Annotated in this window: 40 protein-coding genes and 2 tRNA genes; 24 read left to right on the forward strand and 18 right to left on the reverse strand. The window is 64.2% G+C overall.

Features of this window, described 5'->3' with window-relative positions:
- Nucleotides 1–216: 216 nt before the first annotated feature.
- From rpoN to ACFE8X_RS09560, 6 genes are all read right to left on the reverse strand, one after another.
- Complete coding sequence (gene rpoN / locus ACFE8X_RS09535; protein WP_375451228.1) at nucleotides 217–1,725, reverse strand: RNA polymerase factor sigma-54; 1,509 nt, start codon at nucleotides 1,723–1,725, stop codon at nucleotides 217–219.
- A gap of 119 nt (nucleotides 1,726–1,844) precedes the next feature.
- Nucleotides 1,845–2,603, reverse strand: coding sequence for an LPS export ABC transporter ATP-binding protein (lptB, locus tag ACFE8X_RS09540; RefSeq protein WP_375451229.1), 759 nt, complete (start codon nucleotides 2,601–2,603; stop codon nucleotides 1,845–1,847).
- Nucleotides 2,600–3,061 carry an LptA/OstA family protein gene (locus ACFE8X_RS09545; protein ID WP_375451230.1) on the reverse strand — a complete coding sequence of 154 codons (462 nt, stop codon included), beginning with the start codon at nucleotides 3,059–3,061 and terminating at the stop codon, nucleotides 2,600–2,602. The genes lptB and ACFE8X_RS09545 overlap by 4 nt, the downstream gene beginning before the upstream one ends.
- Nucleotides 3,058–3,696: a hypothetical protein gene (locus ACFE8X_RS09550; RefSeq protein ID WP_375451231.1), complete on the reverse strand. Its 639-nt coding sequence runs from the start codon at nucleotides 3,694–3,696 to the stop codon at nucleotides 3,058–3,060. Before ACFE8X_RS09550 ends, ACFE8X_RS09545 begins: the two co-directional genes overlap by 4 nt.
- Before the next feature lie 6 nt (nucleotides 3,697–3,702).
- The gene (locus ACFE8X_RS09555) at nucleotides 3,703–4,320 is read right to left on the reverse strand and encodes a ribonuclease D (protein ID WP_375451232.1); all 618 of its coding nucleotides are present in this window, start codon (nucleotides 4,318–4,320) and stop codon (nucleotides 3,703–3,705) included.
- A 164-nt stretch (nucleotides 4,321–4,484) separates the two neighbouring features.
- Nucleotides 4,485–4,569: transfer RNA gene (locus ACFE8X_RS09560), tRNA-Leu, on the reverse strand.
- A gap of 193 nt (nucleotides 4,570–4,762) precedes the next feature.
- Between ACFE8X_RS09560 and ACFE8X_RS09565 the strand changes: the two genes are divergently transcribed.
- The 5 genes from ACFE8X_RS09565 (at nucleotide 4,763) to ACFE8X_RS09585 (ending at nucleotide 11,683) form a co-directional block, all read left to right on the forward strand.
- Entirely contained in the window at nucleotides 4,763–5,743 is a 981-nt protein-coding gene (locus tag ACFE8X_RS09565; RefSeq protein WP_375451233.1) for a complex I NDUFA9 subunit family protein, read from the forward strand.
- Nucleotides 5,744–6,141: 398 nt separating this feature from the next.
- Entirely contained in the window at nucleotides 6,142–6,858 is a 717-nt protein-coding gene (locus ACFE8X_RS09570) for a PadR family transcriptional regulator (protein ID WP_375451234.1), read from the forward strand.
- A 119-nt stretch (nucleotides 6,859–6,977) separates the two neighbouring features.
- A complete protein-coding gene (locus tag ACFE8X_RS09575) occupies nucleotides 6,978–9,896 on the forward strand; it encodes an FAD-binding and (Fe-S)-binding domain-containing protein (protein WP_375451235.1) in 2,919 nt (972 codons plus the stop codon).
- A 50-nt stretch (nucleotides 9,897–9,946) separates the two neighbouring features.
- Nucleotides 9,947–11,173, forward strand: a complete 1,227-nt coding sequence (locus tag ACFE8X_RS09580) for a class I SAM-dependent RNA methyltransferase (RefSeq protein ID WP_375451236.1) — start codon at nucleotides 9,947–9,949, stop codon at nucleotides 11,171–11,173.
- Between the two features lie 108 nt (nucleotides 11,174–11,281).
- Entirely contained in the window at nucleotides 11,282–11,683 is a 402-nt protein-coding gene (locus ACFE8X_RS09585) for a hypothetical protein (RefSeq protein WP_375451237.1), read from the forward strand.
- Nucleotides 11,684–11,735: 52 nt separating this feature from the next.
- Here ACFE8X_RS09585 and ACFE8X_RS09590 read toward each other — a convergent pair whose 3' ends face one another.
- The 3 genes from ACFE8X_RS09590 to ACFE8X_RS09600 form a co-directional block, all read right to left on the reverse strand.
- Entirely contained in the window at nucleotides 11,736–12,560 is an 825-nt protein-coding gene (locus ACFE8X_RS09590; protein ID WP_375451238.1) for a sugar phosphate isomerase/epimerase family protein, read from the reverse strand.
- The gene (locus tag ACFE8X_RS09595; RefSeq protein WP_375451239.1) at nucleotides 12,557–13,729 is read right to left on the reverse strand and encodes a dihydrodipicolinate synthase family protein; all 1,173 of its coding nucleotides are present in this window, start codon (nucleotides 13,727–13,729) and stop codon (nucleotides 12,557–12,559) included. The genes ACFE8X_RS09590 and ACFE8X_RS09595 overlap by 4 nt, the downstream gene beginning before the upstream one ends.
- A 141-nt stretch (nucleotides 13,730–13,870) precedes the next feature.
- A complete protein-coding gene (locus ACFE8X_RS09600; protein ID WP_375451240.1) occupies nucleotides 13,871–15,022 on the reverse strand; it encodes a Gfo/Idh/MocA family protein in 1,152 nt (383 codons plus the stop codon).
- Nucleotides 15,023–15,187: 165 nt separating this feature from the next.
- On the opposite strand from ACFE8X_RS09600, the gene ACFE8X_RS09605 reads away from it, so the two are divergent.
- From ACFE8X_RS09605 to ACFE8X_RS09635, 7 genes are all read left to right on the forward strand, one after another.
- The gene (locus ACFE8X_RS09605; RefSeq protein WP_375451241.1) at nucleotides 15,188–15,892 is read left to right on the forward strand and encodes a TetR/AcrR family transcriptional regulator; all 705 of its coding nucleotides are present in this window, start codon (nucleotides 15,188–15,190) and stop codon (nucleotides 15,890–15,892) included.
- A 232-nt stretch (nucleotides 15,893–16,124) separates the two neighbouring features.
- Nucleotides 16,125–17,423 carry an ABC transporter substrate-binding protein gene (locus ACFE8X_RS09610; RefSeq protein WP_375451242.1) on the forward strand — a complete coding sequence of 433 codons (1,299 nt, stop codon included), beginning with the start codon at nucleotides 16,125–16,127 and terminating at the stop codon, nucleotides 17,421–17,423.
- Between the two features lie 47 nt (nucleotides 17,424–17,470).
- Nucleotides 17,471–18,382, forward strand: a complete 912-nt coding sequence (locus tag ACFE8X_RS09615; protein ID WP_375451269.1) for a carbohydrate ABC transporter permease — start codon at nucleotides 17,471–17,473, stop codon at nucleotides 18,380–18,382.
- Nucleotides 18,383–18,491: 109 nt separating this feature from the next.
- A complete protein-coding gene (locus tag ACFE8X_RS09620) occupies nucleotides 18,492–19,265 on the forward strand; it encodes a carbohydrate ABC transporter permease (RefSeq protein ID WP_375451270.1) in 774 nt (257 codons plus the stop codon).
- A 4-nt stretch (nucleotides 19,266–19,269) separates the two neighbouring features.
- Nucleotides 19,270–20,289 (forward strand): Gfo/Idh/MocA family protein, encoded by a 1,020-nt coding sequence (locus ACFE8X_RS09625; RefSeq protein ID WP_375451243.1) that lies wholly within the window; start codon nucleotides 19,270–19,272, stop codon nucleotides 20,287–20,289.
- A complete protein-coding gene (locus tag ACFE8X_RS09630; protein ID WP_375451244.1) occupies nucleotides 20,286–21,374 on the forward strand; it encodes a Gfo/Idh/MocA family protein in 1,089 nt (362 codons plus the stop codon). Before ACFE8X_RS09625 ends, ACFE8X_RS09630 begins: the two co-directional genes overlap by 4 nt.
- 11 nt (nucleotides 21,375–21,385) lie before the next feature.
- The gene (locus ACFE8X_RS09635) at nucleotides 21,386–22,465 is read left to right on the forward strand and encodes an ABC transporter ATP-binding protein (RefSeq protein ID WP_375451245.1); all 1,080 of its coding nucleotides are present in this window, start codon (nucleotides 21,386–21,388) and stop codon (nucleotides 22,463–22,465) included.
- Nucleotides 22,466–22,585: 120 nt separating this feature from the next.
- Here the strand turns inward: ACFE8X_RS09635 and ACFE8X_RS09640 are convergent, their stop codons facing one another.
- The gene (locus ACFE8X_RS09640; RefSeq protein ID WP_375451246.1) at nucleotides 22,586–23,476 is read right to left on the reverse strand and encodes an SDR family oxidoreductase; all 891 of its coding nucleotides are present in this window, start codon (nucleotides 23,474–23,476) and stop codon (nucleotides 22,586–22,588) included.
- 96 nt (nucleotides 23,477–23,572) lie between these two features.
- On the opposite strand from ACFE8X_RS09640, the gene ACFE8X_RS09645 reads away from it, so the two are divergent.
- The 5 genes from ACFE8X_RS09645 to ACFE8X_RS09665 all read left to right on the forward strand — a co-directional run bounded on the left by ACFE8X_RS09645 (nucleotide 23,573) and on the right by ACFE8X_RS09665 (nucleotide 29,171).
- Nucleotides 23,573–24,175 carry a TetR/AcrR family transcriptional regulator gene (locus ACFE8X_RS09645; RefSeq protein WP_375451247.1) on the forward strand — a complete coding sequence of 201 codons (603 nt, stop codon included), beginning with the start codon at nucleotides 23,573–23,575 and terminating at the stop codon, nucleotides 24,173–24,175.
- A 240-nt stretch (nucleotides 24,176–24,415) separates the two neighbouring features.
- Nucleotides 24,416–26,020, forward strand: a complete 1,605-nt coding sequence (locus tag ACFE8X_RS09650; RefSeq protein WP_375451248.1) for a glucan biosynthesis protein — start codon at nucleotides 24,416–24,418, stop codon at nucleotides 26,018–26,020.
- The gene (locus tag ACFE8X_RS09655; protein ID WP_375451249.1) at nucleotides 26,017–26,154 is read left to right on the forward strand and encodes a hypothetical protein; all 138 of its coding nucleotides are present in this window, start codon (nucleotides 26,017–26,019) and stop codon (nucleotides 26,152–26,154) included. Before ACFE8X_RS09650 ends, ACFE8X_RS09655 begins: the two co-directional genes overlap by 4 nt.
- Before the next feature lie 40 nt (nucleotides 26,155–26,194).
- Complete coding sequence (gene mdoH / locus ACFE8X_RS09660; protein WP_375451250.1) at nucleotides 26,195–27,958, forward strand: glucans biosynthesis glucosyltransferase MdoH; 1,764 nt, start codon at nucleotides 26,195–26,197, stop codon at nucleotides 27,956–27,958.
- Nucleotides 27,951–29,171, forward strand: coding sequence for an OpgC family protein (locus ACFE8X_RS09665; protein ID WP_375451251.1), 1,221 nt, complete (start codon nucleotides 27,951–27,953; stop codon nucleotides 29,169–29,171). Before mdoH ends, ACFE8X_RS09665 begins: the two co-directional genes overlap by 8 nt.
- A gap of 73 nt (nucleotides 29,172–29,244) precedes the next feature.
- Here the strand turns inward: ACFE8X_RS09665 and ACFE8X_RS09670 are convergent, their stop codons facing one another.
- The 6 genes from ACFE8X_RS09670 to ACFE8X_RS09695 form a co-directional block, all read right to left on the reverse strand.
- The gene (locus ACFE8X_RS09670) at nucleotides 29,245–30,060 is read right to left on the reverse strand and encodes an ABC transporter ATP-binding protein (RefSeq protein ID WP_375451252.1); all 816 of its coding nucleotides are present in this window, start codon (nucleotides 30,058–30,060) and stop codon (nucleotides 29,245–29,247) included.
- A gap of 3 nt (nucleotides 30,061–30,063) precedes the next feature.
- Entirely contained in the window at nucleotides 30,064–30,915 is an 852-nt protein-coding gene (locus ACFE8X_RS09675; protein ID WP_375451253.1) for an ABC transporter permease subunit, read from the reverse strand.
- 51 nt (nucleotides 30,916–30,966) lie between these two features.
- On the reverse strand, nucleotides 30,967–31,932 hold the full coding sequence (locus ACFE8X_RS09680) for an aliphatic sulfonate ABC transporter substrate-binding protein (protein ID WP_375451254.1): 966 nt from the start codon (nucleotides 31,930–31,932) through the stop codon (nucleotides 30,967–30,969).
- A 24-nt stretch (nucleotides 31,933–31,956) separates the two neighbouring features.
- Nucleotides 31,957–32,523, reverse strand: coding sequence for an FMN reductase (msuE, locus tag ACFE8X_RS09685; protein WP_375451255.1), 567 nt, complete (start codon nucleotides 32,521–32,523; stop codon nucleotides 31,957–31,959).
- Nucleotides 32,520–33,887, reverse strand: coding sequence for an LLM class flavin-dependent oxidoreductase (locus ACFE8X_RS09690; RefSeq protein WP_375451256.1), 1,368 nt, complete (start codon nucleotides 33,885–33,887; stop codon nucleotides 32,520–32,522). The genes msuE and ACFE8X_RS09690 overlap by 4 nt, the downstream gene beginning before the upstream one ends.
- Nucleotides 33,888–34,227: 340 nt before the next feature.
- A tRNA-Gly gene (locus ACFE8X_RS09695) sits at nucleotides 34,228–34,302 on the reverse strand.
- A 196-nt stretch (nucleotides 34,303–34,498) separates the two neighbouring features.
- Here ACFE8X_RS09695 and ACFE8X_RS09700 point away from each other — a divergent pair.
- Genes ACFE8X_RS09700 through ACFE8X_RS09710 form a run of 3 tightly spaced genes read left to right on the forward strand, consistent with a single transcriptional unit; the run spans nucleotide 34,499 to nucleotide 36,355 of the window.
- A complete protein-coding gene (locus ACFE8X_RS09700; protein ID WP_375451257.1) occupies nucleotides 34,499–35,449 on the forward strand; it encodes a tetratricopeptide repeat protein in 951 nt (316 codons plus the stop codon).
- A 10-nt stretch (nucleotides 35,450–35,459) separates the two neighbouring features.
- Nucleotides 35,460–36,125 (forward strand): LON peptidase substrate-binding domain-containing protein, encoded by a 666-nt coding sequence (locus ACFE8X_RS09705; RefSeq protein WP_375451258.1) that lies wholly within the window; start codon nucleotides 35,460–35,462, stop codon nucleotides 36,123–36,125.
- Nucleotides 36,125–36,355 carry a Trm112 family protein gene (locus ACFE8X_RS09710; RefSeq protein WP_375451259.1) on the forward strand — a complete coding sequence of 77 codons (231 nt, stop codon included), beginning with the start codon at nucleotides 36,125–36,127 and terminating at the stop codon, nucleotides 36,353–36,355. Before ACFE8X_RS09705 ends, ACFE8X_RS09710 begins: the two co-directional genes overlap by 1 nt.
- Here ACFE8X_RS09710 and ACFE8X_RS09715 read toward each other — a convergent pair.
- Complete coding sequence (locus ACFE8X_RS09715) at nucleotides 36,352–36,885, reverse strand: hypothetical protein (protein WP_375451260.1); 534 nt, start codon at nucleotides 36,883–36,885, stop codon at nucleotides 36,352–36,354. The two genes, ACFE8X_RS09710 and ACFE8X_RS09715, sit on opposite strands and share 4 nt — an antisense overlap.
- 500 nt (nucleotides 36,886–37,385) lie before the next feature.
- Nucleotides 37,386–38,603 (reverse strand): FAD-dependent monooxygenase, encoded by a 1,218-nt coding sequence (locus tag ACFE8X_RS09720; protein ID WP_375451271.1) that lies wholly within the window; start codon nucleotides 38,601–38,603, stop codon nucleotides 37,386–37,388.
- 272 nt (nucleotides 38,604–38,875) lie between these two features.
- On the opposite strand from ACFE8X_RS09720, the gene ACFE8X_RS09725 reads away from it, so the two are divergent.
- The 4 genes from ACFE8X_RS09725 (at nucleotide 38,876) to ACFE8X_RS09740 (ending at nucleotide 44,417) form a co-directional block, all read left to right on the forward strand.
- Nucleotides 38,876–39,214, forward strand: coding sequence for a P-II family nitrogen regulator (locus tag ACFE8X_RS09725; RefSeq protein ID WP_046134535.1), 339 nt, complete (start codon nucleotides 38,876–38,878; stop codon nucleotides 39,212–39,214).
- Between the two features lie 24 nt (nucleotides 39,215–39,238).
- Nucleotides 39,239–40,624: an ammonium transporter gene (locus tag ACFE8X_RS09730; RefSeq protein WP_375451261.1), complete on the forward strand. Its 1,386-nt coding sequence runs from the start codon at nucleotides 39,239–39,241 to the stop codon at nucleotides 40,622–40,624.
- 349 nt (nucleotides 40,625–40,973) lie between these two features.
- Entirely contained in the window at nucleotides 40,974–43,676 is a 2,703-nt protein-coding gene (locus tag ACFE8X_RS09735; protein ID WP_375451262.1) for a DNA translocase FtsK 4TM domain-containing protein, read from the forward strand.
- Between the two features lie 108 nt (nucleotides 43,677–43,784).
- The gene (locus tag ACFE8X_RS09740) at nucleotides 43,785–44,417 is read left to right on the forward strand and encodes an outer membrane lipoprotein carrier protein LolA (RefSeq protein WP_375451263.1); all 633 of its coding nucleotides are present in this window, start codon (nucleotides 43,785–43,787) and stop codon (nucleotides 44,415–44,417) included.
- The last annotated feature ends 138 nt before the right edge of the window (nucleotides 44,418–44,555 follow it).

Below are 44,555 nucleotides of genomic sequence, written 5' to 3' on the forward strand. Positions count from 1 at the left end.
CGGTGTTCCCGTCTTTCGGGATGACATGTGCATCCACATCGATGTGGGTGACACGCAAGCCCGATGCTAGACCCGCTCGGCCAAAGGAGGCAATGCGCAACACCGCCCAAGAGTTCGATTCAAGCGGTGACTTTGCCTGTTAGCCGCCTTAGCGTTCACGCGGGGCTTTGGCGCTGCCCTCATGATCGCCGGACACAGGCGTCCTTACGTCGCCCCTCAGCCTACGGCTTCCAGGTTTTTCTTTTGTCGCCGCCGGATCACCGAGGAGGGAATGTTCATGCCTTCGCGATACTTGGCCACCGTGCGCCGCGCGACATCGATGCCCTGTTCACGCTTGAGCAGGTCCGCAATGGTATCGTCCGACAGCACGTCGCTGAGCGGTTCGCCATCGATCAATTGGCGAATGCGGTGCCGCACCGCTTCGGCCGAATGCTCCAATCCGCCATCGCTGGACGATATCGCGGTGGTAAAGAAGTATTTCATCTCGAACAGCCCGCGCGGCGTCGCCAGATATTTGTTGGACGTCACCCGGCTGACGGTGGATTCGTGCATGTCGATGGTTTCGGCCACCATCTTGAGCGTCATCGGCCGCAAATGGGCGATGCCGTGCAGCAAGAAACCGTCCTGCTGGCGCACGATCTCCGCCGCCACCTTCAATATGGTCTGTGCCCGCTGGTCCAGGCTCTTGGTCAGCCAGTTCGCCGTTTGCAAGCAATCGCTCAAAAACGACTTCTCGGCGCTGTCGCGCGTCTTCTTGCTGACCCTGGCGTAGTAGACCCGGTTGACCAGCACCTTGGGCAGTACTTCGGTATTGAGCTCGATCTGCCAATCCCCGGTCGGCCCGGGCCTGACGAATACGTCGGGCACTACCGCTTCCACCGGCCCGATATCGAACGCCCGCCCCGGCTTGGGATCGAGCTGGCGCAACTCGGCCAGCATCTCGCCGATATCCTCGCGATCGCACCCCACGGCCCGCATCAGGGCCGGCATGTCGTGATCGGCCAGCAATTCGAGATTGTCCAGTAGCCGCATCATGATCGGGTCGAGCCGGTCCTTTTCGCGCAGCTGGATGGCCAGGCATTCCTTGACCGAGCGGGCAAACACCCCCAGCGGATCGCAGCCCTGCACCGCCTCGAGCACGGCCTCGACATCGGCAAGCTCCGCCCCCAATTGCTCGGCGATCGCCTGTGGCTCGACGGCGAGATACCCCGCTTCGTTCAGGTTATCGATCAAATAGCGGGCGATCAGCCGGTCGGCCGGTACGCGCAGGATCAGGTTGGTCTGGTTTTCCAGATGCTCGCTCAGCCGCGGTCGCGCCGCCACGAACTGGTCGATATCGGGCGCTTCGCCTCCCTCGGCCGCGCCATTGCGGTCGAGCCGGCCGGCGGGGTTGAGCTGGTCCTGTCCCGGCTGGTCGGGAAATACGTTCTCCACCGCCGTGTCATAGCCATCGGCAATCGCGTCGGCGCTCTGGATGCGCTCGCCATGATCCACCGTGTCTTCGAACGATTGCCCCTCGACGGCGCGCTCGGCCTCGGGCGCCTCGCCATCGCCGGCTTCGGCGCCATCTTCGCGCTCCAGGAGCGGATTGCGCAACAGCTCGGTATCGACGAAATCATTGAGTTCGAGATGGCTCAGCTGCAGCAGCCGGATCGACTGCATCAGCTGCGGCGTCAGCGTCAGGCTTTGGGCCTGGCGAAACTCCAGCCGCGGCGAAAGCGCCATATGAACTCGTCCCCTGGCCAAATACCGGCTGTTTCCAGCCGCTTCCCAGCCGGACCATGCCGCATTTTTTGGCAACTCGCAAGCTGGCGGCAAATTCCATGCCAACCGCGGTTAAGCCGCTAGATCTCGAAATTCTCGCCCAGGTAGACCCGGCGCGCATCCGGGTCGGCACTGATGGTTTCGGGCTTGCCCTGGATCATCACCTTGCCGCCATGGATCAGATAGGCCCGGTCCACCAGCCCCAGCGTTTCGCGCACCGCATGGTCGGTGACCAGAACGCCGATGCCGCGCCGCGTCAACTGCTTGACCAGTCCTTTGACCTCGGCCACCGCGATCGGATCGACCCCGGCAAACGGCTCGTCCAGCAGCATGAAAATAGGATCGGCCGCCAGTGCCCGCGCGATTTCCACCCGCCGCCGCTCGCCGCCCGACAGCGACAGCGCATTGGAGCGCGCCAGATGGCCGATGGAAAATTCCTCCAACAGCGCCTCGAGGCGCAGCTTGCGCTGGCCGCGGTCGCGCACATGGCTTTCCAGCACCGCCATGATATTGCCGCGCACGCTCATGCCGCGAAAGATCGAGGGCTCCTGCGGCAGGTAGCCGATGCCCAGCCGCCCGCGCTGGAACAGCGGCAGGTGCGTGATGCCCCGCCCATCAAGGTTGATGGTGCCGCTATCGGGCTTTACCAGCCCCATGATCATGGTGAAGACAGTGGTCTTGCCCGCCCCATTTGGGCCTAGAAGACCAACAGCCTCCCCGCGCCGCACCGCGATCGAGACGTCGCGCACCACATGGCGCTTGCCAAAGCTCTTGGCCAGGCTATGGGCAACCAGCCAGCCGGTCTGGTCGATCCGGGGCGCGCCCGTCGCATCCGTCATTGCGAGGTGAACACCCCGGTCACCCGCCCGCCGGTGCTGCCGCCGGTAAATGTCGACACATTGGTGGCAAGATTGACCACCAACTCGCCCGAGCCCACCGTGCTGCCCGCATTGGTTACTACCACATTGCCGCTTAGTCGCAGCAGTTGATCGGCCGGGGTGAATACGGCCCGTTCACCGGTCGCTTCCTGCTCGCTGGTGGTCAACTTCACGTTGCCGGTAGCGACAAAGGTCTGGATATCGCTGGTCCCGCCGCTGCCATAGGTCGCCACCACGCGGTCGGCATTGACCACCACCGTGGGGTGGTTGACCACTACATGGCCGCTGAACACCGCTTCGCTATTGGCTTCGGTCACCGTAAAGGTATCGGCGCTGATCTCCACCTTCTGCTGCGCCAAGGCTTGCGCGCTCATCACTATCGCCAGCCCCGCACCCAAAACGCTCGATGATAACTTCATGGCTTTTGCGCTCCCGGCGTCGCAGGCAGGGTGACCGCGGCGTCGCTGAAAGTCCAGAGCCTGGATTTGGCTTCGTAGACCATCCCCTTAGCCACCAATTGCGTGCCATCGGCATAGGTCACGTTCACCTCCCCCTTGCCGGTGAGCACCTGGCTTGCCCAGTCGAACACCGAATTCTCCAGCACGCTGTGGGTTCCCGTGCTCTCCACCACCTCGGCTGCGCCCGGAATAGACACCACTTCCCTGGTCGTGTCCAATTGTGCCAGCGGCGCGCTGATCCGGGTGGTGACGCCGTTGGTGCGGGTGATCAACAGCGCCGCGTCTGCCAGGTTGATGATGTCGCGCGCCTCGATTCCCGCCAGGGCCGTCGACGCCGACACATGATAGAGCGAACCGTCGTCGAGGACGCCGGTATATTCGGGCGCATCGATCTTGACGCTGTCTCCCGAAACCGAAATCTGCCCGATGCCGAACCGTCCCGCCAGGCTTGACAGGTAAATCTGCCCCACCAGCCTCACCAGCACCAGGGCGCCGATCACCGGAACCGCGATGCGCAGGATATCGACCACCCGGTTGCGCACCGCCAGGCGTCGATAGGTTCGCAGGCGTTCGCTAGCGTCGCCGTGTGCGCTCATCTGGCCTCAGCTATGGGCGAAAATGTCGGTTTCTTCCCAGCCCAGCAGGTCAAGCTCGCATCGGGTCTTGAGAAACTCAAAGCATTCCAGCGCCAGCTCCATGCGGTTTTCCCGCTTGAGCATGCGGTCCAGGTGCCGCTTGAGATCGTGCAGATACAACACGTCCGATGCGGCATAATCGAGTTGCGCATCGCTGATCTTGTCGGCGCCCCAGTCCGAACTCTGCTGTTGCTTGCTCAAATCGATGTTGAGCAATTCGCGCACCAGATCCTTGAGCCCGTGCCGGTCGGTATAGGTGCGCACCAGCTTGGAGGCGATCTTGGTGCAATAGACCGGGCCGGTCATCACCCCGAAGCGCTTCTTGAGCACCGCCACGTCGAACCGCGCATAGTGGAAAATCTTGGTCACGCCCGGATCGGCCAACAGCTTTTCCAGGTTCGGGGCCGAGCTGACATCGGCCGGTAACTGCACCACATCGGCGCTGCCATCGCCGGGCGAGAGCTGGATCACGCAGAGTCGGTCCCGATGGGGCTGCAGGCCCATGGTCTCGGTATCGATTGCTACCTCGCGGCCGCCATAATTGGAAAGGTCGGGCAAATCCCCGCGATGCAGTCTGGTGGCCATGTCGCTCTCATGTGTGCTTTGTGCCGTGATGACACGCCAACAAGGCATTGGAAAGGCGGATATGACGCCCCGATGACGCCGACTGGTTGCCAATGCCGAAAAACCAGAACGCCGACCCCGCCATTTGCGGGATCGGCGTACACGCAGCAGTGATGCTGGAAAACTGGTGCCCAGAAGAAGACTCGAACTTCCACACCTTGCGGTACACGGACCTGAACCGTGCGCGTCTACCAATTCCGCCATCTGGGCAGGCGCGGTGTAACTAGGGGCAGCGCCGGCCGATGTCAATCGGGTTTGTTGCGGCTGCTCTCCAGGCAAAACATTGAGTCCCGCGGCTTTACCGATCGTGAACCAGCTTTGCAGCATCGACGCGCGCACTCGACAGTCCGCCGCGCCTTGGGCTAGAAGCGGGATGACACGCGCGCCGGCCGGGAGCTTCGCCATGGATCGCTTCGAACCTCAAATCGTAACCATTTTTGGTGGAGCCGGCTTTGTCGGCACGCAAGTGGTGCAGGCGCTGGCGCGCCAGGGTCACCGTATCCGCGTCGCCACCCGCCGCCCGGGCCTGGCGGGCCACACCAAGATGCTGGGCTCGGTCGGCCAGATCCTTCCCATCCAGGCCAATGTGCGCGATTCTGCCTCGGTGGAACACGCCGTCAGGGGCGCCGATATCGTCATCAACCTCGTCGCCGTGGGTTTTGAGCGCGGCGCGCAGTCCTTTGCCGCCATCAACGAGCAGGGCGGTGCCAACGTCGCCGCGGCCGCCAAGGCCGCTGGCGCCAAGGCGCTGGTGCATATGTCGGCCCTGGGGGTCGATACCGCGACCGAAAGCCTTTACGCCCGCTCCAAGCTGGCGGCGGAAACCGCCGTGCTCGCCGCCTTCCCCCAGGCGGTGATCATGCGCCCCTCGCTGATGTTCGGCCGCGACGATGGCTTTTTCAACCTGATGGGCGGGTTGGCGCGCATGTTTCCGGTCATGCCGCTGATCTCGGGCACCACGCGCTTTCAGCCGGTCTATGTCGGTGATGTCGCCGAAGCCATCGCCATGGCCGCCCATGGCCAGGTCAAGACCGGCCGGGTTTATGAACTCGGTGGCCCCCAGGTCGAGACCCACAAGGCCCTGTTGCAACGCGTGCTGCGCGAAGCTGCCCGGACCAGGCCCTTGCTGCCCATCCCCCCCGCAATTGCCAAATTGCTGGCCTTGCCCTTTGCGATACTGCCGTTTCCGCCCTTGTTGACCGCCGACCAGGTCGAACTGCTGGGCACCGACAACGTCGTCTCCGACGCCGCCATACGCGATAAGCGCACCCTGGCCGGCTTCGGCATCGTTCCCACCGGCATGGACACCATCCTGCCCACCTATATGTGGCGTTTCCGCAAGCATGGCCAGTTCGACCGCGCCGAGACTCATCCGAGAGCCTGAAGCGTTCCAATAGCAGTTCCGGTTGTCATACAGGCTCAAGCCTATGCTCCCCTCTGCGCTTGAGGGAAGGGCTGTCCTGCTCGGCTTGCGGCACAATCCCGCCAGCACCACCGCGCGGCTCCTCCCCCTGCCAGGGGGAGGTTGGGTGGGGGTCCTGGAGACCCGATATCGAGACCAGCCCACCCCCATCTTGATCCTCCCCCGGTCAGGGGGAGGTGTCGACTGTGCGAATTGGCCGTAGGCGATAGTCCATGCTTCGTTTCGTTTCCACTGTCGCATTCGGTGGGGTGACGCGGTCGGTATCGTCCACAAAAACAATCTCAAGATATATCTTGAATACGCATATGACCGCTCATATCTTGCTTGTCACCGCAACCAAGATATATCGGAGACTGATCATGAGACAATATTGGCGAGAGGGCGAGCCCAATTGGCGCCGGCTGGAAGCCATGGCGCGGCGCGGCTGGGGCCGCTTTGCCCAGGGCGGCGAAGGCGAAGGCTTTGGCAATATGGGCGGCAATTTCCGCATCGGCCGCATGCTGGCCTCAGGCGATCTGCGCCTTGTCGCACTCTACCTGATCGAGCAGCAGCCGCGTCACGGCTATGATTTGATCAAGGCCGTCGAGGACCAATCGCATGGCTTTTATTCGCCTAGCCCAGGCATCGTCTATCCGGCCCTGACCTTTCTTGAGGAAGCCGGCTATGTGACCTCCGAGGTCGATGGCAACAAGAAGCTTTATACCATTACCGAGGAAGGCCGCGGCCATCTGGCCGACAATCGCGAGGCCATCCAGTCCACGCTGAACGTGCTGGCCAAGGCCGGCGAGCAGATGCAGCGCTTCCGCGAATTCGCCAAGAGCGACTGGCCCTTTAATCGCGAAGGCGGCGAGCATCCGCATAGGCATGGCCCCGGCTTTGCCGGCGGGCCCGATCGCGACATGGCCGAGGTCCTGCCCGAGGTCAACGACGCCCGCCGCGATCTCAAGGCGGCGATCAGGACTGCCAGTGCCAAGAGCGAAGACGTGCAGCGCCGCCTGGCGGAAGTCCTGCGTCGCGCGGCCGCCGACATCAACGGCCTCAACGACGCCCAGCACGACGAGGACGTGGACATCTGAGACTCGCTCGTTGCCACCAATCGGTGCCCTCGACCTGAGCCGGGGGCACAAGCGTTTTGGCGTGTGGCGCAGTGTAATCGGCTTGGCGGTGGCACAACTAACATGTTAGTCTCCGCGCCATGCACGATCTCATCGAAACCCCGCCACTCCAGCTTCTCGATCGCCAGGCCGCCGGCGAACGCTTGGTCGCTCGGCTCAAGGGCACTATTGCCGTCGATAAGATGATGACCGACCCGCTGATGACCTATGCCTGGTCCGGCGACGCGTCATCCTATCGGCTGATCCCCGCTGCGGTAGTGTTCATCAATTCCGAGGATGACGTGCGCGCCGTCATGGCCGCCGCCCGCGCCGAACACCTGTCCATCACTTTCCGTGCAGCCGGTACGTCACTGTCCGGCCAGGCCGTGACCGACGGAGTCCTGGCCGTCCTCGGCGATGGCTGGCGCACCATGCGTATCCATCCCGGCGCCGACCAGATCACGCTTGGCCCGGCCATCATCGTGGCCCACGCCAATGCCGCGCTGAAACAATTCGATCGCAAGATCGGTCCCGATCCTGCCTCTCAAGCTACCTGCAAGATCGGCGGCGTGGTCAACAACAATTCCTCGGGCATGTGTTGCGGCGTTGCCCAGAACACCTATCACACCATGGCCCGGCTGCGCATCGTTCTGACCGACGGCACCGTGCTGGATTCTGGCGACGAAGCCTCATGTGCCGCGTTCCGCACCAGCCACGCCGCCATGCTGGTGGGGCTGCAGGCCCTGCACCACGACGTAATGGCCGATCCCGATCTGGTCGCCCTGATCCGCCGCAAATACAAGATCAAGAACACCGTGGGCTATTCCCTCAACGCGCTGGTCGACTACCATGACCCGCTCGATATCCTGATCCGTCTGATGGTGGGCTCCGAAGGCACGCTCGGCTTCGTGTCGGAAGTCACCTACAACACCGTCCCCGAACACCCCTTCAAGTCGACAGCCCTGGTGCCCTTTCCCGATCCGCGATCGGCTGGCCGCGCCATTATCAAGCTCGCCAACAATGGCGTTCAGGTCACCACCGGCGTCACCGCCGCCGAATATATCGAGCGCCGCGCCCTGGCCACCGTCGAGCATCTCGCACCCATGGCGCCCCTTCTGCCCTATCTGACGGATACCTCGCCTGCGGTGCTCATCGACGTGACCGCCCCCGATGCCGCAACGCTGGCGCAGGAAGTCCGGCGTGCGGGTGAAATTCTCGCCTCCGAAGGCGCCACCCACATGGATTTTTCCACTGATGAGCATCGCTCCCATGCTCTCTGGGATATCCGCAAAGGCTTCTTCGCCTCGGGCGGTGCCGCCCGCCCCAAGGGCACCTCGATGCTGACCGAAGACGTGGCCGCCCCGATCGAGCGGCTGGCCGAGTTCGTCCTCGACATGCGCGCGCTGCTTGATGAGCATGGCTATGATGATGCGATCATCTTCGGCCACGCCCTGGCTGGCAACCTGCACTTCCAGATGAGCGACAACTTCGCACTGCCCGGTGCTGCCGAAAAATTCGATGCGTTTTCCGAAGCCTTGTCTGACCTGGTCTCATTGCGCTATGGCGGCTCCCTCAAGGCCGAACACGGCACGGGCCGCGCCATCGCGCCCTTCGTCGAGGCCGAATGGGGCGCCAAGGCCTATGGCCTGATGCACCGGATCAAGGCGCTGTTTGATCCGGAAAACCTGCTCAATCCCGGCGTTCTGCTCAATGCCGATCCCAAGGTGCATATCCAGAACCTCAAGGTCATGCCGCTGGCCGACGACATCGTCGACCTCTGCATCGAATGCGGTTTTTGCGAGCCGGCCTGTCCCAGCCATCAGATGACGCTGTCGCCGCGCCAGCGCATCGCCGTCACCCGCGAACGGGCCCGTCTGCGCCGCAGCGGCGAAGACCCGATCCGCCTCAAGCGGCTCGACGATGACTTTCAGTATGCGGGGCTGGATACCTGCGCCGCCTGCAACTTGTGCTCGCTGCGCTGCCCCGTCGGCATCCAAACCGGCACCATGGTCATCGGCGAGCGCGCCGAACGCCGGGGGGGTGTGTCCCGTTCTGTGGCGGCCTTTGCGGCGAAACATACAGGCGGCATCGAAAATGCGATGCGCGCCGGTGTTGGCTTGGCCGATGCCGCCAAGGCAATGGTTTCAGCACACGCCATTGCTGCCATGACCGAAACCGCCCGCCGCCTCAGCGGTAATCGCATTCCTCGTATCTACAAGGCCCTCAAGCCCGGTCCCGGCGCCCCTGCCGTGCCCGTTTCGCGCCATGGCCCGCTTGTTAGCGGCTTTCCGCTGCCGATCGCGCAGTCGGCGTGCCCGCGCGTGGTTTATTTCCCCAGTTGCGCCACTCGCATGTTCGGCGCGCCGGAAACGCCTTATAATTTGCTGTCTGCTCCCGATGCCATGCTGGCCCTGCTGCTGCGCGCCGGATTTGACGCGGTCATGCCGTCAGACCTGACCGGCCAATGCTGCGGCCAGCCTTTTTCATCCAAGGGATTTCCCGCCCAGGCCGAGACGTTGGGCAACGCGCTCCACGCCCAATTTAATGCACTGTCCGGCGACGGCACTATCCCCGTGGTCACCGATGCCTCCACTTGCGCCAAGCATCTGCGTGAATTTCCCGGCACCGCGCCGGTGTTGGATTCGGCCGAATTCATACTCAGCGACCTCCTACCGCGTCTGACCATAACCCAGCCCTTGCCGGTGCTTGCCGTGCACCACAATTGCTCCGCCCAGCGGCTGGGTGAACAGCCCGCTATCGAAACCGTTGCCAGCGCCTGCGCCACGCAGATTGCAGTACTGTCCTCCGTGACCTGCTGTGGCTATGCCGGCGACAAGGGCCTGTTCCTGCCCGAACTCAACCAACATGCCACCCGCTTCGTGCGCAACGACATACCGGCAGGCTGCACACTTGGCGTTTCGACGGTGTCCACCTGTGCTTCCGGTCTGAGCGAACAGGCCGGCATTCCCTTTGTCGGGCTCGCCAGCCTCCTGGAATATGCTACGCGTCCATCAGCCTGAGGCAGTCCGTTACTGGGCAAGCCCTTGCGATGCCGCCTTGGGGCGCCGTATTGAACCGCTTCAGCAAGCCCCGGATCGCCATGACCCTGACCGCCACCATCACCAGCCTTGGCCAGAAAGGCGAAGGCGTTGTCGAAATTGATGGCCGCAAGGTTTTCGTGCCGCTGGCATTGCCGGGTGAAACCATTGCCTTCGTGGCAGAGGGAGATCGTGGCACTTTAGTCGATATCCTGGCAGCCGCACCGGCCCGTATCGTGCCGTTTTGTCCCCATTTCGGCGCTTGCGGCGGTTGCCAGCTTCAGCATCTGGATCGGCCGAGCTACGAGGCTTTCAAGACCGCGCTGATCGAAACCCCGCTGCGTTTTGCCGGCATCGAGACCGGCGTTTCGCGCTTCATCGATGCTTCGGGCAATGGCCGCCGCCGCGCCACCATGCATGCCCGCCAGGAAGGGTCGGGCTATATGCGCCTGCGCAGCCATCAGGTGCACGACCTCGACGCCTGCCCGATTCTGGTGCCTGCCCTGGCTCGCGCGCCAGACATCGCCCGCGCGGCGATGCTGGCCATCGGGGAGGCCGATATTGCGTTCACCGCCACTTTGAGCGGCCTTGACGTTGCCGTGCGCACGCCGAAAAAGCAGGCACGGGCCGAGCGGCTGATGCCGTTGGTCGCCCGCTTCCGGCTGGCGCGCCTGGCACTCAATGGCGACATGGTGCTGCAAACCCAGCCACCGATCGTCGAAATGGGCCGCGCGCGCGTCGAGGTGCCGGTCGGCAGCTTTCTGCAGGCAACGGCCGCCGCCGAGACCATCCTGGCCGACTACGTTGCCGAAGCCGTCGGCAAGGCCGAGAGCGTGGCCGATCTGTTCTGCGGGGTCGGCCCCTTTGCACTGCGCCTGGCCGAAACCCGCCCGGTGCTGGCTCTCGATAACGACAAGCCCGGCATTCTGGCTTTGGACAAGGCCCGCCGCTTCACCAAGAACCTGCGCGAAATCACCGCAAAAGCCCGCGACCTGTTCCGCGAGCCCCTCACCCGCTACGAACTCGATACTTTCGATGCCGTGGTGCTTGATCCGCCGCGGGCCGGCGCCCAGGCCCAGGCCGAACAGCTCTCGATGTCCAAGGTCAAGACCATCGTCATGGCCGCCTGCGACCCCAAAACATTTGCCCGGGACGCGGCGATCCTCGTGGGCGGCGGCTATACGATGGAAAATCTTGTGGCCGTCGACCAGTTTGTCCATTCCACCCATATCGAGCTGGCAGCAATTTTCAGGCGCTGATGACAGTTTGTCGCAGGCAGGCAACCGCTGCGGGCCGGGGCACGTTGGCTTCTCATCGACAATCAACAGCGACTGCGTGGGGCGGGCGTTGGTCGCATGGAGCATCCCATGCATATTCTCAAAACGACTTTCGCGATCGGTATCCTGTGTGCCGCAACAGCCATCCCGACCTTTGCCCAGGACGCCGCAGCGACCGCCGATCCGAGCGGCTCTTTCGTCGACGAGTTCGGCACGTCCTTCGAGTTTTCGCTGTGCGGCGACTCGGGAACCGACCTTTGTGGCGTGCTGACCAATCTGGAAGGTGAATCGGCCACCGAGGAAAACCTGGCCTTTGTCGGCAAGCAGGTGATGCAGGCCCAGCAGACCGGCGCCAATGAGTGGAAGGGTTCGCTGACTGCAGGCGGCATCAGCGCCGACGCAACCGTCACCCAGACCAGCGCCAACACCATCGAAATCCAGGGTTGCCGCGCCGCTATCTTGTGCCAGACGCTGGCGTATAGCCGCTCGTAAAGCTTTGATGGCAATGCAGCTTCCGCCCTCGTGTAGGACGGAAGCTGACTTGTCAGCAGACAGTCGCTACGCGCTCCTTAATGACCGCGAGGACTTCGTCCCCATCGCGTTTCCACCAGTTTTCCCGCGAGAAAATCTCGACTTCCTGCGGGCCAAAAAACCCGGCATCCTCGATCATCTTGCGGATGCAGGGCAAGTCGATCACCCCGTCTCCCATCATGCCGCGGTCCAGCAGCATGTCGGTGGTCGGCACCAGCCAATCGCAGATATGGTGGGCGAAAATTCGCTTGAGCCGGCCGGCCCGTGCGATCGCCTGGGCAAGCCTGGGGTCCCACCAGACGTGGTAGACGTCGATGGCGACGCCGACCTCGGGACCGAGCATTTCGCAGATATCGAGCGCCTGATCGAGCGTGTTGACGCAGGCGCGATCGGCCGCATACATGGGGTGCAAGGGCTCGATGGCGAGCTTGATGCCGCAGGCCTTGGCATGCGGCAGCATGGCGGCGATGCCCTCGCTTACCATGCCGCGAGCCCCCGCCAAGTCCTTGGAAGCGCCGGGTAATCCGCCAACCACCAGCACCAGGCAATCGGCGCGTAGCGCAGCCGCTTCATCGATGGCGCGTCGGTTATCCTCGATCTGCCGTTGGCGGCCTTGGGCGGTTTCGGCGGGAAACATGCCGCCCCGGCAAAGGCCGGTAACACGCAGGTCATTGGCGCCGACGATGCGGGCGGCTTCCTCCAATCCGATGGCGGCGACCTGGTCGCGCCAGGGGGAAATCGCGGTAATGCCGGCGCGCAGGCACCCCTCCACCGCGTCCTTGAAGCCCCAGACCTGCCGCGTTGTCGCAAGGTTGAGCGAGATCGCATTGGTGGTCATTCCGCTACCATCCCGTTAACGTTGAGCATCGCCTTCATGCGTGCAACGGCCAGGTCGGGATCGGCCAGAACCCGCGCCCGGTCGGCCAGCCGAAACAGCTCGGCCAGATGCTGCAGCGAGCGGGTCGATTGCTGGCCGCCGATCATGGTGAAATGGTCCTGCAGCCCGTTGAGATAGGCCAGGAACACCACGCCGGTCTTGTAGAACCTCGTGGGCGCGGCAAAGATATGCCGGCTCAGTGGCACGGTGGGTTCGAGCAGCTCGAAGAACGCGGTGGTGTCGGCCTTGCCCAAAGCCGCGAGGCCCGCCGAGGCTGCCGGCGCGATGGCGTCGAAGATGCCGAGCAACGCATGCGAGGCCCCGGCTTCGTCGCCGGCGATCAGTTCGGCATAATTGAAATCGTCCCCGGTATACATCTTGACCGAGGCCGGGAGCCGCCGGCGCATGGCGATCTCCTTGTCCTTGGACAGCAGCGAAATCTTGATGCCGTCGACCTTGTCGGCATTGGCCGCGATGACGTCGAGGCAGATATCCATCGCCGCGTCATGGTCGGCTTGGCCCCAATAGCCGGCCAGGGCCGGATCGAACATCTCGCCCAGCCAATGCAGGATCACCGGCTGCTTAACCTGGGTTAGGATGCGCTGATAGACCTGAGCATAATCGTCGGGGCCCTTGGCCGCCGCCGCCAGGGCCCGGCTGGCCATCAGGATGACCCGACCGCGTTCGCCTTCGACGAACCCCACCTGCTCTTCATAGGCGCGCACGATATCCTCGATCCGCACATCGGGCCCCGGCGCCAAATGGTCGGTTCCGGCCCCATAAGCGATCAGGGCGTCGTCGCGCGTCCGCGCCTCCCGCTGGGCGCGCCGGATCAGCTCCTGCGCCTCCATCCAGCCCAGGCCCATGCCGCGCTGCGCGGTGTCCATGGCTTCGGCCACGCCAAGGCCGAGGTCCCAGAGGCGATGGCGAAATTTCAGCGTCGTGTCCCAGTCGATGGCGGGGGTCAGCCACGGATCGTTGTTCGCCAGCGGATCGGCCACGACATGGGCGGCCGCATAAGCGATGCGGTTGAAGTCGGATGCCTTGTGCTTGATGAAGGGGATGGGTTTGCCGGTCAGCGTATAGGGGGAGATCGTGCGGTCGGCGTTTGGCAGGTTGATGCTGGTCATAGGGAAGTCCCCCTCATCCGGCGCTGCGCCCCACCTTCTCCCACAAGGGAAGAAGGGGAGGCCTGCGCATGGTTACACTCGATGTCCCCCTCTCCCCTCGTGGGAGAGGGTGCCCGCAGGGCGGGTGAGGGGGCCTATGCCTCAAAACTCCAGCTTGGGCACGTCCAGCCAGCGGCGTTCGGCCCAGCTTTGGAGCCCCAGTTCGGCCAGTTGCACGCCCTTGGCGCCGGCTTCCAACCCATAGGGCCAGGGCGCGTCTTCGGCGACGTGGCGCAGGAACATTTCCCATTGTGCCCGAAAGCCGTTCTGCGCCGGCCAGTTGTCGGGCACGTCTTCCCAATCGGCAAAGAAATTCATGGTCTGGGGCTGGTCCGGGTTCCAGACCGGCTTGGGGGTATTGACCCGGTGCTGGGTCCAGCATCTGTGCAGCCCTGCCACGGCCGAGCCGTGCGTGCCATCGACATGAAAGGTGACGAGGTCGTCGCGTCGCACGCGGGTGACCCAACTCGAATTGATCTGCGCAATGACGCCACCCTCGAGCTCGAAGGTGGCATAGGCCGCATCATCGGTATCGGCCGTGAAACGCTGGCCGTGTTCATCGACCCGCTCGGGGATGTGCGTGGTGCCCAGGCACGAGACCGCCTTGACCTCGCCGAACAGGTTGTCGAGGACATAGCGCCAGTGGCAGAGCATATCGAGGATGATGCCGCCGCCATCGCCCTTGCGATAGTTCCAGCTCGGGCGCTGCGATGCCTGCCAGTCGCCCTCGAACACCCAATAGCCGAACTCGCCGCGCACCGACAAAATCTTGCCGAAGAACCCGGAATCGCGCAGCATCTTAAGCTTGAGCAGGCCGGGCAGAAACAGCTTGTCCTGCACCACGCCATGCTTGAGGCCCGAATTGCGGGCCTTTTTCGCCAGCGCGACGGCAACGCCGAGATCGTCCGAAATGGGCTTTTCGCAATAGACGTGCTTGCCCGCGTCGAGCGCTTTTTCCAGCAGCGAGGCGCGCATCAGCGTCGTGCCGGCATCGAAGAACACCGTGTCGTCGCGATTGGCGAGAGCCGCGTCGATGTCGGTGCTCCAGCGGGCGATATTGTGTTTGTTGGCCAGACGCTCGATCTTGTCGCGGTCGCGGCCCACGATGATCGGATCCACCACCAACCGATCGCCATTGGCTAGCGCAATGCCGCCCTGCTCGCGAATCGCCAGGATCGAGCGCACCAGGTGCTGGTTGTAGCCCATGCGTCCGGTCACGCCATGCATGATCAGGCCCAGCCGGTGTTCGGCCATCTATTGTCTCCCCACAGCGGTCTTGTAACCAACTGGTTACTTGGATACACTCGGGTAAGGGAGAGCGTCAAGGCCCGCACTTGACCCGTTATCCGGCATTGCCGCCGGCACGGCAGGCCCGTCAGAGAACGCGGATCGGCGGCGAAGGGGGGGCGGCGGATTGCCATGGACAAGAGCGAGGACCTGATCCTGCCATTGCCGAAGCCGGCTGGACTGACTGGACCGCGACGCCCGCTGGCCGTCGCGCGCCCGCGCGATCCCGAACGCACCAAGGCGGCAATTTTGCGGGCCGCGCGGGACGAATTCTGCCAGGAAGGCTTCAACGGGGCCCGGGTCGATGCCATCGCCGCGCGCGCCAAGGCCAATAAGCGCCTGCTCTACCATTACTGGGGCAACAAGGAGGCGCTGTATGCCGCCGTGCTGTTCGACGCCTATAGTGAAATCCGGCGCGGCGAGCGCGAACTCTCCCTGACGCAGTTCGATCCGGTCGAAGCCGTCGGCCGCATGGTGCGCTTCACCTTCCGCCACTATCTGGCAAACCCCTGGTTTCCTCGGCTATTGGCGGTGGAAAACCTGCAGAATGCGCGGTTTTTAAAGCAACTGAAGGACATCCCGCAGCTCCACTCCCCTTTGGTGGCCGAACTGCGCAGCATCGTCGAGCGGGGTGCGGCAACAGGGGTGTTCCGCAGCGATGTCGATCCGGTCCAGCTTTATATCTCCATAGCGGGCCTGGGATATTTCTATGTGTCCAACATGAAGACCCTGTCGGTGATCTTCGATCGTGACCTGGCCGGCTTCGCCATGGTGCAGGAGCGCGAAGCGCAGGCGGTGCAGATGGTGCTCGATTACCTGCGCACCAAGCCGGCCTGATCTGGAACGCGCAGCCGGCTTGCCGGAAAGCGGGCTCGGCTGCTCCGCACCTGGCTGGTGCCCTTTACCTTGCACCCCGAACGGCGTTACACTTCCATACAAGATTGTGCCAGACGGGTTGACACGCGGCCTGCACTGACCCAAAATTGTAACCAGTTGGTTATTTAGCGACGGGGAGGTCGCTGGCCATCGCCGCTCCGGTTCCGGAGCGCTGTTTTCGGGAGGACATTTCATGACCATCGCTATCGACCGCCGCCAGTTCATGCTGGGCAGCGCTGCATTTCTGGCCGCCGCGTCCGCCGGTATCGGCCCGGCCCTATCGCAGGAAGCCCGCATGCGGCTGATCTTCTGGGGCGGCCAGGCCCGTGCCGACCGCACCTATGGGGTGACCGATCTTTACACCAAGGCCAATCCGGGAACGACCTTCGATGGCGAATTCCTGGCCTTTGCCGATTACTGGCCCAAGCTGGCCACCCAGACCGCCGGCGGCAATTCCCCCGACATCATCCAGATGGACTATCGCTACATCGTCGAATATGCCAACCGCAACGCCATCGCTCCGCTCGATGAATTCGTCGGCAACGGCCTCGACCTGGCCGATTTCGACCCCGACCAGCTCGAAGGCGGCAAGGTCAATGGCAAGCTCTACGGCATCAGCCTGGGCGCCAATTCAGTGGCGCTCATCGTCAACCAGGCCGCGTTCGACGAGGCCGGCATCGAAGTGCCGAACCGCGATTTCTCCTATGCCGACCTGCCGGCTCTGGCCGAACAGTGGAATTCCAAGAACAAGCGCTCCGGCATGAAGCTGTGGCAGGACGCCAGCGGCAACGAGCCGGCACTGGACAACTGGCTGCGTGGACGCGGAACCGCGCTCTATACTGCCGACGGCAAGGCCGGCTTTACCGCCGAGGACATCACCGAATGGCTCCAGATGTGGGCCGACCTGCGTGCCGCCGACGTCCTCGTGACCCCCGACGATCAGGCGCTGGACGCCACCGACGCCATTGAAAACACCATGGTCACGCTTGGCAAGGCACCCGTGACCTATGCCAATTCCAACCAGCTCATCGCCTTCCAGGCCGTTAACCAGGACCCCTTGACCATGATCAATTACCCGCGCGCCAAGCCGGGTGCGGGGGGCGGGCACTATCGCAAGCCCTCGATGTTCTTTTCGCTGGGCGCCGCATCCCAGCAATTGCCGGCGGGCGCCAAGTTCGTCGACTTCTTCATCCACGATGCCGAAGCCGGCAAGATCCTGGGGGTCGAGCGCGGCATTCCATGCTCCAAGGCCTTGCGTGAAGCCATTGCGCCAACGCTTGATCCGCAGAGCCAGATCGCGCTGAATTTCGTGTCCAATCTGGGCGACCTGCTGGGCGCCTTGCCGCCGTCCCCGCCCGCCGCTGCCGGCGAAGTGGGCGTGGCGTTCAAGACCAAGAGCCAGGAAGTGGCGTTCGAGCAGCAATCCCCGCAGGATGCCGGCCCGGCCTTTTTTCAGCAGGCCACCGAAATCCTCGCCCGCGCGGCGGGCTGAACCTTATGACCGCGCGCTCTCTGCAAGACGTGAACAGCGCTCCGGCCATGGGGCGCGCGGTCTCTCCTTCGCTTTGGTCCCAGCTGTGGAGCCGCAACGCTCCGGGCTATCTGTTTTTGCTGCCCTGGTTCCTGGGGTTCTTCGGGCTCACCCTGGGCCCGATGCTGTCCTCGCTCTATCTCAGCTTCACCAATTTCGACCTGCTGACGGCACCCGACTGGGTGGGGCCCGCCAACTACATGCGCATCGTCACCGCCGATCCGAAATTTTCCGCCTCGATGCGGGTCACCCTGTTTTTCGTGGTGTTTTCGGTGCCGCTCAAGCTGGCCTTCGCGCTGGGCGTGGCGCTGCTGCTCAATCGCGGCATGAAGGGGCTGCCGCTCTATCGCGCCGTGTTCTACCTGCCCTCCCTGCTGGGCGCTTCGGTGGCCATTGCCGTGCTGTGGCGGCAATTGTTTGCCGGCGACGGCGTCGTCAACGACGCGCTGGCGCTGGTCGGCATCCAGGGCCCGGCCTGGATTTCCAATCCCCGCTTTTCGCTCTGGACGCTGGTGGTGCTGTCGATCTGGCAGTTCGGCTCGCCCATGATCATTTTCCTTGCCGGCCTGCGCCAGATCCCGGCGGACATGTATGAGGCGGCTTCGCTCGACGGCGCCAGCAAATGGCGCCAGTTCTGGAAGATCACCCTGCCGCTGCTGACCCCGGTCGTGTTCTTCAACTTCATCATCCAGACCATCGAGGGCTTCAAGAGCTTCACCCCCGCCTTCATCATTTCGGGCGGCACCGGCAATCCGATCAACTCGACGCTGTTCTACACCCTCTATCTTTATCAGGAGGCGTTCAGCTTTTTCCGCATGGGCTATGCCTCGGCCTTGGCGTGGATCCTTCTGGCCATCGTGGGGTGCTTTACCGCCTTCTCTTTCCTCACCTCCAAATACTGGGTGCATTATGACGACTGATGTCGCGCGCCTGACCGTCGTGAGCGAAGCCGACACTGCCAGCGCGCGGACCCGCAAGCGCGTCCTGTCGATACTCGCCCATGTGCTGCTGATCGGCGCCTCGGTGCTGATGCTCTATCCGCTGCTCTGGATGCTGTCGGCCTCGTTCCGGCCGGAAAACGAAATCTTCACCGCCAATTCGCTGTGGCCGAGCGCGTGGAGTCTGGACTCCTATTTCCGCGGCTGGGTCGGCTTGCGGGTGTCGTTCGGCACCTTTTTCATCAATTCCTTCACCATCGCGATCCTCGCCATCATCGGTAATCTCGCGACCTGCTCGCTGGCCGCCTTTGCCTTCGCGCGGCTGGAATTCTGGGGCCGCCCGTTCTGGTTCGCCATGATGCTGGGCACCCTGATGCTGCCCTATCAGGTGACGCTGATCCCCCAATATGTGCTGTTTCACAACCTGGGTTGGGTCAATACCTTCCTGCCTCTGGTCGTGCCCAAGTTCCTCGCCGCCGACGGGTTTTTCATCTTCCTCATGGTGCAGTTCTTTCGCGGCCTGCCCAAGGAGCTGGACGAAGCCGCGATGATGGACGGCTGCTCCCCCTGGCGCATCTACTGGAAAATCCTGTTGCCGCTGTCGACGCCGGTACTGGCGACCGCGGCGATCTTCACTTTCATCTGGACCTGGGACGATTTCTTCGGGCCGCTGATCTATCTCAGCGATATCCGCACCTATACCGTGATGCTGGGGCTGCGCACCTTCGTGGACAGCTCCGCCCAATCCGACTGGGGCGGGCTGTTCGCCATGTCCATCCTGTCGCTGCTGCCGATTTTCCTGTTCTTCCTCTTCTTCCAGCGCCTGCTCATCGAGGGCATCGCCACGACCGGTATGAAACGCTAGACCCATGTCAGATTTGAAATTCGCTGCCATCGGCATCAACCACGCCCATATCTATGGCCAGGTCGATTGCCTCAAGACCGCCGGGGCGCAGTTCGTTGCGTTCCACGCCGTCGAGGACGACCTCGCCACCGCCTTTGGGGCAAAGTTCCCCGAGGCCAGGCGGGTGGCCGATCCGAAGGAAATTCTGGAGGATGCCGGGATCGCGGTTATCGTCACCGCGGCGATCCCCGCCGATCGCGCCGCCATCTCCATCGCCGCCATGCGGCATGGCAAGGACGTGCTATCGGACAAGCCGGGCATGACCACGTTTGCCCAGCTCGACGAAATCAAGCGGGTGCAAAAAGAGACCGGCCGCATCTATGGGGTGATGTATTCCGAGCACTTCGAAGTGCGCGCCACCGTCGAGGCGGGCAATCGCATCGCCCAGGGCGCCATCGGCAAAGTCATCAATACCGTGGGCCTCGGGCCGCACGCCATCCGCAATAACCAGCGGCCGGACTGGTTCTTCGAGCGCGCCCGCTATGGCGGCATCCTGACCGATATCGCCAGCCACCAGTTCGAGCAGTTCCTGTTCTTTTCGGGCGCCATGGATGCGCAGGTCGTTTCCGCCAGCGTCGCCAACCGCGCCCATCCCGACCGGCCCGGCCTGCAGGATGTCGGCGATGTACATCTCAAGACCGACACCACCTCGGGCTATATCCGCGTCGACTGGTTCACCCCCGCCGGCCTGCCCACCTGGGGCGATGGGCGCCTGACCATCCTGGGCACCGAGGGCTATATCGAATTGCGCAAATATATCGATATCGCCGGCCATCCCGGCGGCGATCACCTGTTCATCGTCAACGCCGAGGGCCCGCGCCATATCGATTGCAGCACGACCGAGCTGCCGTTCGGGCCGCAATTCCTCGATGACGTGCGCAATCGCACCGAGACGGCCATGCCGCAGGAGCGGTGTTTCAACGCCATGAAGCTGGCCCTGACGGCCCAGCAACTGGCCGAACGCGGCACGGAGTGGGCGCCATGAGCGAGATCAAGACGGTCGCCATCATCGGCGTCGGCATCGGCAGGAGCCATATCACCGAGGGCTACATCACCAATCCCGACAAGTTCAAGGTCGTCGCGCTCTGCGATCTCAATGTCGAGCGCATGACCCCGATCGCCGATGAATTCGGTATCGAGCGGCGTCTCACCAGTTTCGACGACGTGCTGGCAATGGACGATATCGACATCATCGATATCTGCACCCCGCCCATGCTGCATTATCCCATGGTGATGGCGGCGCTCAAGGCCGGCAAGCACGTGATCTGCGAAAAGCCGCTGGTCGGCTCGCTGGAGCAGGTCGACGCGGTGATCGCCCAGGAGCAGCTGTCCAGGGGCAAGCTGATGCCGGTGTTCCAGTACCGCTTCGGCGACGGCATCGAGCAGGCCAAGGCCATCATCGATGCGGGTCTCGCCGGCAAGCCCTATGTCGGCACGGTCGAAACGCTGTGGACCCGCGGCGCGGACTATTACGCCGTGCCCTGGCGCGGCAAATGGGCCACCGAACTGGGCGGCGTCTTGATGACCCATGCCATCCACCAGCATGACCTGTTCACCTATCTGATGGGCGATATCAAGTGCCTGTTCGGCCGCGTCGCGACCCGCGTCAACGATATTGAGGTCGAGGATTGCGTCACCGCCTCGCTGGAACTGCAAAGCGGCGCGCTGGGCAGCTTCACCGCCACGCTCGGCTCGGCCGACGAAATCACGAGGCTGCGCTTCGCCTTCGAGAACGTGACGTTCGAAAGCGATCACCAGGCCTATAATCCGGGCGACAAGCCCTGGAAAATCCTGCCGCGCAATCCCGAGACGGCCGACAAGATCGCCGCCCTGCTCAAGGACTGGGTGCATGTGCCCAGCCGGTTCCAGACGCAGATGGCGCGTTTCCATGATGCCTTGACCGGCAAGGCCGCCTTGCCGGTGACCAGCGCCGACTCGCGCCGCGCGCTGGAACTGGTCACCGCATTCTACCAGTCCTCGACCAACCACCAGGATGTCGAATTGCCGCTCGCTGCCGATCATCCCAAGTACAAGTCGTGGGTGCCGGCGCAATTTTCGGCCGGAGCCTGAAGGAGACCGCCATGGCGACCAGTGTCACGCTCAGCAAAATCGTCAAGGCCTATGGCGACGTCGAGGTCGTGCACGGCATCGACCTGACCATCGAGCCTGGTGAATTCACCGTGTTCGTGGGGCCCTCGGGCTGCGGCAAGTCCACCCTGCTGCGCATGATCGCCGGGCTGGAGCCGATCACCGGCGGCGACCTGGTGATCGACAACCAGCGCATGAACGACGTCCCGGCAGCCAAGCGCGGCATCGCCATGGTGTTCCAGTCCTATGCGCTCTATCCGCACATGAATGTCTATCAGAACCTGGCCTTCGGGCTCGAAACCGCCCGCGTCCCCAAGCCCGAGATCGAAAGCCGGGTCAACCGGGCCGCCGAAATCCTGCAGATCGTGCCGCTGCTCAAGCGCAAGCCCAAGCAATTGTCGGGCGGCCAGCGCCAGCGCGTTGCCATCGGCCGCGCCATTGTGCGCGAGCCCAGGATTTTCCTCTTCGACGAGCCCCTGTCCAATCTCGATGCCGAACTGCGGGTGCAGATGCGCGTCGAGATCGCCAAGCTGCACAACGATCTGGGCAACACCATGATCTATGTGACCCACGATCAGGTCGAAGCCATGACCATGGCCGACAAGATCGTGGTGCTGCGCGCAGGCGTGATCGAGCAGGCCGGCCCCCCGCTCGAACTTTACAACAATCCGCGCAATCTGTTCGTCGCCGGCTTTATCGGCTCGCCCAAGATGAACTTCCTGTCCGCCAGCATCGAGGGCGTCGACGGCACCTCGAGCCGGCTCAAGACCGCCGGCGACGCCCTGACCCTGCCGCGCGCGGTCAATGGCAAGGCCGGCGAGAGCGTCACCTTCGGCGTTCGCCCCGAGCACATCACCCTGACCGCCGGCAGTGGCATCAGGCTGGCCGATGTAAAGGTCGATCTGGTCGAGAACCTGGGCGGGCAGACCCTGCTGTACACGACCACCACGGATGGGCAGGCCATGACCATCGTGCTCGAAGGCCAGCGCGACGTGGCGTTGGGCGCCGCGGTGACCGCCCATATCGATCCGGCCCGCATTCACCTGTTTGCGGCCAATGGCGCAGCGCTCTAGGGCATGTCTTGCGAAAGAGGTGCCCGATTTTGCGAGCACTAGAGGCGTCAAAACCAGGAGCACAAGCGCGGCAACCGATCGGCAAGAGGACAACGCGCTTGCGTCCGGCGGCCCGCAGGACTAGTGCGAATAGTCCGGCCGTTCGATATCGGCGATGATGCGCAACTCACGGGGCTCCCAGCCCAAGACGGCCCTGGTCTGGGTATTGGATGCCGGGCCATTGCCTGCAACCCACATGGCCAGGCCGCCGAAATGGGCTTCTGCCTCCTCGGTGGTCAGCGACCGTGCAGGCAGGCCGAGCTGCCGTCCGATCGCTTCGGCAATCGCGCGATAGGGCACGCCCTCCTCGGCGATGGCATGATAGGCCTCTCCAGCCGCGCCGCGTTCCAGCGCCAGTCGGTACACGCGGGCAGAATCGCTGCGATGCACCGAAGGCCACAGGTTTTGCCCGTCGCCGACATAGCCTGAAACCCCCTTGGCCCTGGCAACGGCCGCCAGCATGGGCACAAAGCCATGGCGTTCACCCTGTCCATGCACCGAGCGCGGATTGCGCACGACGCTGGCGCGAAGGCCGCGTTCCGCCAGCGCGAAAGCGATTTGCTCGGAGGCGCGCGGGAAAGCGGGCATGACGGGGGGTCGAGCGTTTTCCATGAAGGTTTCGCCCGGCGGCGTCAGCGGCACGCCGCCGGTAACGATGATCGGCCGATCCGATCCGGCAAACACCGTTTCGAAGGTTTCGAGCGCCAGGCGCTCCTCTGCGGCGAGCGCGACGATCTGGGACAGATCGAGCCCGAACGCGGTATGGATGATGCCGTCGGCGTCGCTGGCGCCAGCCCGCAGCGTATCAACATCGCCTAGTCCGCCGATCAGCGGCGTGATACCGGCCGCCGCCAGCGCCGCGCCCTTTTCGCGCGTGCGCACCAGCCCCGTCACGGAATGGCCCGCCGCCAGCAGGTCGCGGCCAATGGCCGATCCGATCCAGCCATTGGCTCCAGTTAGAAAGACGTGCATATCGATCTCCTGTTCGCTGTGGCAGCGGCATGCTATCGTCGCTGCGTCAGTGACTGACATATGAGCTTCATGTCAGTGACTGTCAATGGGGGTGCTATGGCTTTAGGCGACAAGGATGTGCGGGTGCGATTGCAACAATCGGCACTCAACCTGTTTGCAGAGCGTGGTTATGAGCGAACCACGGCAGCCGAAATCGCGGCCCGGGCCGGGGTCACGGAGCGCACCTTCTTTCGGCATTTTCCCGACAAGCGGGAGGTGCTGTTCGATGGCGCCGCTGTATTGCTTTCGGCGCTGACCGGCTTCATCGAAACGGCGCCGGACGGTCTGGCACCGCTCGACGTGCTGTTTTTTGCCTTCAATGCGGTCGTGCCGCTGCTCGAGGCGAACCGGCATATCTCCCATCCGCGCCAAGAGATCATTGCCGCCACCCCGGCACTGGCCGAACGAGAACTGACCAAGCACGCCGCGATGGCCCATGCCCTGGCAAAATTGCTGCAGTTGCGTGGCGTCAGCCATTTGCCGGCCGAACTGGCGGGACACACCGGCATGGCAGCGTTTGCGCAGGCGACCACGGCCTGGCTGGATGACCCTGCAATTGCTCTGAGCGAGCGGCTTGACCTGGCCTATGTCGGTTTGAAGGCGCTATGGAGCGCACCGACCAGAGCCGCCGACGCGCAAACCAGCCCCGAAGCGGGCTAGGACCTTTTGTCACTGACCACGCCGTTTTCCTGCCGCATATCCCTGTCAAAAGCTGAATCACGAGCACGTGAAGAGCGTTGCCGATCCATTTGCGGGCCGGATTTTGTCCGGTCCGAGACAATTGAAGCGCTGGCCTGCCCGTCACAATTTGCATGGCTGTCATGCAACAACTTTTACCCCATTGCCGCGTTGCCGTTTTGCCGAAAAAGGTAAGCCCGCGTCAGGTCTTGAGTATGTAGTTTGACCCACCCCGTTTCGTCCCAGCGTCCGAGCCGCCGCCTGGTCTTGCAAGGCATCGGTGCCAGTTTCGTTTTGCTGTCGACAACCGCCCTGACGGGGCCGGGATTTGCCCAGGCGCAATCTGCAACCAGCTTTGCCTTCAGCTTCGAAGACCTGACCGCGCGCATGCGCGAAATGGCGGCGGGACCTTACCAGGCGCCCAGTTTCAAGCTGCCGGACCTGTTCGCCGGGCTCGATTACGATGCCTATCGCAAGATCCAGTATCGCGGCGATCACGGCAAGTGGGCCGATCTGGATGCCGGCTATCAGGTGCATGGATTTCACCTGGGCTGGCTGTTCCCCGAACCGGTCAAGCTTTATGAACTCGATGGCGGCATGGCCACCCCGTTCAGCTTTGCCGCCGCCGATTTCGAGTATCATGACGTCACGCTGGGCGCGCAGGCGGCCAAGGTCGACTTCCCCGGCGTCGCCGGTTTTCGCCTGAACTACCCGCTCAACGCGCCCGACAAGGTGGACGAACTGGTCTCCTTCCTCGGCGCCAGCTATTTTCGCGCCCTGGGCCGCGACAATGTCTATGGCCAGAGCGCGCGCGGCCTGCTGCTCAATTCCTGGCTTGAAGGGCCCGAGGAGTTTCCCCGCTTTTCCGAGTTTTATCTGGAGCGCCCCACCATTGGCGCCCCGCTGGTGCTGTATGCCGCGCTCGACAGCCAGAGCGTCACCGGCGCCTATCGGTTCGAGATCACGCCGGCCAGCGATGCCGCCCAGGGCACCATCATGGCGGTGACGGCGCGCCTGTTCTTTCGTGCCGACGTGGCCGAACTGGGCGTCGCGCCGCTGACCTCGATGTTCTTGTATGGCGAAACCAATCGCGCCAGCTTCGACGACTATCGGCCCCAGGTGCACGACACCAATGGCCTCTCGATCACCCGCGAGACCGGGGAAGTCATGTGGCGCCCGCTCAACAATGCGCCCGCCATCGGCAATTCCTACCTCTGGGAAAACAATCCCCGCTCGTTCGGTCTGAACCAGCGCGGCCGCGATTTCGAGACCTACCAGGATGCCGGCGCCCACTACGAGCGCCGCCCTTCGGTTCATGTCGAGCCGATCGGCGACTGGGGGCAGGGCCATATCCGGCTCATCGAAATTCCCTCCAAGCTGGAGGTCGACGACAATATCGTTGCCTTCTGGATTCCGGTCGATCCCGTCAAGGCGGGCCAGGAGCGGGAGTTCCGCTATCGCCTGCTCTGGGGTGACCTGGCGCCCGACGGCACGGCGCTCGGCTATGTGGTGGAAACAAGGGCCGGGGCCGGTGGCGTGTCCGGCGTTGAAAACGCGCAGAACCTGCGCAAGTTCGTCGTCGATTTCGCCGGCGGCGAACTCGAGGAATGGGAACCCGAGACGCCGCCGGACGTTCTCGCCAACGTGTCGAGCGGCACCATCATGACATCGACTGTGTCCAAGGTCGAAGCAAATGGCGTCTGGCGTCTTGTGCTGGATGTCGAGGCTGCCGAAGACGGCATGCCTATGGAACTCAAAGCGTATCTTGTCGGGGGCGGCAAGCAATTAACAGAAACCTGGCTCTACCAGTGGAGAGCAGCCGCATGAAATACGATAGCGATCTGATAATCGCCACCGCCCTCCCCAATGCTCCCATGATCATGCCCAAGCAGCGGCTTGAGCGCGGTGGTTCCCTCATGGCCACGCTGCGCAACGTGCTGGCCGTGCTGCCCTGGCTGTGACGCGGAACCGATGGTGCAAGCTCTATCGGTGGATCGCGCCATGACGCGGGCCGCCCTGATCCGAACCGCCGCGCTCGGCGCGGCAGCGCTGCTGAGCGTAGTTGGCGGCTGGATTTTCCTCGGCTTCTCCGCCAAGGGCGGCGTGTCGCCGATCGACGTGCTGCGCACCGTCCTGGTGGGCCTGTCCGGCTTCTGGCTGGTCTGGGGCGGCGCGGCCGGCATTATCGGGCTCTTCGTGCCCCACCGCCCGCCCGCCTTCGACGAGCGCCAGGTGCCGCGCGGCCTGACCGCGGTTCTCGTGCCCATCTATAACGAAGACCCGCTGGTGACCTTTGCGCGCGTCGCGGCGATGAACCGCAGCCTGCGGGCCCTGGGCATCCACCAGCGCTTTCACTTCGCCATCCTCAGCGACACCACGGCGCTCGACGTGGCGGCCATGGAAGCGGTGTGGTTCCAGCACCTGGTGAGCGAGCCCGACAGCGACGGCCGGATCTTTTATCGCCGCCGCGAGCACAATACCGGCAAGAAGGCCGGCAATGTCGAGGATTTCGTCGTCAGCTCCGGCGGCGCCTACGACTATATGCTGATCCTGGACGCCGATAGCCTGATGGAAGGCGCGACCATGGGCGCCATGGCGCGCCGCATGGACGCCGAGCCGCGGCTGGGCCTCTTGCAGACCCTGCCCAGGATCATCAATGCGCGCTCCTTCTTCGGCCGCGCCATGCAGTTTTCCGCCGCCTATCTGTCGCCCGCCTTTTCGCGCGGCGCGGCAGTCCTGCAAGGCAATGAGGGCCCCTATTGGGGTCACAACGCCATCGTGCGCGTTGCCGCTTTCGCTGCCAATTGCGGCCTGCCGGTGCTCTCGGGCAAGCCACCCTATGGCGGCCATATCCTGAGCCACGACTATGTCGAGGCGGCGCTCCTGGCGCGTGGCGGCTGGCATGTGCATCTCGACCCGTTTCTGGGCGGCTCGTTCGAGGAAGGTCCCGAAAACCTCGTCGAATATGCCAAGCGCGATCGGCGCTGGTGCCAGGGCAATCTGCAGCACCGGCGGCTGATGTTTGCCCCCAAGCTGCGGCTGTGGAGCCGCTTCGTGTTCCTCCAGGGCATCATGGCCTATCTTGCCTCCCCGCTCTGGCTGGTGCTGATGGGGGCCAGCATCCTGTCCGCCATGCTGCCCGAACGCAGTTTCCCGCGCGTCCCCGCCCTGTTCAGGGAGGGCGTGCTGAGCCTGGCCGTGGGCGTGGCGCTGCTGTTGGTGCTGCCTAAGGTGCTGATCCTGCTGCGCGGCATGTTCGACGGGCAGAACCGCCAATTCGGCGGTACGCTGCGCGCCGCCGGCTCGGTGCTGCTGGAAATCGTGTTCTCGACCCTGCTCGCGCCCATCCTCCTGATGCTGCAGAGCCGGGCCGTGATGCAGGTGCTGCTCGGCCTCGATGGCGGCTGGCCCGCCACGCGGCGCGCGGAAAACCGGCTCGACCTGCGCGACGCCTTCGCCAATAGCTGGTGGATCGTCGTGATCGGCGCGGTGACCCTGGCCGCCACGATCCTGCTGGCTCCGGGCATCGCGGTCTGGGTCGCCCCTGCCATGCTGCCCGCGATTTTCGCGCCGCTGCTGATTTCGCTCAGTTCGCGCGTTGCACCGGCCGGCCGCACGCCGTGGTACTTCCGGACCCCGCCCGAACAGGCCCCCTCCGCGGTGATCCTGGAACATCGGCGCGTCATCACGGCCTGGACCACCCAGGGCCCGCTCGAGCCCATCATCGTCCTGGAGCCGGCGCAGCGCGCTGCCATCCATGCTTGAAACCTTCCCCCGCACCTGGGAGCGCGTGGGCGCCAGCTGGTCACGCCTGACCACCGACACGCCCAGCATCGATATCGACGGCGTGCCCGCCCAGCGCGATGCGCGCCTGGACATGTTTCGCGGCCTGGCTCTGGTGATGATCTTCGTCAACCACGTGCCGGGCACCATCTACGAGAATTTCACCAGCCGCAATTTCGGCTTTTCCGACGCCGCCGAGGCCTTCGTCTTCATGTCGGGCCTCGCGGCGGGGCTCGCCTATTCCCCCCGCTTCCGCACTGGCTCGCTCTGGCTGGCCACCACCAGGGTGTGGGCGCGGGCACGCCAGCTTTATTTCGTGCACCTGGCCATCACCTTCCTGTCGCTTGCCATTTTCGCGACCGCCGCCCTGTGGTTCGGCCAGCATGAGGTCTTGACCAGGAACAATATCCCGCGCCTGTTCGTCGAGCCGCTGGCCACCCTGATCGGCCTGCCGCTGATGACCCATCAACTGGGCTATCTCAATATCCTGCCGCTCTACATCATCCTGCTGCTGGCAACGCCGCTATTGCTCTATGTCGGGCTCAAGCGGCCGGTGCCGGTGCTGGGCGCCTCGGTTGCGCTCTGGGCGGTGGCGGGGCAGTTCCGCCTCAACCTGCCCAACTATCCCAATGCCGGGGGCTGGTTCTTCAATCCGCTATCGTGGCAATTGCTGTTCATCACCGGCCTGCTCTGCGGGGCGGCGATGAAACAGGGGCGGCGCTTTATTCCGCGCACCAGCCTGTTGTTCGCGCTGTCGCTGGCCTGGCTGGTGCTGGCCCTGTTCTGGGTCAAGCTGCCCGTCATCGCCAGCGCCGGCATGGCCATGCTCGGCGCCCTGAACAAGGCCGGCCTGCCGTTCTACATCACCTGGTTCGACAAGACCTTTCTGGCCTTGCCCCGCCTGTCGCACGCCCTGGCGCTGTTTTACGTCATGGCCTCGATCGGCGCGATCCGCCATTTCGCCCAGACCGCCTGGGCGGCACCCCTGCGCCTTCTGGGACGGCATGGTCTGGCCGTATTCGGCTTCGGCACGGTGGTCTCGATGATTTTACAGGCGCTCAAGTCCGCGCTGCTGCCCGACCCGCTGATCGATGGCATCCTGCTCGCGACGGGTCTGGCGCTGCAACTGGGGCTGGCCTGGCTGCTGACGCGCGGCGCCGAACTGGCCAAGGCCCGCACCGCGCCCGCGCTCTGAACGGGGCCCCGCGGCATGGCTGCTTCGTCCATCCCCGGATTATGCGATGATGGTTGTGGGGGGCGCTGTGAGCTTACTTGAATATGCCCTTGAGCAATTGCCGTTCGATGTCGGCCAGATCGGCGGCGCCGCGGCTGCGCGGGCGGGGCTGGCTGATAGTGAGGTCCAGCGCGATACGGCCCTCGTCGAGCACGATCACGCGGTCTGCCAGCGCCACCGCCTCCCCGACGTCATGGGTGACGAACAGGGCGGTAAAGCCCTGCTCCTGCCAGACCCGCTCCACCAGTGCCTGCATGGTGATGCGGGTCAGCGCGTCGAGCGCCCCCAACGGTTCGTCGAGGGCAAGAACGCGCGGTCGGCTGACCAGCGCCCGGGCGAGGGCGGCGCGCTGGCGTTGCCCGCCCGAAAGCCGCGATGGCCATTCACCCGCTTTTTCCCCCAGCTGCACCTCGGCCAAGGCGGCCTCGGCCAGCCGGTTGGCATCGCGCTTGTTGATGCCTTCGCCCAGGCCGACGATGACATTGTCGGCCACGCTGGCCCAGGGCAGCAGCCGAGGCTCCTGAAAGACGATGCGGGCGCTGGGTTCTGCCGCGCCGCCGTCCGGACCGCTGAAGCCGATGCTGCCTGACGACGGGGTGTCCAGGCCCACCAGCAAACGCAGCAACGTGCTCTTGCCGCAGCCGCTCTTGCCCACGATAGCCAGGAACTGGCCCGCCGGCACCTCGAGATCGAGCCCGTGCAGCACCGGCACGTCGCCAAAGCTCTTGGATAGGCCCTTGATGCGAATGCCGGCGCCGCGTGCGTCGGGCCGCTGGCGAGGCGCCAGAGCCGGATATTCGGGCTCGATATCGCGGCCCCAGACGTTCTTGGTGCGCATCGATGGGCTCATGGCTCAGCCCCTTTCGGGTTTTTGATAGGCGGGGTTCCACGACAGCGTGAGCCGCTCCAGGGTCAGCGCGATGATATCGGCAAGCTTGCCAAGCAGCGCGTAGATCAGCAGGGCCAGGATCACGACGTCGGTCATCATGAATTCGCGCGCCGAATTGGCCATGTGGCCGATCCCCGACGATGCCGCCATGGTTTCCGCAACGATCAGCGTCAGCCACATGATGCCCAGCGAGAACCGCAAGCCGACAAAGATCGAGGGCAGGGCTCCGGGAAAGATCACCTTGCGAAACAGGGTCCAGCCGCTCATGCCATAGACGCGGCCCATTTCGATCAGTTGCGGATCGACATTGCGCACGCCATGCAGGGTATTGAGGTAGATCGGAAAGAACACGCCCAAAGCCGTCAGGAAGAGCTTGGCCTCCTCCCCGATGCCGAACCACAGGATGACCAGCGGGATCAGCGCCAGGTTGGGAATGGTGCGCAGCATCTGCAGCGTCGTGTCGGTCAGCGCGTGGCTCAGCCGCGACATGCCGTTGGCAAGGCCAAGCACGAAGCCGATGCAGCCGCCCACCAGCAGGCCCGAAATGGCCCGCACGGCGCTGGCCTGGATATCCACCGCCAGCTCGCCGGTGGATAGCTTGTCCCAGAACGCCCAGACCACCTGGATCGGCGCCGGCATCAGCCGGTTGTTGATCCAGCCGAACGAGGACGCCGCCTGCCAGACCAGCACGATGCCGAGCGGCAGCAGGAACGGCAGCAGCGCCGCCAGCGAAACCACAAGGGGCCGGCGCGGCGCGCGGAGGGCCGGCCCGCCGGGCAAGGCAAGGGGTTTGCCCAGGTCAGCTGCAAGTGTCATGTCGGCCTCCGTCGATGCAGAAATGGGGCCGGCAGGTGCCGGCCGCTATGCTCAAAGCGCCGGCGGGTACCAGACGATATCGCTGACGGTCAGCTGGCGCGGAACGATCTTGAGCCCGAAGAACTCGTCGGCCAGGGCTTGCTGGCCGGCGATGATCTCGTCGTTGAGTGGAACGATGGCGCCCAGGTCGGCGCCCTTGCGCCCCAGCGTAATGCGGGTGATGGGCACCGGCACGCCCGTCATTTCGGAAACGCCCACCGCGGTGCCATCGAGATCGGCCTGCGCCCCCTGGCCCACCTTGCGCAAGGCGTCGATGACTTCGGCCACGATGGTGGGGTTCTGCCTGGCATAGCTGCCGTTCGCCTGGAGGAACCCGTAGGAGTTCAGCACGCCTTCGGTTGTCGTCAGCACGCGGGTCTGCGCATCCTGGGCGGCGATGGCATAGTAGGGATCCCAGATGACCCAGGCGTCCACCTGGTTGTTGGCGAACGCCGGCGCGGCGTCGGGTGGCCCCAGATCGAGCGGAGTGACATCGTCCAACGTCAACCCCGCGATACGCAACGCCTTGACGATGAAGTTGTGGGCGCTCGATCCCCGCTTGAAGGCGATCTTTTTGCCCTTGAGATCGGCCAGCGTCTTGATCGGGCTATCCTGCTTGACCAGGATTGCCGAGCCGTCGAGGCTGCTTGGCGTTGCCGCCACATAGACCAGGTCCCCGCCTGCCGCCTGGGCGAACAGTGGCGGCACGTCGCCGGTCGAGCCGAAGTCCAGCGCATTGGCCCCCAGGGCTTCCAGCAGCGGCGGGCCCGAGGTGAACTCGGCCCAGGTCACGCTGACGCCGCGCGGGGCCAGGCGCGCCTCGATGGCGCCGCTCTTCTTGGCGAGGGCGAAGACGCCCCCTTTCTGCCAGCCGATGCGCAATTGCCTGGCATCATCCTGGGCCCATGCGGAAGCCGGCAAGGCGAGGACGGTAGCGGCGCCGGCAAAAAGCTGAAACGTCTGTCTGCGGGTAAACATCGAAGTCTCCAAAGGCAAAAGGGGTCAGGCGCTCCGCGCCAGGAGGTCCGCATTGCGGGCGCTGGCCAGCCGCCAGCCCAGTTCGTCCACCACCCGCTCGACACGGGCCTTGAGGTTGACGCTCGCCGGCAGGTAGTCGGCAAAATCGGCCTCGGTGGCATAAATGCCGGTCGACAGGATGTCCGCCGAAAAGAACGCGAACAGCGGCCGCAACCCGTGGTCCACCACCAGCGCATGGCGCTCGCTGCCGCCGGTGGCGGTGAGCACGACCGGCTTGTCCTTGAGCGCTTTGGGATCGATCAGGTCGAACAGGTGCTTGAACAGGCCGGTATAGGTGCCTTTGTAGACCGGCGAGCCCACCACCAGCGCATCGGCATTGGTGATAGTGTCGATCAGCGCCACCAGATCGGGCGGCGCCTGCCGCGCATCGAGCGTGGCCCCCAGCGAAGGGTGGATATCGACCAGGTCATAAACCGTGCCGCGGGCGCCGGTGCGGTCGGCCGTGGTCGCAACGATGGTCTCGACCAGGCTTTTTGTGCGCGAAGGAGCCGAGGAACTGCCGGCGAAACCGACGATGTGAAGCTGGCTCATGAGGCACTCCGCTGCTGCTGGTTGGCCCGGGCGACGAAGCGGTTGACCGGGCGCTCCAGCCCCAGATTTTCGCGCAGCGTCCTGCCCTCGTATTCGGTGCGGTAGAGTCCGCGCCTTTGCAGGATCGGCACCACCTGCTCGACGAAATCGGTCAGGCCCGTGGGCAGCACCGGCGGCATGATGTTGAAGCCGTCGGCGGCCCCATGCTCGAACCACTCCTGCAGGGCATCGGCCACCTGTTCGGGCGTTCCCACAAAGGTGCGGTGACCACGCGCAGTAGCCAGCGACAGATAGAGCTGGCGCAGGGTGAGCCCGGTACGGGCAAGGTCCGACACCAGCTTCAGCCGGCTCTTGTTGAGCTCGGTATCGGTGGGCAGCGGCGGCGCCACATCGTCGAGCGAATACCCCGACAGATCGACGCCGACATAATATTGCTTGAGGATGCCCCAGGCGATCGTGGGGTGCACCAGCGACTGGATGAACTCGTAGTTTTGCCTGGCTTCGGCCTCGGTGCCGCCCAGCACCGCAAACAGGCCCGGCATGATCAGCAGCTGCTCGGGACGGCGGCCATGCTTGGCGAGGCGCCCCTTGATATCGGCATAGAATGCCTGTCCGTCGGCCAGCGTCTGGTTGGCGGTGAAAATGACTTCGGCAGTGCGCGCGGCCAGGTTGCGCCCGGCTTCGGATGCCCCCGCCTGCACCACCACCGGACGCCCCTGCGGCGAGCGAGCGACATTGAGGGGGCCGGCAACATCGAAGAACTGGCCGTGATGATCGACCTTGTGCACCTTGCCGGGATCGAGAAAGACGCCGCTTGCCTTGTCGATGATCAGCGCATCGTCCTCGTAGCTGTCCCACAGGTCGAGCACGAGATCGACCACCTCTTCGGCCCGCTCATAGCGATTGGCATGCGCCGGATGGCCGGCGATGGAAAAATTCTTGGACACGTCCGCCCCCGTGGTCACGACATTCCAGGCGGCGCGGCCCTTGCTGATGTGATCGAGCGAGGCGAACTTGCGCGCCAACAGGTATGGATCCTCGTAAGTGGTCGAGGCCGTGGCGACAAAGCCGATATGGCTGGTGACCTGCGACAGCGCCGACCACAGCGTCACCGGCTCGAAATGGGCTGAATGACTGACCCTGGAGCGAATTTCGGGGTCGCGGTCGCCATCCCAGCCGCCCGGGCTGTCGGCCACGAACACCAGGTCGAACAGGCCCCGCTCGGCCGTCTGCGCCAGCGCGCGATAATGCTCGATATTGTGCCCCGCGTCAGCATCGGCCGCCGGATGCCGCCAGGCGGCGATATGATGGCCGGTGGCCATGATGAACGCCCCCAGGCGTATCTTGCGTGCTTGCTCACTCATCTCGACATCTCGCTGTTCGCCACACCCGATGTGCCGCGCAACGCTATTTGGCATTATCTCTACCAAACCAGTCGAGTATAGTTTTTTGCGTTGTTGCCGGGCTTTGCAGTTTCACGTTCCGCCCGGACGATGCTGTAGGGCACCGGTTTCCGAAGACCGCGAACCGCGTATCGGCTCCCCATTTGTATCAGCGATCGCGATGCGGCATCTGGCAAACGGGTTGCGGCGGCTTCATCGCGGCCCCGGACTGGCTGGTCGAGAGCGGCGGAATGGGCGCGAAAAAACGAAAGGCCGGGCACTGGGCCCGGCCTTTTGACGTTCATCTCTTCAACACAGATTTTGGAGCGGGCGAAGGGATTCGAACCCTCGACCCTAACCTTGGCAAGGTTATGCTCTACCCCTGAGCTACACCCGCGCTCCATTCACCTGCACTGCCTTGGCAGCGCTGCGACGCGCGCCTATATGCCCAATGCGACTTCCGATTGCAACCCATAATCGCGCCCGCCGCCATCTTCCCGACTCCATGTCGCGTCAGGGACTTGTCAGGCCGGGGTTTTGGGGCGCAAAAGATCGCGTCCGACCCTCACGCCAAGCCGCAAAAGGCCCCTTAGATGTCCACTCCGTTTACCGGCGCAGCCGTCGCCCCCGCCAATGCCGTCCCCGCCGGGGCCCTGATCAAGAATTCGACCGACGCCGCCTTCAAGGCCGACGTGATCGATGCTTCCCTCGATACCCCGGTGCTGGTCGATTTCTGGGCGCCCTGGTGCGGGCCCTGCCGCGCGCTGACCCCGGCGCTGGAAAAAGTGGTCAACGAGAAGGCCGGCGCGATTCGGCTGATCAAGATCAACATCGATGAAAATCCCCAGATTGCCGGCCAGCTCGGCATTCAGTCGATACCGGCCGTGTTCGCCTTTGCCGGCGGGCGGCCCGTGGATGGCTTCATGGGCGCCATGCCCGAGGGCGAAGTGCGCAAGTTTGCCGAAAAGGTGATTGCCGCCGCCCCCGAACCGGCGCCTGCCGAAGGCTCGATGGACGAACAGATCAAGGCGGCCCTGGTTGCTGCCGATGCGGCGCTGGCCGGCAATGACCTGGGCCGCGCCGCCCAGATCTACGGCATGGTGGTACAGCACAGTCCCGATCACGCCGCGGCGCTCCTGGGGCTCGCCAAGGTTTATTTCGCCGCCGGCGAGGCCGCGCAGGCCCAGACCACGCTCGACCTGTTGCCGCTCGAAGGGCGCATCGGACCCGATTATGCAGCTCTTGTCGGCTCGCTGCGCCTGTTGGCAGAAGCGGCCGAACTGTCCGAAACTGCTACCCTCGAGGCGGCCCTGGCCGGCAATCCCGACGATCACCAGGCCCGCTTCGACCTGGCTGTGGTGCTCAATGCCGAAGGCCGGCGCATCGAGGCGGCCGAGGCCCTGGTGACGCTGTTCCGCAAGGATCGCACCTGGAACGAGGACGGCGCCCGCAAGAAACTGCTCGAATTGTTCGATGCCTGGGGCCCCAAGGACCCCGCGACCCTCAAGGGTCGCCGCCTGCTCTCGGCGGCATTGTTTTCCTGAAAGGAGCATCATGCTCAAGCGCCCGACATCTTCCGCCGACCTGCCCAAATCCGTTCCGGTCTTTCCGCTGACCGGCGCCTTGCTGCTGCCGTTTTCGCATCGCCCGCTCAACATCTTTGAGCCGCGCTACCTCGACATGGTCGATGCCGCCCTGCGCGGCGACCGGATGATCGGGCTGATCCAGCCCGAAGACGTGACCGAGGAAAGCCCCAAGGGCCGCTCCCCGCTGCAGCAGATCGGCTGCCTGGGCCGGCTCACCCATTTCGAGGAAAGCGGGGAGGGGCGCTATTTCATCATTCTGGAAGGCATCACCCGGTTCCGCCTCATCCATGAATTGACGGTGATGACGCCCTATCGCCAATGCATGATTTCGGCCGATCCCTTCGCCGCCGATTTCCAGCGCCAGCACGGCGAGGAGGCCGTCGATCGCGACCGCTTCGTCAAGATGATGCGCGACTATGCCGAGTTCGCCAATTTCGATCTCAACTGGGAGGAAATCGAGCGCACCGGCACGGCCGACCTGGTCAATTTCTGCTGCATGGTCTCCCCCTACGGCGCCGCCGAAAAGCAGGTGCTGCTGGAAGCCCGGACGCTCGAGCAACGCGCCGAAACCCTGATCGCCATGACCGAATATGAAATGACCCATGGCGGTGGCGATTCAAAATCGCTCAACTGATGGCGCAGCCCGCCGATCCACGCCATGCGCTCGACCTGCGCACGCTCGAAATCCTGGTCTGCCCGCTGACCAAGACAAGGCTGACGCTGTCGCCCGACCGGACCGAGCTGATCTCGGTGGCCGGCCGGCTGGCTTTCCCCATCCGCCGGGGCGTGCCCTTGCTCAGCCTCGACGAAGCGCGCAGCATCGATCCCGACGAGATCAGGCGGCTTGGATCGAGCCTAGGCTAAAGGCCCAGGTCCGCGGCCGTCATGGTGGTTTTTTCCGAGCGCTTGCCGATCTGGGGAATGCTTGCCAGCCCCAGCAAGGCTGCAACGACCCTGAGATAGGCCTGCATCTGGTTCCGCCCCACATTGGTATCGTACCACCAGCCATCTCCGAGCGGCTCGCCAAATTCCACCAGGTGCGGCGCTTTGGGATAAAGTTGCGCCGCCGAACTGGCAACGACGAACCGGCCTCTTGCCGTGGGCATGGCCGCGATCTGCGCGATCGTTCCGGGCTTTATGCGCTCGGCCTTCAGCAGCACCCGGCGCAACAGCTCCTTGAGGCTGTTGGCCTCGATCGGCGCGTTTTCCAGAAGGATCCAATAGGCGCCGCTGCTTCTGGGCTGTCGTGGCACAAGGCGCGGCTCGGCCGGGAGGCGCGGCATGCCATCAATCCGCAACAGGCGCCGCAAGATGGCGTTCTCGTCTTCCCCAAAGGCGATCCGGCCATTCTCGATGGCGCGATGAACCTCGAGGTCGATACCAATCTGGCGCATAACAAGCCTCCCCTGCTCGTCTGTTCTAATAAGGCAGCATACAGTTACATCAGGCTCTTTCTTATAAGATAACTTGGGGACGTGCCAGTGGCAGTTGGCGGGGAAGATGTGCCAGCGGGACAGTGGAGGATGAAGACTGGGAGTGAGGGCGTTTGAAGTCAGGATGGGGAGTTTTGACACGAGGGATGGCGAGTTTACTGCGAGGAACGGGACTTTGCTACGAGGAACGGGAGTTTGAGACGAAGCATCAGAGTTTGGGATGAGGCATGGCGAGCTTGATGCTAAACGTGGGGGTGTGACGCAAGGGAGAGGCGGTTCAACACTGAAAATGAGGGTTGAGGTCAGGAGCAGGAAACTAACACCGAGGACGAGGATTGAGGTCAGGAGCTGGAAGTTAACACCGCGGATGGAGCGGTGCGGTCAGGAGTGGGAACCTGAGCGAAAAAGGGCGGTTTAAAATCCAGGGTAGGCTTTGTGATAGCCTGCTGGCGGCAGTGCCGTTACAGCGGCAAGCCGGACAGCAGCCGCGGCCCGGTGGAGGCGATGCCGGCAGCGGCGCGGATCATGGCGGTCTTGACCGGCTCCGTCCGATCCACCAGTCCCAGGCCGAAATCGCGCAAGGCGCGGACCGGGGCCAGTTCATTGGAAAACAGCCGGTTCATCGTATCGGTGACCATGGCCATGGCCGAAACGTCGAGCCGCCGCCACGCCTGGTAGCGCGCCAGCACGTCCTCGCTGCCATGATCCAGCCCCAGCCGGATCGCCCCGATCACCACTTCGGCCAGGGCCGCGACATCCTTGAGGCCCAAATTGAGCCCCTGGCCGGCAATGGGATGCACGACATGGACCGCATCGCCGACCAAGGCCAGGCGCGGCGCCACGAATGCGCGCGCGATCTGCATGCGGAGGGGAAAAGCCCGCAATTGGTCTTCGACGGCGACGGCGCCGAGCGTCGAGCCCATGACGGACTCGATGGTGGCGCTGAGTTCGTCCGGACCCATGGCGAGGAATTTTGGCGCGTCGATGCTGGCTTCGGTCCACACCAGCGACGACCGATTGCCCTTGAGCGGCAGGCTGGCAAACGGCCCGGCCGGCCGAAAATGCTCATAGGCGGCCCCTTCATGGGGGAGGTCGTGGCCGATCGTGGTTACCAGGCCCGATTGACCGTAGTCATGGGCGATCACCCCGATGCCGGCCATGGCTCGCAGCGGCGACTGGGCCCCATCGGCGCCCACCACCAACGGTGCGCGCAGCCTGCGGCCATCGGCAAGCAGCAGCACGCCGGCACTGCCATCGCGCGCAAAGCTTTCAATCTCGGCGGGCGCGATCATCGCGATGGCGTCGCCCACCGCGTCCAGCAAGGCCTGCACCATGACCCTATTGGGCACCATATGGGCAAAGGGCTCGCCCGGCGCGACTTCGCCCTCAAAGCTTAAAAACAATGGCCGCGACAGATCGCCGGTGCCCGAGTCGGTGATCCGCATGGCCATGACCGGCTGCGCCGCCTCGGCCATGCAGGCCCAGACGCCCAGCGCCCCAAACACCCGCTTTACGCCAGCCGCCAAGGCCGATGCCCGATTGTCGGGCCCGACCGCCAGCGGTCGCCGATCGACCAGGCCAACCCTGATGCCCCTGGCCGATTGCACCAAAGCCAACGCCAGGGTCAGCCCCACCGGGCCCCCGCCCACGATCAGCACGTCGAACCGCTCGTCTTGCATCGCTCCGGCCTCGCTTTCGGCCGGCACTGTCGCCGTCCCGGCGTGCCGATGCAAGGCGCGTCAGCGTCGCGGCATGGGCTGCCGCAATCTTGCCCAAATCGGGCAGAGCGCGCACAAAAAAGAGGCAGTTTTCTGCCCGCACCGCGCGCTGTTTCAAGCGCCGATCAATAACCTGCTGTTAATAAAGCGCTTTTAGCGCGCAGCCGACTTGGCACGGCGCTTGAGTCTAACCAGCCATTCCAGACTGACGCCAAACGTACAAAGGGGCTTTCATGAAACTGGTGATAGCAATTATCAAGCCATCACGCCTCGAAGAGGTTCGCCAGGCACTCAACTCGCTCGACGTCCACGGCATGACCGTGACCGAGGTGAAGGGTTACGGCCGCCAAAAAGGGCATTCCGAAATTTATCGCGGCACCGAATATGCGGTGCACTTCCTGCCCAAACTGAAGGTCGAGATCGCCGTTGATGACGCCCTTGCCGATGCCGTGTCCACGGCCATCCGCGACAGCGCCCAGACGGGACGCATCGGGGACGGCAAGATTTTCGTGCTCGATCTGCTCGCCGTCACCCGTATTCGCACCGGCGAAACCGGCGCGGCAGCCCTTTAGCGTCATTCGGAGAAAACCAAGAAAATGACAGCTCTCAAAACGTCCAAACTGCTCGGGGGGTCGTTGCTCGCCTCTCTTGCGCTCACCCTGGCCGCCTTCGCCCAGGATGCGGCGGCGCCCGCCGCCGAAGCCGTTGCCGAAGTGACCGCCGTGGTCAACAAGGGCGATACCGCCTGGATGCTGGTATCCACCATGGCCGTCATCGTCATGACGGTGCCCGGCCTGGCGCTGTTCTATGGCGGCCTGGTCCGCTCCAAGAACGTCCTGTCGGTGCTGACCCAGGTGTTTGCCGGCTTCTCCATGATCGCCCTGCTCTGGGTGGCCTATGGCTATACCCTGGCCTTCAATGGCGCCACCGATGGCACGGGACTGTCCAATTTCGTCGGTGACTTCTCCAAGTTCTTCCTGGCGGGAATCGGCCCCGATTCGACCACCACGACGTTTTCGGCGGCCTTCCTGCTGCCCGAAATGGTGTTCGTGATCTTCCAGCTCACCTTCGCCGCGATCACCGCGACGCTGATCGTCGGTGCCATAGCCGAGCGCATGAAGTTTGGCGCCTTGCTGGCGTTCCTGGCGATCTGGTTCACCTTCTCCTACATTCCGATCGCCCACATGGTGTGGTACTCGGGTGGCCTGCTGTTCAAGCTGGGTGCATATGACTTCGCCGGCGGCACCGTGGTGCATATCAATTCCGGTATCGCCGCACTTGTCGCCTGTCTGGTCCTGGGGCCGCGCGTCGGCTACCTCAAGGAGCCGATCGCGCCGCACAACCTGGTGCTGACCTATGTGGGCGCGGGCCTGCTCTGGTTCGGCTGGTTCGGCTTCAATGCCGGCTCCAACCTTGAGGCCAATGGCCTGACCGCCATTGCCTTGCTCAACACCATCACCGCGCCGGCCGCCGCGGCTCTGGCCTGGATCATCTGTGAAAAGGTCAGCCGCGGTCATGCTTCGGCGCTGGGTGCGGTGACCGGCGCCGTCGCCGGTCTCGTCGCCATCACGCCGGCTGCCGGCTTTGCCGGGGTGCTGGGGGCAATGGTCCTGGGCGCCGTCGCCAGCGCGATCTGCTTCTGGGCGGTCGTGTCGCTCAAGCGCATCTTCAAGTATGACGACAGCCTGGACGTGTTCGGCGTGCATGGCGTCGGCGGCATTGTCGGCGCCCTGGGCACCGCCATCGTCGCGACGCCCGCGCTAGGCGGCTATGCCCTGGGCGATGCGGCCGCCTATTCCATGACCGGCCAGTTCGTGATCCAGCTCACCGCCGTAGCGATCGCCGTGGTCTGGTCCGCCGTCGTGGCCTTCGTCGCCCTGATGATCGTGCGGGTGCTGTTTGGCGGCCTGCGGGCCCCTGAAAGCGCCGAAAGCGATGGCCTGGATATCTCCACCCATGGCGAACACGCCTACAATAGCTGATCCTGTTCCGGGCGGCGGCGTACCGCCGCCCGGCTCCCGACCCGGCGATTGGTCGTCGCGTGCAGCTCGTGTTCTTCTTGGCCCGCCACAGAGGCTTCCCACTCGCAAACCGCACGGGCTGCACACCACGATCAATCGGCGCGCCATCGGGTGGCTTGCGCCGCGCCTTTACTGCCGCAGTGCCGGTCCTTCCTCCAGGCAAGGCGGTTCATCTGGGCCCGTCCGGTTTCCGGCGGGCCCTTTTTCTTGGGCGCCATGTCGATGGTTAGCATGAGATTAACCCCCCTCTTCTAGCATGGCGCATCATTGAGCGGGGATTGTCCGCGCCCGGTAGAGACTGTTGCCCGCCATGCCGACACATCCCACCCCCATGCTCGACGAAGTGCGCTCCATCCCCGCCCGGGCCAGCAAGCCGCGGGCCAGGATCACCGCGCCCGTCGCGCCCAAGGCCATTTCCATCCACATTCCGCTGCGCCTGGTCGGGCTCGTGGTGCTGGCTATGGTGGCGATCGTTTTGCTGGCGCTCGCCTCCTGGTCGGTGGACGATCCCAGTTTTTCCTATGCCACGGCCAAGGCCCCGGCCAATTGGCTGGGCTTTGCCGGCGCCGCCATCGCCGACATCCTGTTCCAGACGCTGGGCCTGGCCGCACTGGTCATGATCGTTGCCCCCGCGCTCTGGGGCTGGGCGTTGATGCGCAAGCGCCTGCCCACCGCCATGGGCCTGCGCGCCCCCGCCTGGTTCGGCTCGACCATCCTGGGCGCCGGCGTGCTGTCCTTTATCGCCATGCCCGCCACCTGGCCGCTGCCCACCGGCCTTGGCGGCCTCGTCGGTGGCCTGTTCAGCACCACTGCCGCCTCCATTGCCAGCGCCCCGGTTGTGGGCCTGATGGCGGCCTTGTTCGCCATCATCCTCACGGCCCCGGCCCTCGCCCTGTTCTGGATCGGCATGGGGCTGGGCGCCACCGTCTCGGCCGTGCCGCCCAAGCCGGTCGCCCGCAAGGGCGAAGCCGGCGCCATGCCGCAGGACGAGCCCGAAACCAATCCGCTGGTCGATATCGTCTTGGGCGCCCTGGTCCATACCGGCTATTCCCTGCGCACGGCGATGCGCCGCGCCCGCGAAAACCATGCCCAACGGCGCGCGGAACAGGCCGATTGGCAGGCCGGCGATCGCGAACCGGACATGGACGTCAGCGTCGAGCCGGCCGGAGAACGCCGCGAGCCCTCGATGGCCCCGATCCAGCGCCGCATCCACGCGCCGGCCGAGCCGGGCATGGAGCCGCGCACGGAGCCGCGCATCAACCTCGCCCCGGCCTATGACGATACCGAACTCGACTATCCCGACGCGCCTGAGGACGATCTGCCCTTCGTGCCCGACGCGCCGATGGTCCCGGTGGTGCAAAACCATCGCCAGCAGGGCGATTCGCGCTTCCATCCGGCCGATCGCACCAGCCCGCGCGTGGCGGCACCAGCCGCCCGTCCCGTCCCCGGCCAGCGTATGGCCCGCGAGGCGCAGGGCTCGTTCCTCGACGCCCCGCTGGGGTTCGAGCTGCCGCCGCTGAGCCTTCTGGCCGAGCCGCGCCACAAGGGTCCTTCCGAAGAGCACAATCCCGAAAGGCTCGAGGCCATGGCCCGCCAGCTCGAAGGCGTTCTGGAGGATTTCGGCGTCAAGGGCGACATCATCAATGTGCGCCCCGGCCCGGTCGTCACCCTGTTCGAACTCGAGCCCGCCCCCGGCATCAAGTCGTCGCGCGTCATTTCGCTGGCCGATGACATTGCGCGCTCGATGAGCGCCATTTCCGCCCGCGTCGCCGTGGTGCCGGGCCGCAATGCCATCGGCATCGAACTGCCCAACCACAATCGCGAAATGGTCTATTTCCGCGAAATGCTGGGCTCGACCGATTTCGAAAAGATGAAGGGCAAGCTGCCTATCTGCCTGGGCAAGACCATCGGCGGCGAGCCCGTGATCGCCGATCTGGCGCGCATGCCCCACCTGCTGATCGCCGGCACCACCGGTTCGGGCAAGTCGGTGGGCATCAACACCATGATCCTGTCGCTGCTCTACCAGATGACGCCCGAGCAGTGCCGCCTGATCATGATCGACCCCAAGATGCTCGAGCTGAGCATCTATGACGGCATTCCCCATCTGCTCACCCCCGTCGTCACCGATCCGCAAAAGGCGGTGGTGGCGCTCAAATGGGCCGTGCGCGAGATGGAGGACCGCTATCGCAAGATGAGCAAGATCGGCGTGCGCAATATCGACGGCTTCAACCAGCGCGTCGGCGAAGCCAAGGCCGAGGGCAAGGTGATCACCCGCACCGTCCAGACCGGCTTTGACCGCGAGACCGGCGAGGCGATCTTCGAGAGCGAGGAATTCAACCTCGAGCCGCTGCCCTATATCGTCATCATCGTCGATGAAATGGCCGACCTGATGATGGTGGCCGGCAAGGACATCGAAGGGGCTATCCAGCGCCTGGCCCAGATGGCCCGGGCCGCCGGCATCCACATCATCACCGCCACGCAGCGCCCTTCGGTGGACGTCATCACCGGCACCATCAAGGCCAACTTCCCCACCCGCGTCAGCTTCCAGGTGACCTCCAAGATCGATTCGCGCACCATCCTGGGCGAGCAGGGCGCCGAGCAATTGCTGGGCAATGGCGACATGCTCTACATGGCCGGCGGCGGCCGCATCAAGCGCCTGCACGGCCCCTTCGTCGCCGACAGCGAAGTGGAAGCCGTCGTCGCGCATCTCAAGACCCAGGGCTCCCCCGACTACCTCGACTCCATCATTGCCGACGAGGACGAAGGCGGCGGCGACATGGGCGGCGATGCCGGCGGCGACGATTATGCCGGCTCCGGCGACGAGCTCTACGACAAGGCCGTCCACATCGTGCTGAGCGACAAGAAAGCCTCGACCAGCTATATCCAGCGCCGCCTCGCCATCGGCTACAACAAGGCGGCGACCCTGATCGAGCGCATGGAGCGCGAGGGCGTCATTTCCCAGGCCAACCATGCCGGCAAGCGCGAAATCCTGGTGGGTGCGGATCAACATTGATCCTTACCCCGCCTCGGGCCTGAATGCCCGCTGAACGGAACCTTCCCGCTGTTGCCGCAATTGCTGGTTAGGTTAGGGTTCAACCACATTCAGCCGGGAACACTGCCCATGATTCGTCGCGACGCATTGCTGCTGGGCCTTTCCGCCGCCCTGGCCGCGAGCCTGCCCGTGCTGGCGCTGGACCGTGCCCTGAGCCCCGAGGAGCAGCAGCTGATCGCCGATATCGGCACGCACAATTCGGCGATCCGCACCATGGTCGGCCGCTTTCTGCAGATCGATACCGAGGGCGGGCGCACCGAAGGCACGTTCTTCCTCGAGCGCCCCGACAAGGTGCGCTTCCGCTACAATCCGCCAAGCAAGGAAGAGATCGTCTCGGTGGGCCGAGGCTTCTACGTGCTCAACCGCTCCGAGGAAACCTATTACGCCTATCCTCAGGACACCATTCCGCTGCGTCAGTTCCTGGGCGACCAGATCGACCTGCTGAACGCCAATGTGCTCGATGTCACCAGCGCCGATGGCTACCTGACCATCACCATCATCGACGATACGGTGGCCGGCACCGTGCAGGTATCGCTGATCTTCGACGTTGCCACCAAGGACCTGTCGCAATGGAGCCTGGTCGAGCCGAGCGGGTCGGAGCTGACCTTCTCGCTCTATGACGTGGAAAAGGACGTCGAGATTCCCCGCTCGTTCTTTTCCATTCCCGCCACCTACAAGGGCCGCGATCCGTCGGCGCAATAGGGGTGTTCGTGTTTTCCCACGGGCGTGGCTGTCGTCATGCCGCGATGCTGCCGATGTCACCAGGCAGCTCCTCCCCCTGTCAGGGGGGAGTGTTCACTTGGGACTCTGGATGAGGGATTGGTTGAAGAACATTGTGAG

This window comes from uncultured Devosia sp., from assembly GCF_964244875.1.
Lineage (GTDB): Bacteria > Pseudomonadota > Alphaproteobacteria > Rhizobiales > Devosiaceae > Devosia.

What these genes read in the sequence shown, in the direction of transcription:
- rpoN (WP_375451228.1), bottom strand. Translation starts at nt 1,725, where the DNA reads ATGGCGCTTTCGCCGCGGCTGGAGTTTCGCCAGGCCCAAAGCCTGACG.
- lptB (WP_375451229.1), bottom strand. Translation starts at nt 2,603, where the DNA reads ATGACGGATGCGACGGGCGCGCCCCGGATCGACCAGACCGGCTGGCTG.
- ACFE8X_RS09545 (WP_375451230.1), bottom strand. Translation starts at nt 3,061, where the DNA reads ATGAAGTTATCATCGAGCGTTTTGGGTGCGGGGCTGGCGATAGTGATG.
- ACFE8X_RS09550 (WP_375451231.1), bottom strand. Translation starts at nt 3,696, where the DNA reads ATGAGCGCACACGGCGACGCTAGCGAACGCCTGCGAACCTATCGACGC.
- ACFE8X_RS09555 (WP_375451232.1), bottom strand. Translation starts at nt 4,320, where the DNA reads ATGGCCACCAGACTGCATCGCGGGGATTTGCCCGACCTTTCCAATTAT.
- ACFE8X_RS09565 (WP_375451233.1), top strand. Translation starts at nt 4,763, where the DNA reads ATGGATCGCTTCGAACCTCAAATCGTAACCATTTTTGGTGGAGCCGGC.
- ACFE8X_RS09570 (WP_375451234.1), top strand. Translation starts at nt 6,142, where the DNA reads ATGAGACAATATTGGCGAGAGGGCGAGCCCAATTGGCGCCGGCTGGAA.
- ACFE8X_RS09575 (WP_375451235.1), top strand. Translation starts at nt 6,978, where the DNA reads ATGCACGATCTCATCGAAACCCCGCCACTCCAGCTTCTCGATCGCCAG.
- ACFE8X_RS09585 (WP_375451237.1), top strand. Translation starts at nt 11,282, where the DNA reads ATGCATATTCTCAAAACGACTTTCGCGATCGGTATCCTGTGTGCCGCA.
- ACFE8X_RS09590 (WP_375451238.1), bottom strand. Translation starts at nt 12,560, where the DNA reads ATGACCACCAATGCGATCTCGCTCAACCTTGCGACAACGCGGCAGGTC.
- ACFE8X_RS09595 (WP_375451239.1), bottom strand. Translation starts at nt 13,729, where the DNA reads ATGACCAGCATCAACCTGCCAAACGCCGACCGCACGATCTCCCCCTAT.
- ACFE8X_RS09600 (WP_375451240.1), bottom strand. Translation starts at nt 15,022, where the DNA reads ATGGCCGAACACCGGCTGGGCCTGATCATGCATGGCGTGACCGGACGC.
- ACFE8X_RS09605 (WP_375451241.1), top strand. Translation starts at nt 15,188, where the DNA reads ATGGACAAGAGCGAGGACCTGATCCTGCCATTGCCGAAGCCGGCTGGA.
- ACFE8X_RS09610 (WP_375451242.1), top strand. Translation starts at nt 16,125, where the DNA reads ATGACCATCGCTATCGACCGCCGCCAGTTCATGCTGGGCAGCGCTGCA.
- ACFE8X_RS09615 (WP_375451269.1), top strand. Translation starts at nt 17,471, where the DNA reads ATGGGGCGCGCGGTCTCTCCTTCGCTTTGGTCCCAGCTGTGGAGCCGC.
- ACFE8X_RS09620 (WP_375451270.1), top strand. Translation starts at nt 18,492, where the DNA reads ATGCTCTATCCGCTGCTCTGGATGCTGTCGGCCTCGTTCCGGCCGGAA.
- ACFE8X_RS09625 (WP_375451243.1), top strand. Translation starts at nt 19,270, where the DNA reads ATGTCAGATTTGAAATTCGCTGCCATCGGCATCAACCACGCCCATATC.
- ACFE8X_RS09630 (WP_375451244.1), top strand. Translation starts at nt 20,286, where the DNA reads ATGAGCGAGATCAAGACGGTCGCCATCATCGGCGTCGGCATCGGCAGG.
- ACFE8X_RS09635 (WP_375451245.1), top strand. Translation starts at nt 21,386, where the DNA reads ATGGCGACCAGTGTCACGCTCAGCAAAATCGTCAAGGCCTATGGCGAC.
- ACFE8X_RS09640 (WP_375451246.1), bottom strand. Translation starts at nt 23,476, where the DNA reads ATGCACGTCTTTCTAACTGGAGCCAATGGCTGGATCGGATCGGCCATT.
- ACFE8X_RS09645 (WP_375451247.1), top strand. Translation starts at nt 23,573, where the DNA reads ATGGCTTTAGGCGACAAGGATGTGCGGGTGCGATTGCAACAATCGGCA.
- ACFE8X_RS09655 (WP_375451249.1), top strand. Translation starts at nt 26,017, where the DNA reads ATGAAATACGATAGCGATCTGATAATCGCCACCGCCCTCCCCAATGCT.
- mdoH (WP_375451250.1), top strand. Translation starts at nt 26,195, where the DNA reads ATGACGCGGGCCGCCCTGATCCGAACCGCCGCGCTCGGCGCGGCAGCG.
- ACFE8X_RS09665 (WP_375451251.1), top strand. Translation starts at nt 27,951, where the DNA reads ATGCTTGAAACCTTCCCCCGCACCTGGGAGCGCGTGGGCGCCAGCTGG.
- ACFE8X_RS09670 (WP_375451252.1), bottom strand. Translation starts at nt 30,060, where the DNA reads ATGAGCCCATCGATGCGCACCAAGAACGTCTGGGGCCGCGATATCGAG.
- ACFE8X_RS09675 (WP_375451253.1), bottom strand. Translation starts at nt 30,915, where the DNA reads ATGACACTTGCAGCTGACCTGGGCAAACCCCTTGCCTTGCCCGGCGGG.
- ACFE8X_RS09680 (WP_375451254.1), bottom strand. Translation starts at nt 31,932, where the DNA reads ATGTTTACCCGCAGACAGACGTTTCAGCTTTTTGCCGGCGCCGCTACC.
- msuE (WP_375451255.1), bottom strand. Translation starts at nt 32,523, where the DNA reads ATGAGCCAGCTTCACATCGTCGGTTTCGCCGGCAGTTCCTCGGCTCCT.
- ACFE8X_RS09690 (WP_375451256.1), bottom strand. Translation starts at nt 33,887, where the DNA reads ATGAGTGAGCAAGCACGCAAGATACGCCTGGGGGCGTTCATCATGGCC.
- ACFE8X_RS09700 (WP_375451257.1), top strand. Translation starts at nt 34,499, where the DNA reads ATGTCCACTCCGTTTACCGGCGCAGCCGTCGCCCCCGCCAATGCCGTC.
- ACFE8X_RS09705 (WP_375451258.1), top strand. Translation starts at nt 35,460, where the DNA reads ATGCTCAAGCGCCCGACATCTTCCGCCGACCTGCCCAAATCCGTTCCG.
- ACFE8X_RS09710 (WP_375451259.1), top strand. Translation starts at nt 36,125, where the DNA reads ATGGCGCAGCCCGCCGATCCACGCCATGCGCTCGACCTGCGCACGCTC.
- ACFE8X_RS09715 (WP_375451260.1), bottom strand. Translation starts at nt 36,885, where the DNA reads ATGCGCCAGATTGGTATCGACCTCGAGGTTCATCGCGCCATCGAGAAT.
- ACFE8X_RS09720 (WP_375451271.1), bottom strand. Translation starts at nt 38,603, where the DNA reads ATGCAAGACGAGCGGTTCGACGTGCTGATCGTGGGCGGGGGCCCGGTG.
- ACFE8X_RS09725 (WP_046134535.1), top strand. Translation starts at nt 38,876, where the DNA reads ATGAAACTGGTGATAGCAATTATCAAGCCATCACGCCTCGAAGAGGTT.
- ACFE8X_RS09730 (WP_375451261.1), top strand. Translation starts at nt 39,239, where the DNA reads ATGACAGCTCTCAAAACGTCCAAACTGCTCGGGGGGTCGTTGCTCGCC.
- ACFE8X_RS09735 (WP_375451262.1), top strand. Translation starts at nt 40,974, where the DNA reads ATGCCGACACATCCCACCCCCATGCTCGACGAAGTGCGCTCCATCCCC.
- ACFE8X_RS09740 (WP_375451263.1), top strand. Translation starts at nt 43,785, where the DNA reads ATGATTCGTCGCGACGCATTGCTGCTGGGCCTTTCCGCCGCCCTGGCC.